This is a genomic window from Roseovarius sp. A-2, from assembly GCF_002072155.1.
In the GTDB taxonomy this organism is placed as follows: Bacteria; Pseudomonadota; Alphaproteobacteria; order Rhodobacterales; family Rhodobacteraceae; genus Roseovarius.
The window spans coordinates 57,263-112,975 of sequence record NZ_BDIY01000003.1; the positions used below are offsets into that span (position 1 = coordinate 57,263).

Genomic DNA, 55,713 nt, shown 5'->3' on the forward strand with positions numbered 1-55,713 from the left:
GGCCTTTGCCACCGGCAAGCGGATCGTCGAGATGGTGCTGGAGGATCTCAAGCCCTCCGATATCCTGACGCGCGCGGCCTTCGAGAACGCGATCAAGACCAACACCGCCATCGGCGGTTCGACCAACGCGCCGCCGCATCTGCAGGCCATCGCGCGTCATGCGGGCGTGGACCTGCATGTGCAGGACTGGCAGACCGTCGGCTTCGAAGAGCCGCTTCTGGTCAACATGCAGCCCGCCGGAGTCTATCTCGGCGAGAGTTTCCACCGCGCGGGCGGTGTGCCTGCGGTGATGGGCGAACTGCACAAGGCCGGTCGTTTGCATGGCGGGGTGATGACCGTCACGGGCAAGACAATGGCCGAAAACCTCGTGGGTTGCGACAGCGTAGATCATGACGTGATCCGCCCCTATGACCGCCCGCTGCGCGAGAATGCAGGGTTCATCGTGCTCTCGGGCAATCTGTTCGACTCCGCGCTGATGAAGACCTCCGTGATCTCGCCCGACTTCCGCAAGCGGTTTCTCTCCACCCCCGGTGAGGAGGGCATCTTTGAAGGGCGGGCCGTGGTGTTCGAGGGGCCCGAAGATTACCACGACCGGATCAATGACGAGAGCCTTGGAATTGATGAAGAAACCATCCTGTTCATCCGCAATGTCGGCTGTGTCGGCTACCCCGGCGCGGCCGAGGTGGTGAATATGCAGCCGCCCGATGCGGTGCTGCGTGCCGGTGTGCATCACCTGCCCACGGTCGGCGACGGGCGGCAATCGGGCACGTCGGAAAGCCCCTCGATCCTCAACGCCTCGCCCGAATCGGTGGTCGGCGGCGGCCTGGCCTATCTTCAGACCGGCGACCGGGTGCGGCTCGACCTCAACACCGCCTCGATGGAGGCGCTGGTGGAGCAGGAGGAATGGGACCGCCGCAAGGCTGACTGGACCCCGCCCGAAATCGAGAACCAGACACCGTGGCAGGAGATCTATCGCCGCCATGTCGGGCAACTGGCCGAGGGTGGTTGTCTTGAACTGGCGACGGCCTATCAACGTGTCGCCCGCAACCTGCCGCGCGACAATCACTGAGGGGGAGCCATGGCGCAGAACATTATCATCACCGGTGCGGGCAGTGGCGTGGGACGCGCCACCGCCCGGGTCTTTCTCGATGCGGGGTGGCAGGTCGGCCTTGTCGGACGCCGCGTCGAGGCGCTCGAAGAGACGGCGGCGGCCCACGGTGCGGCGCTTGTCCTGCCCTGCGACGTGACCGACGCCGATGCGACCGAGGCGATGGTGGCGCGTGCGGCCAGAGAATGGGGCCGTGTGGACGCGCTCTTCAATAATGCCGGTGTCGCGATGAAGGGCGCACCGATAGACGAGCTGGATATCGACGAGATCCGCACCCTGATCGACGTGAATGTCATGGGGGCGTTCATCGCCGCGCGCGCCGCCTTTGCGCAGATGCGGCGGCAGGATCCGCAGGGCGGACGGATCATCAACAATGGCTCGGTCTCGGCCCATGTGCCCCGCTGGGGCTCTGCCCCCTATACCGCCTCGAAACACGCGATCACCGGGCTGACACGCACGCTCTCGCTCGACGGGCGGGCGTTCGACATCGCCTGCGGTCAGATCGATATCGGCAACGCCCTGACCGAGATGGCGCAGGCCATGACCCAGGGCGTGCCGCAGGCGGACGGATCGCTGGCGGTGGAGCCGGTGATGGATGTGACCCATGTGGCGCAATCCGTGCTGCACATGGCCTCCTTGCCGCTTGAGGCCAATGTGCAATTCATGACCGTGATGGCCAGCGCCATGCCCTATATCGGGCGCGGCTGAACATTTTTCAGGGAGATCTACACATGACCGAAACCCTCGCAATCGGAACCTTCAGCGAGGTGGACGAGACCGCCCTTGAGGACGATCTCGGCGCCCGGATCGTGGACAGCCTAGACGTCGCCGCGGCGCTGAACGAAGAGACTCGCGGCGCGGTTCGCGCCATCGCCTTCAAGGGACATACGCGCTTTGACGGGGCGTTGATGGATCTCTTTCCGGCGCTTGGTCTGATCGCAAATTACGGCGTTGGCTATGACGCGATCAACGTGGCCGATGCGCAGGCCCGCGGCATCGCGGTGACCAACACGCCCGATGTGCTCAATGACGATGTCGCCGATCTCGCGGTCGGCATGATGATCGCGCAATGCCGCCGGATGGTGCAGGGCGATCATCATGCCCGCTCCGGGGCCTGGGCCAACGGGCAGGCATTTCCGCTCAATCGCAAGATGTCGGGCGGGCGCGTGGGCATTCTCGGGCTGGGACGGATCGGACGCGAGATCGCAGACCGTCTGGCCGCGTTCAAGATGGAGCTGCACTACTGGTCGCGCAGCGAAAAGGACACGCCGGGCTGGACCTATCACGACGATCCCGCGTCCCTCGCGCGGGCGGTGGATTTCCTGGTGGTGGCCCTAGTCGGTGGTCCGGAGACCGAGAGCATGGTGTCGGCCGAGGTGCTGGATGCGCTCGGGCAGGAGGGGGTGCTGGTAAACATCTCGCGCGGCTCGACGGTGGATGAGGGCGCGTTGCTCGACCGGCTGGAGGATGGCCGCCTGGCCGGTGCCGCGCTCGACGTGTTCTGCTCCGAGCCGGAGCTCGACCCGCGCTTTGCCGCACTCGACAACGTGGTCCTGCAACCGCATCAGGGCTCGGGCACGCATGTCACGCGCGCAGCCATGGGAAAATTGCAACGCGACAACATCGCGGCCTTTATGGCGGGCAAGCCGCTTTTGACGCAGGTCGCGTGAACCGGAACAAGGAGGACAGGAATGTGACGGGTCAACCAAAAATCGGCTTTGTCGGCGTGGGCTATATGGGCCATGGCATGGCCAAGAATATTCTCAAGGGCGGCTATGACCTGATGATCAAGGGCAACCGCAACCGCGCGCCCGTCGAAAGCCTGACGGCTATGGGCGCGCGGGAGGCCGCAAGCCTCTCGGAGATGGCGGCGGCCTGTGACATCGTGTTTCTGTGCCTGTCGAACTCGCCACAGGTGGAGGCGGTGGTCAGGGGCGAGGACGGGTTGATCGCCAATGGCAAGCCGGGACTAATCGTGGTCGATACCACCACCGCAAACCCGGTCTCGACAGAGGCGCTCGCCACCGAGTTGGAGGCACGCGACATGCATATGGTCGATGCCCCGCTCGGCCGCACACCCAAGGAGGCCGAGGCCGGCACGCTCGATGCCATGGTCGGGGCCGCGCCGGAGGTGTTTGAGAGCGTCAGGCCGGTGATCGACTGCTGGGCCGGATCGGTCACGCATCTCGGGCCGGTGGGCGCGGGGCACAAGATGAAACTGGTGATGAATTTCCTCGGCACCGGCTATGCCGCGCTCTATGCCGAGGCGTTCACCATGGGGGCCAAGGTCGGGCTCGCGCCACAGCTTGTTCGCGAGGTGATCGGTGGCAGCCGCATGGGCTGCGGCTTTTTCGAGACCTACACACAATGGGTCTGCGACCGAAACCGCGAGGCGCATGTCTTCAGCCTCGATAATGCCGCCAAGGATATCGGCTATGTCTGTCTGATGGCACAGGCGGCGGGCATGGCCAATCCCATGTCTGCCACGATCCGCAACGCCTTTGCCAGTGCCGTCGCACAGGGCAAGGGGGCCGATTACATGCCGATGCTGGCCGATCACGTGGCCGCGCTGAATGGCCTCGATCTGGGTGCGGAGGTCGAGAAGGGCCGTAGCTGACGCGAGGACACGGGCCCGACGATTCGTTGTCGCCAGGCCCGGTGCCTTAGTTGGCCGCGATCACCTCCTGGCGCTGATTGCCAAGGCCCTCAATGGTCAGCTCCATCACGTCGCCCGGCTTCAGAAAGCGTTGCGGCGACATGCCGAGGCCAACACCCGAGGGCGTTCCGGTGGCGATAATGTCCCCCGCGCGCAGTAGCATGAAGTGGCTGAGATAGGACACGATCTCGGCCACGCCGAAAATCATGTCCGAGGTGTTGGAGGATTGCACCGTCTCGCCGTTGAGCGCCAGCGACAGGTCGAGCGCCTGCGGGTCGGGCACCTCGTCGGCGGTGACCAGCCAGGGGCCGATTGGCCCGAAACCGGGGGCGGATTTGCCCTTGACCCATTGCCCGCCGCGTTCGATCTGGAAGGCGCGCTCGGAGACGTCGTTGATCACGCAATATCCCGCGACGTGATCGAGCGCATCCTCCTCTGGGACGTAGAGCGTGTCACGTCCGATGATGACCCCAAGCTCGACCTCCCAGTCGGCCTTGCTCGACCCGCGCGGCAGAGGCACCGGGTCGTTGGGACCGGACAGGCAGCTTGTGACCTTCGAAAAGACGACCGGCTCCTCTGGCGCCTTGGCCCCCGTCTCGGCGGCGTGTTGGGCGTAGTTCAGCCCGATGGCGATGAAATTCGGGACCCAACTCAGGCACGGGCCAATGCGACCCGGTTCCTCGATCACCGGAAGGCTCGCGGTATTGAGCGCCGCAATCCGCGCGAGCGCGTCCTGGGATACCGCGTCGCCGGCGAAATCGGGCACCTCGCCCGACAGGTCGCGCAGTTGTCCGTCGGCATCGAGAATGGCGGGCCGTTCCGCGCCATGCGGGCCAACTCTAAGAAGTTTCATGGGTCTCCTCTTCTCCGGGCTTTTCCGGTGTCTTAGGTTGATCCCGCATTTGCGAGATCATCAGGTTCTCGAGATCCGTGAGCAGGTTCCCGAGATGGGCGTCGAACGCAGAGCAAAGCGCGGCCTTGTCGCGCGCCAGGATCGCGTCGAGGATGCCGTCATGCTGGGTCAACACGCGCTCTCGGTTCTCGCGCATGCGCGAGGTCAGGTAACGGGCATGCCACAGCCGCGCGAGATAGGCCTTGTGCGTGCGCGCAAGCGCGGCGTTGCGCGAGGCTTCGGCGATGGTGGTGTGAAAGGCCATGTCCATTTCAAAAGAGTCGATCCGCTCGGCTGTGTAGAAGGTCTCTTCCATGAGGCGTGCCGCCTCGCGAATGTGGTCGAGATCGGCCTCGGTCGCGTGGTCGCAGGCCAGTTCGCCGGAGAGCTTTTCGAGCGCCACCAGCACGACCGCCTGATCGCACAGCTCTTTCGCCGTGGGTCGGCTCACGACCGGGCTGCGCGACGGGCTGAGCACGACCAGCCCCTCCTTGGCCAGAATGCGAATCGCTTCGCGCATCGGCGTGCGGCTGACGCCCATGGCCGCCGCGTGGTCGCGTTCTTTGATCGGCGCACCGGGCACAAGCTCGCCGCGCAGGATGCTGCGGCGCAACTCGTTGGCGATGCGGTTTGCGAGCGTTGGTCCTGACATCGCAAAGAAATTCCTCGACCTGTGCGTTCCCGGGCTCTGCTAACCCGTGCCGGGCAGCGCGTCCATAATTCTCGATTTGGTATACCAAAACAAGTTGATTGTGAAATTCACTTTGTTTACCGTCCATTCCGGAATGGTATACCATTTTGGTGCAGGGCGATCCTGCAACGGAGGAAGCGGCACAGAAGCCGTGACAGGGAGGAAAGACCAATGACCTTGAAGCCACTACTCACATCTACCGCTGCCGCCGCGCTACTGGCCACAGGTGCCCTCGGGCAGGAGGTGACCCTGCGGATGCAGACCCATTACGCCACGGAGCATCCCACCGGGCAGGCGCTCGCGCGCTTCATCGACGATGTCGAGACCATGTCCGACGGCGAAATCGCGATCGAGATGTTCTATTCCTCGGCCGTCGTCGCCACGACCGAAACCTTTGACGCGGCGATCAACGGTATTCTCGACTGCGACGCTACCGGCGGGGCCTATCAGACCGGCAAGAACCCGGCCTTCCAGTTCGTCGGTGACTTCATGGGCGGCTATGACACCGCCTGGCAGCAATATTCATGGCTCTATTACGGCGGCGGTTACGAGGCGGCGCAGAACCTCTATAACGAGCACAACATGCAGTTGGTCGGCTGGTCCATTTACGGTCAGGAATCGCTGTCGTCCTCCGAACCTATCGCTGGCCCAGAGGACCTCAAGGGCTGGAAGTTCCGTTCGCCCCCTGGCATGGAGACCGAGATTTTCGAGCAACTCGGGGCCTCGCCCATCGTGATGGATTTCACCGAGATTTTCACCGCGCTCGAGACCGGGATCATCGACGGGGCGGATGCCTCGGGGCTGGCCAACAATGTCGGGCTCGGGCTTTATGATATCGTCGATCACGCCACCTATCCCGGCTTTCACTCGATGCCTTCGGACCATTTGGCCTGCAACAAGGACGTCTGGGAGGGGCTGACGGAATCGCAGCGCCGGATCATCGAGACCGCCTGGCAGAAGATGGGCTTTCACATCGCCCTCACCAATGAGCGCGCCAATGCCGAGGCTGCCGCCAAGCTGGAGGAGCAGGGCGTAACCCTGCACACCTGGTCGAATGAAGACCGCAAGGTGTTCCGCGACGCGGCGCAAGTTTCTTGGGAACGCTGGGGCGACAAGAATGAACAGGCGCGCGCCATTCTCGAGAGCCACAAGGCCTATCTGCGGCAGCTTGGGCTTCTGAACTAACTCAACCCCATGCGCAAGGCGGGCTGCCTTGGCCCGCCTTTTCCAGTTTGCAAACGGACCGGTCCATGCGGCACGGGAGTGGGAGACCTAAAATAATGAGCAAGAGTGTCTGGCTTGGCCGCGCGCGCCGACCCGTGAAACTGTCAATGATCGGGTTTTGCGGTGTCGCGCTGCTCCTCTATGTCTGGCTCGTGGCGGCGCGGCTCACCGACCCGGACACGGCCATCGGCATGCATGAGATGATTCGCCCGGAGGGCCGCCCGATGGTCAAGCTGATGCTGGCCACGCTCGCGGGGGCGCTTTTCTTCACGTCGCTCTACCTGTCGGATTTCAAGGGCGATATCGAACCCGCGCGCAAGGGGTTTTTCGACATCGTCAGCCTTGTTCTGAGCCGCGCAGCAATGATCCTCGTGGCCCTGATCGTGCTGGTGATGTTTTACGAGGTGGTCTCGCGCTACGTCTTTTCGCAACCGACGCTCTGGGCCAATGAACTCTCGCTCTGGCTGGCCGCTTTCGTGTTTCTGCTGGCCGGGCAATACGCCATGCAGCAGCGCAGCCATATCCGCATCTACGTGATCTATGACCAGATGCCGCGCTGGATGCGCAAGGCGTCGGATACGCTGTCGGTGCTGCTCATCGTCGGATTTGCCTTTGCTCTGGTCTGGGGCGGCTTCAACGACGCCGAGACGCGGTTCCTGCGGATGGAGACCTTCGGCACTGCCTGGGATCCGCCCTTGCCGGGCACCGTCAAACCGTTTCTGCTCATCGCGATCATCCTGGTGGCGGTGCAGGCGGTTTCGAACCTGATCGCCGACTGGAACCGCGAGGCGGCCGATCTGCACGCCGACGAGATCGACGAGGTCGAGATCGAATCCATCCGTCGCACCCTGGAGGACCGGGCCTGATGATCGATATCGGTACGCTCAGCCTGATCCTGCTCTTCGGCATGTTCGCGCTCTTGGCCATCGGCATGCCGCTTGGCTTTGCATCGGCCTTTCTGGCGGTGGTGACGCTGGCGCTCAAATTCGACCTCGATCTGCTGTTCGGCACCTTCGGGCGTGGGCCGCTCTCGGTGCTGGCGCAGGCGGTCTACCGGCAGATGACCAACTATGTTCTGATCTCGGTGCCGCTCTTCATCTTCATGGCGGCCCTGCTGGAGCGATCCGGCATTGCGCGCGACATGTATTCCTCGCTCAACCTATGGCTCAGCCGGACACGCGGCGGGATCGCCATCGTCACCTCGATCATGGCGGTGATCATGGCGGCGATGTCGGGTATCATCGGCGGCGAGGTGGTTCTGCTTGGCTTGATCGCGTTGCCGCAGATGCTGCGGCTTGGTTATGACCGCAACCTTGCCGTGGGCACGATCTGTGCCTCGGGCAGCCTCGGCACGATGATCCCGCCGTCGATCGTGCTGATCTTCTACGGGCTGGTGACCGAGACCTCGATCAAGGCGCTGTTCACCGCGTCGTTCCTGCCGGGCTTCATGCTGGCCTCGTTCTTTCTGATCTACATCATCGTGCGCACCAACCTGAATCCCGCACTCGCCCCGCTGCCGCCCGACGACCCGGACGATCCGAAAGGCCGGGAAAAGGGGCTGATGTTCCTCGGGTTCCTCGCGCGGATGATGGCCTGGATCAGCGGGGTTCTCACACTGCGCGCCGTGTTCTTCACGCTGATCGGCGACAACGCCGTGCGCGAGGGCACCGATCCTATTCCGCTTGGCATGGTGTCGGATCTGCCCTGGCTGTTGGGGGCCTTCGCGATCTCGCTGGCGGTGGTCTTTCTCGTGGTCGGTCGTGCGCGCACGGCCAGGGGCTGGGAGATGGGCAAGGGTCTCGTCGCGCCAATCGTGGTGATCGGCGTCGTTCTTGGATCGATCTATGGCGGCATCACCGGCATCACCGAGGCGGCGGGCATGGGGGCCATCGCGGTTTTCGTGATCGGGTTACTGCGTCGCGAGATGACCTTTGCCATCGTCTGGGACAGCCTGATGCGTACGCTGAAATCCACCGGCACGATCATCTGGGTCACGATCGGGGCCGCCGCCCTTGCCGCCGCCTACACGCTGGTCGGCGGGCCGAGTTATGTGGCCAACATGATCATCGGGGCCGAATTGCCGACCATGGGGATCATCCTGGTGATGATGGCAATCTTTCTGGTGATGGGCATGTTCATGGACTGGATCGGTATCGTACTGCTGATCATGCCGGTGTTTCTGCCCATCGTCGTCAAGCTGCCGCCTGAGGAGATCGGCTGGCTCGGGTCGGTTGATCCGCGTTATGTGCCGATCTGGTTCGGTGTAGTCTTTACGATGAACATGCAAGTGAGCTTTCTGTCGCCGCCCTTCGGCCCGGCCGCGTTCTATCTCAAATCGGTTGCCCCGCCGGATATCTCGATCACGGATATTTTCCGCGGCTTTCTGCCGTTCATCGCGTTGCAATTGCTGGCGCTGTCGGTTCTGTTGGTCTGGCCGCCGATTGTCACGCTGTTTCTCTAACCCGAAATCGACCGGCGGACAGGATGCCACGCCGGTCCACGAAAGGAGGCTCGCATGAGCAAGCAAACCATCGGATTCATCGGCCTCGGCCTGATGGGCCGGGCCATGGTCGAATGCCTGCAAAAGGACGGTTATCCGGTCGTCGTGCTGGGCCATCGCGACCGCAGCGGCGTTGAGGCGGCGGTGTCACGTGGCGGGCAGGAGGCGCAATCGGCGCGCGATCTGGCGGAGCGGTCGGATATCGTCATGCTCTGCGTCGGCACATCGGATCAGGTGGAATCGCGCATCCTCGGCGCGGGTGGCGTGTTGGAGGGGACCGCCGCCGGGCAGGTGGTGATCGATTTCGGCACCTCGCTACCGGACTCGACCCTCAAGATCGGTGCCGCACTCGCCGAAAAAGGGGCGACATATCTCGACGCGCCGCTCGGTCGCACGCCATCCCATGCCAAGGAGGGAAAGCTCAACATCATGTGCGCGGGCGACAAGGCCGCCTATGACCGGGTCAAGCCGATCCTCGACACGCTTGGCGAGAATGTCTTTCACCTCGGCAAGCTGGGCAATGGGCACACCATCAAGCTGATCAACAATTTCTTTGCGATGACAACGGCCTGTGCCTTGTCCGAGGCCTTCGCCCTTGCCGATGCGGCAGGAATAGATCGCGACGCGCTGCATGGGGTGATGGCGGCCGGGCCGCTCCATTCAGGGATGATGGATTTCATCCGAAACTACGCGGTCGAGGGCAAGGTCGATCTGGCCTTCTCGGTGGCCAACGCCGCCAAGGATGTCGGGTATTACCGGCAGATGGCCGACGCGCTCGGCCTCGACAGCGCGATGTCGGGGGCGGCGGATGCCACCTTGCGGCGCGCGCGCGATGGCGGCGAGGGCGATCTGATGGTGCCCGAGATGGTCGATTGGATGACACGAAACCTGGAGAAGAAAACATGAGATTGCAGGGCAAACGCGCCTTTATCACCGCCGCCGGTCAGGGCATCGGCCGAGCAATTGCCGAGGCCTATATCCGCGAGGGGGCGCAGGTCACGGCGACCGACCTCAAGGCTGACCTGCTGAACGGGCTGGAGGCCGAGACTTTCGCGCTCGACGTGACCGACAAGGTGGCGCTGCAAGACGCGATCCGCACTGCGGCGCCCGATATCCTGGTGAATTGCGCGGGGTTCGTGCATGCCGGAACGCTGCTAGAGGCCAGCGATGACGAGTTCGATTTCGCCATGACCCTAAACGTGAAATCGCAGTTCCACGCCATGCAGGCCGCCGTGCCGGGCATGCTGGAGCGTGGCGGTGGTTCGATCGTCAACATCGCCTCGGTGGTCGCCTCGATCATCGGCGCGCCGGGGCGCTGCATCTACGGCACCTCGAAGGCGGCGATCATCGGGCTGACCAAATCGGTGGCGGTCGATTACGTGACCAAGGGCGTGCGGGTGAACTGCATCTGCCCGGGCACCGTCGAAAGCCCGAGCCTGCAGGACCGGCTGAGCGCCACCGGGGATTACGAGGCCGCGCGCGCCGCGTTTGTCGCACGTCAACCGATGGGCCGGATCGGACAGCCCGAGGAGATCGCGCATCTCGCGGTCTATCTGGGCTCGGACGACTCGAGCTTCACGACCGGGCAGGCGCATGTGATCGACGGTGGCTGGGCCGCCGCCTGATGCGTGTGGGCCAGCCGAACGACGCTGTTGCCCAACGCGAGAACCGCATGGGCCTGGGCGTGGCGATGATGGCGTTGGCCGTGCTGTTCTTCACCTGCATCGACACCTCGGCCAAGTGGCTGGTGACCGCCGGTCATGCCGCGATCCAGGTGGTGTTCGTGCGCTATGCGGTGCATTTCCTGCTGGCGCTTGCCCTGTTCCTGCCCCGCGAAGGCCGGTCCGCGCTGCGATCCAATGCGCCGGGGCGGCAATTGCTGCGCTCGTCCTGTCTGTTCGGCAGCACGATCTGCAATTTCACCTCTTTGCAATTCCTGCCGATCACGGTCACCACGACGATCATGTTCGCCGGTCCGATTGCAGTGACGGTCCTGGCGATACCGATTCTGGGGGAACGGGTCGGCTTGCACCGGTTCGCGGCAGTGTGTACCGGCTTCGTCGGCGTGCTGGTGGTGATGCAGCCCTGGGGGGCCGAGTTTCACCCGGCCATGCTGTTGAACCTTGCCGCGATGACCCTCGCGGCGCTCTATTTCATCATGACCCGCATGCTGGCCGGGACCGAGAGCAACGCTACCAGCCAGTTATGGGCCTCGGGGCTGGCGACGGTTTGTCTCGCGCCCTTCGCGGCGCGGGTCTGGCAATGGCCGCCGACGGCCATTGACTGGGCGCCGTTTCTCTTGATCGGCATATTCGGCGGGGTCGGTCATATTTCCGCCACCTACGCGCATCGCATGGCGGATGCCTCGATCCTGGCCCCGATTGTCTATATCCAGATCGTTCTCGCGGCGGTGGCAAGCATCGTCGTTTTCGAGGTCTATCCCACGGTCTGGACATTGGGAGGGGGGCTGATCATCGCCGGGGCCGGGCTCTATATCTGGTGGCGCGAGCGGCGTCGTTGACGGGTCATCCCGGGATACCAGCACACATCACGACAGGTTGGGCGCAAGGGGTATCATCGTGCCGGTCAGTAGCGCCACATGGGTTTCGCGGCCCTCGTCGAGCGCATGGACATCCGCCTGCACGATGACCAGCCGTCGACCCGCCTTGATCACCCGCCCGCGCGCGATCAGCCGTTCGCCCAGTGCCGGTGCCAGCAGGTTGATCTTCATTTCGGTGGTCAACACCTCGAACCCCTCCGGCATCACGCTGAGCCCTGCATAGCCCGCTGCGCTGTCACCAATGGCGAATGTCAGGCCTGCGTGGGCGTAGCCGTGCTGCTGGCGGCTGCCCGGCAGGATCGGCGCTTCGATGCGCGCATGCCCGGCCGAGAGGTCTTCCAGCGTCGCGCCGAGCGTTGCCATCATCGCCTGCGCATGAAAGCTCTGTCGGATTCGCGCCTCTATGTCGGGGGATAGCTTGGTTGAATTTCCCATTTTGCCCTCGCGCTGTTCATGTCACGGTAAAGTTCCCGGCATGTGACTTGCCACCTTGGATTAGATGTATCTCACTGATAAATGCACGTTTAACGATTAAGAGTAAGGGTTTTGGTTTGTATTGGTCTGAGTTTAGCCGACATATGGCAGAGACGCGGGACGGCCTGCTTTCTCCATTAACACTGTCTATTTGGGTTTCGGTTTGCGTGATCGCGGTGGTTGCAGGGCCTTTCGGCACCTATGACACGATGATGTGGCCTACGCGCCTCGCCTATTGGGGCCTTGTGGCGAGCATCGGTATTCTGATCGGCAGCGTTGCCCGGGCGATCAAGAAGACCGTCTGTGTCAGGCCGCACCCGGCGGTTTTCGATGCGGTTGTGAGCCTACTGACAAGCCTGTTTCTCGCCCCGGCGATCTGGCTCCTGCGGGGCACGCTCGATCCGCAAATCAGCCGTGTGGACCTGAGCCTGTTCAGTATCTCTCTCAACACCGTTATCGTTGTTGGCTCGGTTTTCGTCCTGCGCCGTCTGTTCGGGTTGGAACAGCCGGCCAGCTATGCTGTCTCCGCTCGCGTGTCCAAGGTGCCGCTGACCCGGTTGCATCGCCGTCTCTCGGACTGGCCCGATGCCGAAATTATGCGCCTGTCCGCCAATGATCATTTTGTCGAAGTGGCCACGTCGCACGGCACGGAGACGGTGCGGCTGCGACTGGGCGACGCGATCGACGAGATGGAGCCGGTCAAGGGCTTCTGCACGCATCGCTCGCACTGGGTGGCGCTTTGTGCGATTGAGCGTGTCGAACGAGACGGCGCGCGGCTATTTGTTTCGCTGCGCAATGGCGACCGGGTGCCCGTCAGCCGCAAGTATCGCCCCAGACTGGAACAGGCAGGCCTCATCGACAGGGCAGACGGGCAGGGCGGCTGACCCGGAGCGTTGGCTTCGGGGCAGTAGCCTGACGCGGGTTTAAGGCACTTGTTTCCGCTCACCCGCCCGTCTCTTGGTCTCAACTATTGGACATCGCCCGTGGGCCGGGGTGTCTGCTACGTCTCGGCGGGCAGCACCGGGTAGATCACTTTGGGCATCCTGCCGATGAGCGCCCCGAGAAGGGCGGCGATCTGATCGGTCTCCTGATCGTTGATCCTGGTGCCGAGCTGTGAGGTGCCCATGATCTGCACCGCGACCTTGAGATCCCGGACCTTGCCGGAGTGGAAACGGGGCGCAGTCTGGTCGATGTTGCGCAGCGGTGCGGCGCGGAACACGTAGGAATTATCCGCCGTCTCGGTCACTGTAACACGGCCCCGATCATCGGGCGGCAGCACATCGGCCCCTGGTTTCTTGATCAGGCCGATGGGATCGTAGTCATTGCCTCCGAGGTTGACGCTGTTGTGGCAAGCCGAACCGCCCTTGTCCATGAACAGTTCCAGCCCGACCGCCTGCTCGTCCGAGAGTGCGCCATCGTCACAGTTGAGCCATGCGGCGCAGGGGTTGTCAACGTAGCCTCGAGCGCCTTGGAGAGTTGCGAGGGCTTTTTTGCCGGGCATGGCCGATCGAGGTCTGCATGTTGTCGTCGCCATCGGTGGCGAGGTTGCGGCACGAGTTGCAGGAGAACACGCCCGAGGCCGACATCCACAGATCAAAGCACAGCGCCTTGCCGAGAATGAAGGTTTGGGGAAGTGTCACGGAGTTACTCTTAGACTCCGTGGGTTCGCGCGTTTGAAATCAGTCTAAACGATCTCAAGGGAGGCATGCCTGGTCTGGCTCAGTGCCCGCCTGCGAACGAGATCCATCGCCGACGATCTTGCGGTAACTGCGGCTGCCGTTCCAATCCGGCGGGTTCTCGCGTCATTTTTGTCTCATTTCTCGGAACAAACAGGTTATGCCTTGAAGTTTTTGCCTCAGCAGGTCTAAAGCGCCCCCAGACCCGTTGCTCCGCAACATCATTGAAATCCGCAAATTACCCGAGGCTCACGATGCAACTACCCAACCTTGCCCCTGTTCCCGAACTCTATGTCTCTTATGAGAGCGCGCAGAAACTCAAGGTCGAGGCTGCTGACCTGACCAGCTGGGATCTGAGCCTGCGGCAGATCTGCGATCTGGAACTGTTGATGAACGGCGGTTTCAACCCACTCAAAGGGTTCATGAGCGAAGCGAATTATGACAGCGTCGTTGAGAAAATGCGGCTCACGGATGGCACGCTCTGGCCGATGCCGATCACGTTGGACGTCAGCGAGTCATTTGCCGATAGCATCGAGATCGGGCAGGATATTGCGCTGCGCGATCAGGAGGGCGTGATCCTCGGAACGATGACAGTGACCGACCGCTGGACACCCGACAAGGCGCGTGAGGCGGCACATGTGTTCGGGGCCGATGACAGCGCGCATCCGGCGGTGAACTATCTGCATAACACGGCCGGCAAGGTCTATCTCGGCGGGCCGGTAACCGGTATCCAGCAGCCGGTGCATTACGATTTCCGCGGCCGTCGCGACACGCCTAACGAATTGCGCGCGCTCTTTCGCAAGCTGGGTTGGCGCCGTGTGGTGGCTTTTCAGACCCGCAACCCGCTGCACCGCGCGCATCAGGAACTGACCTTCCGCGCCGCCAAGGAGGCGCAGGCCAACCTGCTGATCCATCCCGTCGTCGGCATGACCAAACCGGGCGATGTCGATCACTTTACGCGCGTGCGCTGCTATGAGGCGGTACTCGACAAGTACCCGGCTTCGACCACGACGATGAGCCTGCTCAATCTGGCGATGCGCATGGCCGGCCCGCGCGAGGCCGTTTGGCATGGCCTGATCCGCAAGAACCACGGCTGTACCCATTTCATCGTTGGACGAGACCACGCGGGCCCCGGCAAGAACTCGGCCGGAGAGGATTTCTACGGGCCCTACGATGCGCAGGATCTCTTCCGTAAGCATCAGGAGGAAATCGGCATCGAGATGGTCGATTTCAAACACATGGTCTACGTGCAGGAGCGTGCCCAGTACGAGGCCATTGACGAGATTGAGGACAAGGATGACGTGACCATCCTCAACATCTCGGGCACCGAACTCCGCCGCCGCCTTCAGGAAGGGCTGGAAATCCCCGACTGGTTCTCCTTCCCCGAGGTGGTGACCGAGTTGCGCCGCACCCGTCCGCCGCGCAGCGAGCAGGGCTTTACCGTGTTCTTCACCGGCTTCTCGGGGTCGGGGAAGTCGACCATTGCCAACGCGCTCATGGTCAAATTGATGGAGATGGGCGGTCGTCCGGTGACGCTGCTCGACGGCGATATCGTGCGCAAGAACCTCAGCTCCGAGCTCGGCTTTTCCAAGGAGCACCGCGATCTCAACATCCGCCGCATTGGCTATGTGGCGAGCGAGATCACCAAGAATGGCGGCATCGCCATTTGCGCGCCGATCGCCCCCTACTCCACCACGCGCCGTGCCGTGCGCGAGGAGGTCGAGCAGTTCGGTGCCTTCATCGAGGTTCACGTGGCCACCACGCTCGAGGAATGTGAGCGCCGGGACCGCAAGGGGCTCTACAAACTGGCACGCGAAGGCAAGATCAAGGAATTCACCGGGATTTCCGACCCTTACGATGTGCCCGAAAACCCGGAACTGCGGGTCGAGACCGAGAATGTCGATGTCGACAACTGCGCGCATCAGGTCATTCTGAAGCTCGAGTCGATGGGCCTGATCGCGGGTTGACACCGCGCCGCTGTCCTGAGCGAAAGCAGGGCCGCCCTTGATGGGGCGGCCCTTTTCGGTTGAAACGCGACCATATACACGATTTTTCTTACCTTGATCCCGCCGCGTTACGCGCGCCTTGGTCCGGTGCTTGAAAACCTTCTGGCGCAGCGGCCCGCGCCGAACCGGGTGATCCTCTGTCTGTCCGAGCGAGCCGCGCTTCGGCCTGTGGCCATCGCTCGACAGCGGTCTCAGCGTGACGAGGGCTTCACCCGGTTCACATGGCCCATCTTGCGGCCCGGCTTGACCTCGGCCTTGCCATAGAGGTGGATCGCTGCACCGGCCTCTTGTCTGATCTGCGGCAGGCGGTCCATGTCACCGCCGATGAGGTTCTCCATCACCACATCGGCATAGCGCGATCCGTCTCCAAGCGGCCAGCCTGCCACCGCGCGGATATGCTGTTCGAACTGGTCGATGGCGCAGCCGGATTGCGTCCAGTGCCCCGAATTATGCACGCGCGGCGCGATCTCGTTGACCACCAGCCCCTTCGGCGTGACGAACAGCTCAACCCCCATGACGCCCACATATTTCAGCGCGTTGAGTATTTTCGCGGCCAGTAGCACCGCATCGGTGCGTTGCGCCGCGGTAAGACGCGCGGGCACCGTGGTGGTGCGCAGGATGCCGGCCTCGTGCACGTTCTCGCCGGGATCGTAACAGGCCACGTCACCGGTAGCGTTGCGCGCGGCGATGACCGAGACTTCGTGGCTGAAGTCGACAAACCCCTCGTAGATCGCCTCGGCTCCGTTCATCCCGGCCAGCGCCTGCGCGGCGTCCTCGCGGGTCATTATCCGCGCCTGCCCCTTGCCGTCATAGCCCAAACGGCGGGTCTTGAGGATGGCGGGCGTGCCGATCTCGGCCATGGCTTCGGCCAGATCTTCGGCATCATCGACAGCTGCAAAGGGCGCGGTTACCAGCCCCAACTCCGACAGGAACGCCTTTTCGGTGAGCCTGTCTTGGCTGGCCTTGAGGGCGCGGCGACCAGGGTGGACGGGTTTGATCCGCTCGAGCACATTAAGGGCTGATGCGGGGATGTTTTCGAATTCGTAGGTGATGACATCGACGCTCTCGGCAAAGCGGCGCAGCGCGTCTTCGTCGGTATACTCGGCCTTGAAATGAAAGTTCGACACATGGCTCGCCGGACAGTCGCCGCCCGGCTCGAAGATGCAGGTCTTGAACCCAAGACGTGCTGCGGCGACCGACAGCATGCGGCCCAACTGGCCGCCGCCCAGAATACCTATGGTCGCACCGGGAGAGAGGGGGTCAGTCATCGCTAGGCTCTTCTGGAATGGAGGCTGAAAGCGCGGCGCGCCAATCATCAAGGCGCTGCGCGAGGGCGGCATCGGAATTGGCAAGGATCGCCGCGGCCATCAGCCCGGCATTGGCGGCCCCCGCCGCGCCGATCGCCATGGTCGCCACTGGAAAGCCCTTTGGCATCTGCACGATGGAATAAAGGCTATCGACGCCTGCGAGCGCGCGGGTCTGCACCGGCACTCCGATCACCGGCACGCGGGTCTTGGACGCCATCATACCAGGCAGATGCGCCGCCCCGCCCGCACCCGCGATGATCACCTGCAAGCCGCGCTCAACGGCGGTTTTTCCGTAGTTCCACAGCCGGTCCGGCGTGCGATGCGCCGAGACGATGCGTGTCTCATAGCTCACGCCCAATTCATCTAGGATAGCTGCGGCCTCGCGCATGGTTGGCCAGTCGGATTGACTGCCCATGATGATGCCGATTTTCACGCCTGTCATGTCACGCCTCACGTTTTGAAGCGCGCACTATACCCATCAAGGGGGGTTACGCAATGATGTCGGGATAGAGCCGGTCCTCGATCCGGGCGATCATGTCGCGCAGCCAGAGTTTTTTCTTCTTGAGCCGTTGCAGGGTCAGTTGATCGGCAGTGCCTTTCTCCTGGAGCGCGCGAATGGCTGCGTCGAGATCGCCATGCTCGCGGCGGAACTCTTCCAGTTCCACGCGCAGCACATCCTCTGATTTCATCGAAAGGTCGCTATAGGCGTTCATGGCAAGCGATTCCTCCAAGGGGACCCTGAAATTACACGATAGTCAATCCGCACCCGTTCGCAAAGCCCTTGCGCGCATCGGGAGCAATGCCCATATTTCGGACGCAGGTTGCCGCAACGGGGCCTGCATAATGGACGGTCGCTTAAGCTCAAGGACGTGTCGATGACAAAGCTCACTCTGGGGTCGCACCCCTACATGCTGGGGTTCGAGCAACTCGAACGGATGCTGGAACGCAGCGCCAAATCCGGCAACGAAGGTTATCCGCCCTTCAACATCGAACAGACTTCGCAGAATTCCTATCGCATCACGCTAGCGGTTGCCGGCTTTGCCGAGGATGATCTGGCGATCACCGTTGAGGACCGGCAACTGGTCATCCGAGGACGTCAAGGGGATGACGCCGAAGGCCGTATCTACCTGCATCGCGGCATCGCTGCGCGTCAGTTCCAGCGCTCGTTCGTGCTGGCCGATGGTGTCGAGGTGGGCGAGGCGATCATGGGAAACGGGCTTTTGCACGTGGACCTCACCCGTGCACAGCCCGAGCCGGTCGTGCAGAAAATCAGGATCAACAAGGGGTAAGCCATCATGGATACGAAGTATGATTTCGGAGATATCGAAGAGCGGGCCATCGTTTATGTGCGGCCCGTCAATGTCGAGGATTTGCCCGAAGACATGCGTGAGCAGGTCGGCGATCTGACGACGCTCTATGCCGTACACAGCACCGAGGGCGAGCGCCTGGCGCTGGTCCGCGACCGCAAGCTGGCCTTTCTTCTGGCGCGCCAGAACAACATGGAGCCGGTCACCGTCCACTGATCGAAAGGGCCCCTTGGGGCGGTGACCTCCAGCGTGCGGGGGTCACCGCACGATGTCCTCCTCATGCACGAACATGTTTGCCCAGGCCCGATCCAAGAGATCCGGTGTCATCTGGTAGGGAATGCCCTCGAATTCGCAAATCGCAATCATCTGGTCAATCAGAAAGACCGGCTGATAGTTTGCATATACGTTGTCGATGGTGGGATACTTTTCCTTGATCAGGTGGATCAGTGCGCCCTCGTCCAGTGGCACGCCCTTCTTTCGGGCGACCATGGCAAATATTTTCAGGAAATCCGCCTGGCACGGTCCGTCGATCTTGATTTTGTAGAAAATCCGGCGCAGCGCCGCTTTGTCGAAGATCTTGTTGGGGTGGAAGTTGGTCGAGAAGATCACCAGCGTGTCGAACGGGACCTCGAATTTTTCACCCGATTGCAGGGCGAGAATGTCCTTAGATTCCTCCAGCGGCACGATCCAGCGGTTGACCAGCGATTGTGGCGGCTCGGCTTGACGGCCAAGGTCGTCGACGATGAAGATGCCCCCCGTCGACTTGAGCTGAAGCGGTGCCTGATAGGTGCGTGCGGTCGGGTTGTAGACCAGATCGAGCATTGACAGGGTTAGCTCGCCACCGGTGATCACCGTGGGCCGCTCGCAGCGCACATAACGCGTGTCAAAGGTGCGTTTTCGGCGGAGCGAGTTGGGATCGTCCACCTCGACCTCGGCCTTGGAATGCACGATCGGGTCGTAGACGGTGATGACCTGCCCGGCATACTCGATGGCCCGGGGAACATAGATCCTATCACCCATCGCGTCGCGAATACCGTTGGAAATCGAGGATTTTCCGTTGCCGGGCGGGCCGTACATTAGCACCGAACGCCCGGCGCTCACCGCCGGTCCGAGATGATCGAGCAGGTTGTCGGGCAGGATCAGGTGCCCCATGGCATTGGTTAGCTGTTCGCGGGTGATCTGGATATTGCGGATCGACTGCCGCGCGACCTGTTCACGGTATACGGCAAGCGGCACCGGCATTGCGCCGAAATATTCCGACTGACTGAGCGCATCCAGCGAGCGCGCCTTGCCCGCATCGGTCAGTTGATAGCCCATCTCGCCGCCGGAGGTCGCGTTGAGCGTGCCGGTCGCCTCGACCAGTCGCTGCGTGCGGGCGATGTCGATCAGTTCCTGCGTGACGGCGCGTGGCAGGCAGATCGTCTCTGCCAGATCGCTGACCATGTCGAGATTTTTGCGAAACATCGTCTTCAAGAGGATGTCGCGCATCATCACGACGGGAAGTTGCATATCTTCGATACGGGCCGGTGGCGGCGGAGGTTGCACACCTGTAGTGACTTGCATGTTCATGGTATCTGCCTGTCCTGCGTGGTCATGGACTCTTTCGGACCATGACCGGAAATCGTGCAGAAATTAAGGTCAGCATCGGGCAGATCGGGGGCGCGTTCAGCTACCGTGGATCGCCCCAAGCCCGAGATAGAGCGCGAGTGTCGGCCCAAGCGCAAGTCCCATCGGGAACTTCTTGGTCATCTGCCAGCTTGTCCAGTCCGGTGCCAGCCGCCGCAGCGGGCTGTGCATGGCGATCCGGTGGCTGGCGAATGCGGCGATCAGAACCGATGCGAACAGCAGGCAGACCGTCGCCGCGTCGCCAAGGGCGACGAACGGCGCGGCAACCGCGATGAACTTGGCATCGCCTGCACCCATCAGCCCGATCGCATTGGCCAGGATGCCCAGAACGAGAAAGATCGCGAGATGCGCAAAACGCCACGCATAGTCCCCGAAGGGCAGCACCAGAACGCCGACTACCACGAACACCGCCAAAAGCGCCATTACCGCCATGTTGGGGATTTTCATGCGCCGCAGGTCGCTCAGCGCGACCCATGCGCAGATCGGCACCGCGAAGGGCAGAAACCAAAGCGCGGCACGGGCGGTGATATCGAGCGTCATTGACCCTAGCCGGAATTGGTTTCAAGCGCCCGCAGGCTGCGGGTGGCATCTTCGAAATGTTGCGGATGCGTCTCTACCGCGTCGCGCATCAACCCTTTTGCGATCGCGGTATCGCCCTGTTTTACGGCCGACAAGCCAAGCGTATAGAGCAATTGCGCGCGCTCGACCTGTGTCACCGGCAGCACCGGCAGGGCGTAATTGCGTTGCGCCCCGCGTGCCAGAACGAGGTTGTTCTTGGCCGTGAATAGCGATGGGTCCTGTCGCACGGCCTCTGAAAAGAGCCGCTCTGCGCCTTCGAAATCGCCACGCGTGAGCTTGGAATATCCCCAGTTGTTCATCACGTTTGCGGGTTGTGTCGTCAAGCCGACGGCGGTCTCGTAGAAACTGTCCGACTTGCTCCAGTCTTCCTCGCTGTCGGCGATCATCGCTTCGAGCCTGTAGCGTTTGAAGGTCTCATGCGTGGGCGGGACACTGTCGAGAACGGCTGCAGCGCGTTTCCACTCGTTGTTGCGGATCTGCGCATCGGCAAGGTTGACCCGGTCTTCGTCGGTGGCGTCCTCGTGTTCCGTGATCTTGCTCCATGCCGCGACCGCCTCGGTGTTGCGCTTTGCACGCACGAGTGAGACCGCAAGACCGCGCATAAGGTCGATGCGCTCGGGCTGCTGGCTTGCGGCGCGCTGGAAGTAGGATACCGCCTCATCGGGATCCGCGGCACTGAGCATCACGTCGTTGAGATTGGTCTCGTCCACGACATTGATGTCCCGCAGGGCGCGATCGACATCATCGCCGGAAGATTGCCCGCATGCAGACAGCGTGACCACACCTGTCACGCACAGGGTCATAAGGAGGGGGTGGCGCATGTTTGCGTCCTTTTACTGCCTCGGCCTCATCATGGTATCTTGCGGACCAGGTATTCGCTGCTACCCCGCCGTACCACTTTATAATCTTGCTCTGTCGAGCCATCATACGATGGATTTCCGAATTTTGCGAGGGCCAAACGCAAATTGTCGCGGATCGCGTCGCTTTCACCACTATCGAGCGCATAGGCGCGGCGCAGAACCTGTTCTGCCTCGGCATAAGCGCCTTTCTCGACCAGAACGACGCCGAGATTGTTCCAGATCTCCGGCGTGGCGTCGTCGCTCTCGATTGCGCGCCGCAACAGGCGCTCCGCGGTGCCGAGCCGCCCGAGGGCCAGGTTGGCGCTGCCAAGACCGGCGAGCACGTCGGTCGTCATGCCATCAACCAATGCCGCCCGGCCATAGGCTTTTTGCGCGAGTTCGTATTCCCCAGCATCCATAAGCCGGTGCCCCACGAGCAACCCGTCAACCGGTTCGGCACCCGGCACGGGGCCGGGGGCATATGGCCCGTTGGCCGGCGGGGCGGCGAGACATCCCGCCAAAGCAAGCATCATCGTAACTAAAAGCGCCCCGCGTATGACCATTTCACCCCGTTATCAGCCAGCGGACATCGAGAGGAGTTTCATGATCCCAAGAACCGACGGTCCGACAAGAATAATCAGCAATGGCGGCACCGTAAGCATCATCGTGGCCAATGTCATCTTGGTCGGCAGTTTGTTGGCCTTTTCCTCGGCACGCATGACACGTTTGTCACGCATCTCGGCGGCATAGACACGCAACGCTTCACCGACCGAGGTGCCAAAGGTCTGCGATTGCACCAGAACGGTGACGAAACTGGAAATATCCTGCACGCCACAGCGCTCGCCCATCTCGTTGAGAACCGAGGGCTTGTCGCGACCGGCCTTGATCTGAAGGGCCACGATTTCAAACTCATCAGCCAGTGCAGGATAGGAGGCGCGCATTTCCTTCGAGACGCGGATGATCGCCTGATCGAGCGACTGCCCCGCCTCGATGCAGACCAGCATCATGTCGAGGCTGTCGGGAAACCCGTCCTGGATTTCTTCCTGCCGCTGCTGCTGGCGTTTCGTGACCCAGTATTTCGGAAGCATGTAGCCCACGCCACCGGGGCCAAGCACATAGAGTACCATTTCACTCGGGGCGGTTGTGTCGCTTGACACGAAGAGCAGGAAATAGATCAACCCCACCACCAGCAGACCAATCCCGAGCGCAAATTGCGCGAAGTGGAAGTATCGCACCGCGTCGCGATGCCGATATCCCGCCTGCATCAGGGTCAGGCGAATGGCGCTCAGTTGCTTGGCGTCCTGCGGTTCAAGGAAACTAGCGTATTTATCGAGTTTCTTGTTCTTCGTACCGGTCCGGAGGTTGGTCTTTGTCTCGCTGCCCGCGCTCCTGCTGAAATTCTCTTTCTTCAGCTTCTCGAGCGGATCCTGCCGCTCGTTGATCAACATGGGGATCATCAGGAGCATGAGAATGAGCCCGAGCCCTCCAACCGCGATCATCGGGCCGAATGGTCCGAGCGAGTCGGTGAGCAAGGCGTTGACTGTGGTGAGCATGTTCATTGGAGCCCCTCAGACCTTGATGTTCACGAGTGCGCGCATGACGATCAGGTTGAGCACCAGAAAGACGCCCACGACCAGCACGGCGGGGATGAAGAACGGGTGTTCCATCGCCTCGTCGTAGTAATTCGGTTTGATCAACTGAATGCCGATCAGCGCGAGGATGGGAAAGCCCGACAGGAACTTGCCCGACCATTTCGCCTCGGCGGTGATGGCCTTGACCCTGCGGAACAGGCGAAAACGGGCGCGGATCACCTTGGCGAGACCGGCGAGGATCTCGGCAAGGTTGCCGCCCGATTGCTGCTGGATCGTGACCGCCACGGCGAGAAAGCGCAAATCCTGCATGTCGAGCCGCTCGGCCATGTCCTTGAGCGCCTCGCCCATGTCACGGCCATAGGTTGCCTCGTCCGCGATGATGCCGAACTCGGTCGCGAGGGGGTCGGAGACCTCGGTGGCGACGATACCGATGGCGGAGGAGAACGGATGCCCGACGCGCAGGCTGCGCACCATCAGTTCGATGGCATCGGGCAATTGCTCTTCCAGCATGGACATGCGCTTGTTTGCCTTCATGCTGATCCAGGTGAAGATCCCGCCCACACCCATGCCGATGGAGGCCAGGATTCGCACCGGCAGGGCGGTTGCAGTGGCTACCGTCAGGCCGAGAAAGGCCAGCACGCTGAGCGCGACCATCAGCAGGATCAGTTGCTTGGGTGTGAAGGCGATGGCGGCCTTCTGCGCCTTGTCGGACAGGATCGAGTATAGCGGCACCTTGCGCGCCTCGAGATGTTGCTGCATTTCCTTGCGCAGCTTCTCCATGACCTCTTCGCGATTGCCCGACTTGTCGAGCATTTCGAGGCGCCGGTTGACCCGGTTGTTCAGGCTGATGGAACGGCCGAAGACCGTCAGGTAGATGCCTTCGACCAGCACGAGTACGCCGACGAAGATGAGGCCGTAAATGATGGGTTCTGCACTGAGTGTCATCTGCCTTACTCCGCTGCAATGGGTTCGTAGATCGCGGCGGGCAGATCATACCCCCACAGGCGGAACCGCTCGGTGTAGTTGGAGCGCACGCCGGTGCCGGTGAAATGGCCGATGATCTTGTTGTCGGGGGTCAGGCCCACGCGCTGAAAGCGGAAGATTTCCTGCATCGAGATAACGTCGCCCTCCATCCCCGTGATTTCAGTGATCGAGGTCATCCGGCGAGAGCCGTCCTGCAGGCGGCTGGCCTGCACGATCAGATTGACCGCGCTCGCGATCTGGCTGCGTACGGCCTTGAGCGGCATTTCGATACCGGCCATCGCGACCATGTTTTCCATTCGGCTGATGCCGTCACGCGGATTATTTGCGTGGATCGTCGTCATCGAGCCGTCATGGCCGGTGTTCATGGCCTGCAACATGTCGATCACCTCCTCGCCACGCGTCTCGCCGACGATGATGCGATCAGGGCGCATCCGGAGCGCGTTCTTGAGGCAGTCGCGCGGGCTTACCTCGCCCTTGCCCTCGACGTTTGGCGGGCGGCTTTCCATCCGGCCGACATGGATCTGTTGAAGCTGCAATTCGGCGGTGTCCTCAATCGTCAGGATACGTTCGGAATTGTCGATGAATGACGACAGCGCGTTGAGTGTCGTCGTCTTGCCCGAGCCTGTCCCCCCCGAGACGATGATGTTGAGCCTCGTGGCGACGGCGGCCTGAAGATAGGCCGCCATTTCCTCGGAGAAGGCCCCGAATCGCACGAGGTCGTCGATCCCGAGCTTGTCTTTCTTGAATTTCCGGATTGAGACCAGGCTGCCATCGACCGCGACCGGCGGCACCATGGCGTTGAAACGCGATCCATCTGCGAGGCGCGCATCGACATATGGGTTCGATTCGTCGACGCGACGGCCCACGGCGCTCACGATCTTGTCGATGATGCGCAGAAGGTGGCGTTCGTCCTTGAACGTCACGTCGCTGAGTTCGAGCTTGCCTGCGCGTTCGACGAAGATCTGTTGCGGCCCGTTGACCAGGATATCATTGACCGTGTCATCCTTGAGCAGGGTTTCCAACGGCCCCAGACCCTTGACCTCATCATAGAGTTCCTGGGTAAGGATGCCGCGATCCTCGCGATTCAGCACGATCCCCTTTTCTTCGAGAATCTCTCCGGCGATCGAACTGATTTCGGCCCGCAGATCCGTCTCGGTCGCGGTGTCAAGCGCGGCGAGGTTCAGGTGATCAAGCAGCGCGCGATGCAACTCGATCTTGATTTCCCCCATACGCTCCTTTCGCTTGCGGTCCTTGTCCACCGATTCCGGAATGGCAGCGGCCTTGGGCGCGGGTTTGCGATAGGATTGCGTAGCCGCGACCTCGAGCGGCGCTGTCTTCGGGGTGTTGTTGATGGTCGGCTTGACCCGGGTGTTGGCCGACTGGGTTTTTTTGTAGCGCGAAAACATTCGGTGTCCTTTCCTACGCCGCCTCGGCGTCATCCTTGCCCAGGGCATGGAGCGATTGGGCCAGTTTCGCAATTTCGCGGCGCAGCGGGTTCTTGGCTGCGCTCGAGGCAAGCGGCAAGCCATGGTCGCAACTTTGCGAAACGGCACGTCCGCCATCCGGCAATTGCAGCTCTATTCCGATTTCAAGGCTTTCAGCCATTCGCTTGACCCGGCTCTTGCCATTGATATCGGTGAACTTCGGAGCTCGGTTCAGGCAATAGCGCAGCTTTTCGACAGGCAGACCTTCGGATTGCAACGCGCGTTTCACGCGCAGTGCGTTCTGCGCCGAGCGCATGTCGAGTTCGAGCGTCGTGAAATAGATCTGACACATGCTCAGGACCGCCTCGGTCCATTGTACAAGCGTGGTCGGCATGTCTACGATCACGTAGTCGAAATGCGAGCGCGCCAGTTCAAGAACACGCGTTACGTCTTCCGAATTAATCATGTCGAGAGGCGGAATATCAGTCGGAGCGGTAAGGACGCGCATCTTGTCCTCGAAAGTCACCAGCGCTTGTCGGAAAACGTCCTCATCCAGAATATCGGTGTCCGACCACATCTCGAAAACCACGTCACGACGCGGTAAATCCAGAAAGGTCGATACCGACCCGAACTGCAGGCTGAAATCCAGCAGACAGACCTGGGGCGGCTTGGCCTTTTCGACATTCGCCAGCTCCCAGGCCAGGTTGACCGCCAGTGTCGTGGCACCGGTGCCCCCGGCCAGCCCCTGAACGGCGAGGATCACACCGTCACCGTCGGTGGTTTGCGCCAGCGGTGCCGAGGTCGCCGGCGCGGTAATCGTGGCCGCGGGCCGCTTGAGTCGATCGATCGCCGCCTGCAGCTCGCCTTCCGGTAGCGGGTAAGGCACGAATTCATCAGCCCCTTTGCGCAGAAGCTGATGCAGTGCGGCGGGGCTGACATCCTCTGCGATCAGTATGCTCTTGATATCGGCCTGCTGTGCAAGAGCGATGATCTCGCCCAGCAGGGCGAGATCGGCCTCGTCGCTCTCGTCAATCGCAATGGCGACGAACTCCAGCGACGCGGCTTCGGGCTGGCCGATGAAGGCCAAAGCTTCGCTGAATCCCAGATCTCCCCAGGCCTCGCCGAGAGCGGCCTCCATATCCTCGATCAGAAGGTCGAAATTCTGTACATCCCTGCTGATGGTGCAGGCGGTTATCGGAGCTGGATCAGTCTGCTTCATCATGCTCGTGGTTACTCGCTTTATCCTGTATTATCCTTCCGAGCGCGCAAGTTTCTTATTTAGGATAGGCCATTCACATGGATCCTATCCTCGGTTTCTGCGGGTCGGAGATCACTCGATACAAGCAGACCATGGCCGGAAATATTGGCGACATTTGGGCTAAAAAATCGTAATTGTGCGATGAAATGGGTGCAAAAAGCCCGCCCGGAGGGGGCGGGCCATATTCGAATCAAGATGCGTTCCTTTGGGCCGCGCGATCTCGTTAGTCGCTAGTGACTTCGCCTGTTTCCGTGACTTCAGTCTCGGGCACCGCACTTGCAACATATTCGCGGTAGACCACTTGGGCGTATTTGCCATCCATGACATGGGGATGCGAGCTGACAAAGCCCGTGACCTCGGTGACCGTACGCCGATTGCGGCGCTCGCGGCCCTGGGTGACGACAAGCGGTTGTGTCTCGCCAAACGAGGCGACGGCCTCGAGCCGTGACCGGCTGATTCCCTGGCTCACGAGGTAGCCGACGACCGCTTCGGCCCGACGCTGGCCGAGCGATTTGTTGTAGGCATCCGGCCCGACGGCGTCGGTATGGCCGTAGACGCGAAAGCGCACTTCGGGAAACTGACGAATCCAGCGCGCCTGTTCGCGCAACGTCTCTCTCGCGCTGGCGTCAAGTGCTGTGGAGTCGAAGGCGAAATTCACCATGCTGGGAACTTCCTGTGAGAACCTGTTCGACAAATCAAGGACATAGCCGCGTTCGCCGGTCATGACGAGATGGTTGTTCATCACCGATTCGCCAAAGCTGCCATTATCGACGAGTGATCCTGCCTCGCTGAAATAGGACTGGACGATTTCGCCATCCGGTGGCGTGCAGGCGGCCATCACGACCAAGCCGCTTATCGCAAGATACTGTTTCATCGCCCCAGCCCCTCTCTCAATCCATCACATAGCCGTAAGAGCCGGTGAAGTCCTGCTTGGCAACCTCACCCACGGCACCGCCGCGCTCGACCCCTCTTGCGACCCGACCGTTCAGGAAGAGGTCGCCATCGGTGGGTAGTCGGACCCGATCTGTCGGCAGGGCCAGCGCCTCGCCGCGCGTGGGTGACACGAGATGCGCCGATATGATGATGACCAGTTCGGTTTGTGAGCGCTCGTAATCGGCACTGCGGAACAGGGCCCCCAGGACCGGGACATCACCCAGCCATGGTACCTGAGCGTTGTTGTCGCGAAAATCGTCCTGCAAGAGCCCGGCGATGGCAAAGCTTTCGCCGTCGCGCATCGACACCGTTGTGGAGGTGTCGCGCCGACGAAAGGCCGGCACGTTGATCCCACCTGCCGAAACGGCAACCGAAGTGTCGACAGAAGAAACTGCGGCGTCGATTTCGAGATTGATGATCCCCTCATCCACGACCCGTGGGATGAAATTCAGCTCGACGCCGAAGGGTTTGAACTCGATGGTGGTGGTGTCGTTGTCTTGCGCCACCGGGATCGGGAATTCGCCGCCGGCCAGAAAGGTCGCTTCCTGCCCCGACAGGGCGGTCAGGTTCGGTTCCGCCAGTGTGCGGACAACGCCCTTGGTTTCCAACGCCTCGAGCAGGATGCCAACTTCGACCGAGCCGATGTCGAACCCGAAAAACGCGGTGCCTTGAGCGGTGTTGCCGCCTAGGTTCCCAGGCACGATCACATCACCTGCTCCGCCGCCGATCTGTCCGGTGCTCAGGTTGCTGCCAACAAAGCCGCCCCCTGTGCCGCTGGTAGCACCAATGCCGTCAACCGCAAGCGAGGTGGACAGCGCCTTGGAGACACTGCGCTGCATCTCGGCAAAGCGCACCTTGAGCATGACTTGCTGCTTGCCGGAGACCGACATCAGGTTCGACACACGTTCTGGCGCATAGCGCTCGGCAAGATCGAGCGCGCGTTGCAATCGTGCAGAGCTCGAAACGGTGCCCGACAGAACGATGCCGTCATTCGCTGTGCGCACTTCGATGGGCTCACCGGGCAGAATCTGGCGCAGCCGTTCCTTGAACTCCGAAATGTCGGTGTTGACGTGCACGTCGAGATTGGTGATCAGCTGCCCGGTGCCGTCGAACAGGCTGAGCGTGGTGCGTCCTGGTGTCTTGCCCAGGACATAAATCGTCCGGTCCGACAGGGTGGAGAAGTCGGCGATTGCGGGATTCGCGATGCTGAGTTCTGCGAACGGCACCTCGCTTTCGACGACGATCGCGCGGTTCATCGACACGCTGAGATTGCCCGACGCGCCTTCGCGCAGGACGCGGACCGTTTCTGCCTGCGCCGCGGGGGGCGCAACCGGTATCGCTGCGATGGCGAGCCCCGTGAGGGCCGCCGAGACGATGCTCTTGATTTTCATGTGACCTGCCTTTCCGATCACGCCTCATTTATCCGGGTCTTTTCGCCCGTAATTGACGGCACTCTGGGGCAGTTTTGATTATTTTGCAAGAATCAATGCAATTTCGCGTTTTTTTAGACAGAATGTGATGCTGTTGCCTCGATACGGATAGGGGGCGGCCAATTGGGCCGCCCCCTGATTTTGGCAACTTGCTTGCTATCAGTTCGTGCAGGGGATGGGGGTCACCACCACCTCCGAGCCGCGCCGGGTACGGATGACGCATTCTTCTTTGGTCGGCTCCGGGGCCTCGACGGCCGCTTCCTCAAGCCCGAGTAGTCGGCGCTGATCGACCTCGATGACCTGCGACAGCGTCTCATCGAGCGCGCCGACCAACGATAGCGTGAGCCGCCCCGAGGCCTGGGCCTGCGCCAGACCCGCGACCTGTTGCGGCGTGGCCGCGACTGTGACGGTGCGCGCGACCCGGGCCTCGAAACGGTCTTCATCGGCGCTCTGGTCAACGGCGATGAGTTTCAGGCGACTCTCGATCATCTTGGTGAATTCTCCGGTCGAATCGCCTTCTGTGCGCAGGTTGCCCCGCCCGGTGGACCCGGTCCAGTAGACATCGACCAGATCGCCGGGGCGCAGAAAACCCGAGACGCCGCTTGTGGCGTCCACCTTGATGGCAAAGGCGCGCATGCCCGCATCAAGCCGCGAGGTGATGCCCGCATCCTCGCCGGGGCGGGTGACCTTGTTGGCCAGAACCACCTCGTTCTTGCTCATGCTGCGCAGGACCTCGCGCTTGATCGTGGGGCCGTCGGGAAACAGCGCCTCGACCGTGGCAAACACGCCTTCGGGCAGGGATTGCTTGGGGAAGGGGGTCAGGCGCACGGTGTCCTCTCCCAGCGTCTCGCCGTATTTCAGGTCGCGCGTTGCGACATAGACATCGACGGTCTCGATCTTCGGCGCGGTCTGCTGCCGGGCATGCGCCAACTGGCGCTGATAGCCGTCGATATAGTTCTTCGCCATGTAGGCGGCGAACCCGGCCAGGCCGATGCCGAGAATTAGAACCAGTCCGAATACAAAACGCATGGTTTCACCTTTCGTTACGAGAAAGTGGTCGCGGTGGCGACTTTCACTTCCAAGCGATTAACTGGCTATTGTGGCGAAAAGAGGGACTTGCTTTGGTGTTGTCGTGCAAGAACCCACAAGCAGGAACGATGATGACCGCAGAGCCGAGCGGCGTCTGCGGTCATCAATCACTCATGAAAACATCACTGTCCGGTGATTGCCGTTCGGTACAACGATGAACCTCCGGACAAGGGGATGATAACTTATTCTTCCGTCGGCACTTGGCTGAGTTCGCCGGTTGCAGCCACTGTGCCACTGGTCAAGCTGGTTCCGATGTCAGTCGCAAGGTCATCGATGCCGTTGCTGACGGCGGTCACGCCGGCAATGCCCAGGCCCACAACGGCTGCGGTCAGCACGACCCAGTCAACCGTGACAGCGCCGTCTTCGTCGTTCAGGAAGTTCTTGATAAAGGTGTTCATGTTGGTCTCTCCAAAGGATAAGTTGCTCAGTTGTCACATCCACCCCGGTTTTGGACCCGTCGAGTTTTAATGGCCCGCTGCCGTCGTGGTGTGAGAACATATAGCCAAGAGAATCGGGCGGGATTTTGGCGGCATTAAAGCCTTTTTCGTGAAGATTAAGTTTTTAGAAAGAAATTTCATAACACTATGATTTGAAACGATTAAAAAAGCCAAATTTGTACTTTATACACCTCCACATTGTACAATGTGGCGTCATTTCGCCATATCAATCATGCTGAAAACCGACAATACTGGCCGTGTGCGGGGATTATTGCGATACCCGCGCCAATCCATCAGAGGCGGAGCAGCCCGAAATGAAACGCCCGAGCCACATGGCGCTTGTGATCTGCCTGATCGGCGCGGTTGCGCAGGCAGAGGGCGCACCGCCCTTTCCGGAATTCACCTTCAAGCACGAGAAGGCCCCGAAGCCCGGCGAGCGGCGCAAACCGCTCGTGCAGATCACGCCCGAGGAGGATACCGCCGCCCGCCCCGCCCCGCATCACCCTGTCGCCCCGCAAGACTCGCGGCACGGCTGGTTCTGGGAGCGGGTGCCGTGGGAGATCGACATTGATGCGGCAACACGCCTCGCCGCTGCCACGCAAAATCTCGCGCGCGCGCCTGAGGGACACGGAATTGTCGCCCCGCGTCTTGATGCCATCCAGCGGCTGGCCCGCGACAACGGTGTGCATATCCTGCGTGCGACCATCGGCACCCGGGTCTCGCCCGCCCTGGTGCTTGCGGTAATCGCGGTCGAGTCTTCGGGCACACCCGACGCCGTGAGCAGCGCGGGCGCGCAGGGCCTCATGCAGCTCATGCCCGACACCGCAGCACGGTTCGGCGTGGCGGATGCGTTCGAGGCCGGAGACAACATCAGGGGCGGTGTCGCCTATCTCGATTGGCTGATCGGGGAATTCGGGGGCGATGTGCTGCTGGCGCTTGCGGGCTACAATGCGGGTGAGAACGCGGTGAAATCCCATGCGGGCGTGCCGCCCTTTGCCGAGACGCGTGATTACATCCCCAAGGTGCTTGCGGCGTACGAGGTGGCGCGTGGGTTGTGCAAGACGCGGCCGGATCTGATCACCGATGCCTGCGCCCTGACCCTCGCGTCGAATTAGACGGCCCGGCCTTTGAGGGCCGGGCCAGCCCGTCAGTTGACGATGGTCGCCTCGGTGGCGGCGCGAATGTCGTCCTCGCTCACGCCCTCGGCGGTCTCGACGATCCTGAGCCCGCCCTCGACCACATCCAGCACGCCCAGATTGGTGATGATCCGGTTGACCACCCCGGTGCCGGTCAGCGGCAGGGTGCAGGCCTTGAGCAGCTTGCTGTCGCCATGCTTGTTGGTGTGGTCCATCACCACCACCACGCGGCGCACGCCCGCGACCAGATCCATCGCGCCGCCCATGCCCTTGACCAGCTTGCCGGGGATCATCCAGTTCGCCAGATCGCCATTCTCGGCCACTTCCATCGCGCCGAGGATCGCCATCGCGATCTTGCCGCCACGGATCATGCCAAAGGACATGGCGCTGTCGAAATAGCTGGTATGGGGCAGTTCGGTGATGGTCTGCTTGCCCGCGTTGATCAGGTCCGGGTCCTCTGTGCCAGAGACCGGAAACGGCCCCATGCCCAGCATCCCGTTTTCAGATTGCAGCGTGACGTGCACGCCCTCGGGGATGTAATTGGGCACCAGCGTCGGGATACCGATCCCGAGGTTCACATAGGTGCCGTCTTCCAGTTCCTGCGCCGCACGCGCGGCCATCTGATTGCGATCCCAGGGCATGATCAGGCCTCCCTCACAGTGCGTTGTTCGATGCGCTTCTCGTGTTCGCCCTGAATCAGGCGGTGCACGTAGATGCCGGGCAGGTGGATGTTGTCGGGGTCGAGCGCGCCGGGCTCGACGATCTCCTCGACCTCCATGATGCAGGTCTTGCCGCACATAGCGGCGGGCGGGTTGAAGTTGCGCGCGGTCTTGCGAAAGATGCAGTTGCCGGTGGTGTCGGCCTTCCACGCCTTGACGATCGAGAGGTCGGCGAAGATGCCGCGCTCCAGAATATAGGTCTCGCCGTCGAACTCCTTGTGTTCCTTGCCCTCGGCAATCTGCGTGCCGACCCCGGTCTTGGTGTAAAACCCCGGAATACCGCACCCACCGGCGCGCATGCGCTCGGCCAGCGTGCCTTGGGGGTTAAATTCCAACTCAAGTTCGCCACTCAGATATTGCCGCATGAACTCTGCGTTCTCGCCGACATAGGACGATATCATCTTCTTGACTTGCTTGGTCTGCAAAAGGATGCCGATGCCGAAATCGTCAACGCCCGCATTGTTGGAGGCGAATGTCAGGTCCTTGTTGCCTGCCTCCTTGATCGCCTGCAACAGCAATTCGGGAATGCCGCAGAGGCCAAAGCCCCCCGCCGCAATTGTCATCCCGTCGAATAGCAGCCCGTCCAACGCCTCGGCGGCCGAGCCATAGACCTTTTTCATCGCGAAACTCCTCCTGAAGTTTATCCGCTCCCGGTATCGGGCGGATCAATGGGTGGAGTCAACGCGGGGACGCGGTCAAATGTCAGGAAATAGGGATTACTACGTAGACGTTGGAAGGAGCCGCGTTCTTGCAAAGAACGCGGACAGAAATCTTTTCAAGATTTCGGGCTCGCCCTGTGTCAGCCGGTCTTCTTGCGCGCGGCAGGCTTCTTGGCGGCAGGCTTCTTGGTGGCAGGCTTTTTCGCCGTCTTGCGGGGCTTGCCTTTTTTCGCCGATTTCTCGGCGATGAGTTCAACGGCCATGTCCGGCGTCACATCGGCTGGTTGCACGTCCTTGGGCAAGGTCGCATTGACCTTGCCCCATTTGACATAGGGGCCAAAGCGCCCGTCCATGATATGGATCGGGCCACCCTCGCCGGGATGCTCGCCGAGATCGCGCAGCGGCTTGGCCGCCGCTCGCCCGCGCCCGCCGGGATTGGCGCGCTTTTCGGCCAAGAGCTCAACCGCGCGGTTCATGCCGATCTCGAACACATCCGCCGGATCCCTGAGATTGGCATAGACGGGTTTGGCGTCCTCGGGGCCCTGATGCATTATATAGGGGCCGAACCGCCCGAAATTCGATTTGATCGTGCCGCCCTCGGGGTGCTCGCCCACCTCGCGCGGCAGGCTCAGCAGGGTCAGCGCCTTTTCCAGCGTCATTTCCTCGGCCTTCCAGCCCTTGGGCAGGCTGGCACGGTCGGGCTTCTTGTTCTCCTCAGACGCCTCGCCGCGCTGCACATACGGGCCGAAGCGGCCCGAGCGCAGGGAGATCTCGTTGCCGTCCTCATCCTCCCCCAGTATGCGGTCGCCGTTTTCCGCCGCGTCCCCGCCGATGGGACGGGTATAGCGGCATTCGGGGTAGTTGCCGCAGCCCACGAATCCGCCCGAGCGCGAGGTCTTGAGGTGTAGCTGCCCGGTGCCACAGAGCGGGCATTGGCGCGGATCGCTGCCATCTTCACGGGGTGGATAAAGTGTCGGTGCGAGCGCCTCGTCGAGCACGTCGAGCACTTCGGCAATCCTCAGTTCCGATGTCTCTGCGATGGCCGCCGAGAAATCACGCCAGAAGCGTGAGAGGATGTCCTTGTAATCCGCCTCGCCCGCACTCACCCGGTCAAGGTCTTCCTCTAGATTCGCGGTGAATTCATAGCCCACATATTTCCGGAAGAAGTTGATCAGAAAGATCGTGACGATTCGCCCCTTGTCCTCGGGATAGAGGCGGTTCTGCTCCTTGCGGACATATTCGCGGTCCTGGATCGTGCCCAACACGCTGGCATAGGTCGAGGGACGGCCGATGCCCAGTTCTTCCATTTTCTTGACCAGCGTGGCCTCGGTATAGCGCGGCGGGGGCTGGGTGAAATGTTGCAGGCTGAGGACAGATTCGGCCTCTGACATAACAGCGGCGGTCGTCTCGGTCCCGTCCTGCGCCTTGGCGAATTCAGCGCGTAGCGAGGACTTGGCGAAGGCCGCCTTGTCGCCCTGCATGATTTGCGGCAGGCGGCGGTCGTCATCGTCGCTCACGACATCGTCGCGGCCCTCTTCATAGACCTTGAGGAAGCCGTCGAAGAGCATCACCTGCCCGGTGGCGCGCAAGCCCACCTGACCATCGTCGCTGCCGATATCGACCGTCGTGCGCTCCAGCCGGGCGGCGGCCATCTGGCAGGCGAGGGTGCGCTTCCAGATCAAGTCATAGAGCTTGCGCTGATCGGCGTCGGTGGTCTTGATCTTGCCCGCGTCGCGCGTCATCTCGGTGGGGCGGATGCATTCATGTGCTTCCTGCGCGTTTTTGGCCTTGTTCTTGTACATACGCGGGCTCTTGGGCAGGTAGTCTTCGCCGTAGCGGTCCTTGATCGCATCGCGCGCGGCCATCACCGCCTCGGGGGCCATGTCGATGCCGTCGGTCCGCATGTAGGTGATGTATCCGGCTTCATAGAGACGCTGTGCCGCACTCATGCATTGCTTGGCGCCCATGCCAAACTTGCGGCTGGCCTCCTGTTGCAGGGTCGATGTCATGAACGGGGCCGAGGGGTTGCGGGTGCCGGGCTTGGCTTCGACCGAGGTGACTGTCAGGGCGCGTGAGGCCACGGCCTGCACGGCCATTTCGGCCTGCGTCGCGTTTTCGAGATCAAATTTGTCGAGCTTCTTGCCCGCAAGGGTCACGAGGCGCGCCTCGAATTCCTGATCGCGCGGGGTGGCAAGCAGGGCCTTGACCGACCAGTATTCGCGCGCGTTGAAGGCCTCGATCTCCATCTCGCGCTCGACGATGAGACGCAGGCAGACCGATTGCACGCGCCCTGCCGAACGCGCCCCGGGCAGCTTGCGCCAGAGCACTGGCGAAAGGTTGAAGCCGACCAGATAGTCAAGCGCGCGGCGTGCCAGATAGGCCTCGACCAGCGGCGCATCGACCTGGCGGGGGTTTTGCATCGCCTCGGTGACGGCGGTCTTGGTGATCGCGTTGAACACCACGCGGCTGACCGGCGTGTCCTTCTTGATCGCCTTGCGCTTGCGCAGGGTTTCCTCGAGATGCCAGCTGATTGCCTCGCCCTCGCGGTCGGGGTCGGTGGCGAGTATCAGGACGTTGTCGTCCTTGAGCGCGTCGGCGATGGCCTTGACGTGCTTACGGCTGTCAGTGCCTACCTCCCATGTCATGTCGAAGCCGTTTTCGGGATCGACCGAGCCATCCTTGGGCGGCAGGTCGCGGACATGGCCATAGCTTGCCAAAACCGTATAGCCGTCGCCCAGATACTTGTTGATCGTCTTGGCTTTGGCGGGCGATTCGACAACGACAACGGGCATGGGCACTCCTTCCGACTCAGGTCGAGGCTTATGGCGGCGCAACATGTGGGCTGGCAAGGGGAATTGTCAATGTGGCCCTTGTGACCTGCCGACGCGGGGTCAGCGAGCGAGGGAGAGTAAGCCTCCGGGCTGGCGGGTGATCCGGCCATCGAGTTCGAGATCGACCAGCACCGGGGCGATGGTGCGCGCTGGTGCGCCGAGGTCGCGGATCAGTTGATCCTCGGCCAGTGGCGAGGGGCCAAGGCGTTGCAGGATCTGCCGGTGCAGCGCGGCGGTGTCGCGCAGGCTGCGGGCGGGGGGCTCCGGCGTGGTTTCCAAAGGCATTTCCGCCTGTGTTTCCTGGGGCTTGGGCGTCGGCAATGCCTCGATCACATCGGTGGCGTTGCGCACCAGTGTGGCCCCGTCGCGGATGAGCATGTTGCAGCCCGAGGCGCGGGCGTCGATCGGGTGGCCGGGTACGGCGAGCACCTCGCGGCCCTGATCGAGGGCGGTGCGCGCGGTGATCAGGGATCCGGATTTAGCGGCGGCCTCGACCACGACCACAGCATGTGCCAGGCCGCTGATCAGGCGGTTGCGACTGGGGAAGTGGCGGGCCTGCGGGATGAGGCCGATGGGTTGTTCCGAGAGGCGCAGGCCGGTCCTGAGGATGTCGCCTGCGAGGGCGGTGTTTTCGGCGGGATAGATCACGTCGACGCCGCCGGCCATGACCGCCACTGTGCCACCCTTGAGGCTGGCCAGATGGGCGGCGGTATCGACGCCGCGGGCGAGGCCGGAGACGATGGTGTAGCCTTGTTCCGACAGGTCAGCGGCGAGCGAGCGGGCCATGCGTGTGCCGAGTGACGAGGCGTTGCGCGCGCCCACGAGCGCGATGACGGGGCGGTCGAGAACCGTAAGGTCGCCCATCGCCCACAGGATGGGCGGCGCGTCGGAGATGTCGCGTAAGGCCTTGGGATAGTTGGTATCCGCGCAGGTCAGCATGGTCGCGCCGACCGTTTTTCCGGCGCGCAGTTCAGCCTCGGCCACGCCCGCAGGGCAGGGGGTGTAATCGGTGACACCGGCGGCGCGGGCGACCTGGGGTAGGGCGTTGAGCGCTGCCTGTGCTGTGCCGTGTTCGGAGATCAGCCGGTGAAAGGTTGCCGGGCCGACTCGGCGCGAGCGCAAGAGGCGAAGCCATGACACCCGATCATCTTCCGTGGTGGGTGGGAGTGGGGGGTGAGTGGAAGGATGTGTATCCTCGGGCATCCGTGACCTCGCCTGCTTGCAGGATCATGGATAGCGCGGGCAAGGTTAATGCCCGGTAAACCGAAATCGGCTGAGTCGCGGATTTTTCGGGTTTTTCGTCTAAGCTTTTGAGATGCGGGGTTAATTATTTTTGTGGTTGGGAGGTGGTTGGTGTCTGTACCGCGACGGTGGCGGATGCGGACGGGGGCCGGGCGTGACCGGGGCGCGCGGTGCTGGCGCGGGATGGCAAGGGGTGTGTCGGGCGGCCCCGGGCGGGATTTGGATATTTTTGGCAAGATGAAGGCGGGCAGGGTGGCCCGGCTTGGGTGGGGGGATGTGAGTATTTTGGGAAAGGTGAAAGGGGGGCTGCGTGGTGGGTGGGCTTGAACTGGAGTTTGTTCGGTTGGGATCGTCGGTAATCGTAGCTGAGCCAGTATTGTGCAGTATGCACATGGCTCACTGATTGTTTAGCAACTTCTTAAATGCTATCTCAGCTTCCTTTCCCACCATGACATTTGCTAGCAACCAACCTACCTTCCCCTGCATGTCGTGAGTAACTGCTTTTCCATTTAGGTCCTGCCAAAGAAGATAAAGATATGAATTCCTAAAGCCCGGAAAGGCCGGAGCCACATTTGGAGGGGCTGGTTTCTCAATGTCACCTTCAGTTCTGGGAAATGCAAAATTCCACGCGTAGTACATATCTTCCAAGTCGGTACCAACCGTTGCGAGAGTACCTGTTGGAATACGCTCCTTGCGTATCTGGTGGTTTGGAAGCTGCTCGATCACGTTTCGATAAGGCTGCCCATAAAATGGTCTCAAAAGATCATCTTCCCAGCCCTTTCCAACAATCCAGTCCAGACCAATGGTTCGGCGGCGTAGCTCAAAAAACAGTTTGTCCAGCTTAAAGAGATCGCCCGCATGATTGGTATATGAAACAAGGCCATATCTCGAGTCAGGATGCCCCATTCGGTTTAATCTAGATATGAAGTGGCTGAGAGGCCTGTTGTGCCAATGCTGATCGCCCAAAGCTTTCGGTTTCGGTAGGCTTCTGACAGAAAGGTCGCCGAAGGTTTGCAAATGCTTATCCCACAACCTCTCCAAATCGTGGGAGTACCCTCGCTTTACGGAAACGCCGTTCAGGATCAGTCCTGCCTTCAGGACTTTCTCGACGGCCTGAAGCGATTGCCACCAGAATTCCGCATGCAGTCCGTAAGTTTTTGTAAAACGGGCAAGGAAGTAATTTTGGTCTGCTGGTACGACAAAAAACTTGTCCGCGAACACTGATTGGAAATGCGTTAGGCTTGCATCGAGCATCGGGGAACCTCGTGTTCCAGAATCTAATTCAAACGCTTGGCTAAATTCACAATCGGCCCTGCCTCAAGTCATGCCGCCCCCCTACGCCGCCGATCCCCCCACCGTCAGACCGCCGATTAGCACCGTGGGTTGACCCACGCCGACGGGCACCCATTGACCGGCCTTGCCGCAATTGCCCATGCCGGGGTCGAGGGCCATGTCGTTGCCGAGGCCCCGGATCTGTTGCAGGGCGGTGGCGCCGTCGCCGATGAGGGTGGCGCCCTTGACCGGCGCGCCGATCTGGCCGTTTTTGACGCGGTAGGCCTCGGTGCAGGAAAAGACGAACTTGCCGTTGGTGATGTCGACCTGCCCGCCGCCGAAGCCGACGGCATAGATGCCGTCCTTCATTTCCGACAGCAGATCGCCCGGTGTGGCGTCGCCGCCCAGCATGTAGGTGTTGGTCATGCGCGGCATGGGGGCGTGGGCGTAGCTTTCGCGGCGGCCGTTGCCGGTGGCCTCTACCCCCATCAGGCGGGCGTTCTGGCGGTCCTGCATGTAGCCCACAAGGATGCCGTCCTCGATCAAAACATTGCGGGCCGAGGGGGTGCCCTCATCGTCGATGGTGAGCGAGCCGCGCCGGTCGGGGATTGTGCCGTCATCAAGGACCGTGACGCCGGGGGCGGCGATGCGTTGGCCCATGAGACCGGCGAAGGCGGAGGAGCCCTTGCGGTTGAAATCGCCCTCGAGCCCGTGACCGATCGCCTCGTGCAGCAGGATGCCGGGCCAGCCGGGGCCGAGGACCACGTCCATCACGCCTGCGGGGGCGGCTTCGGCGGAAAGGTTGACGAGGGCGATGCGCAGCGCCTCGCGGGTCTTGGCCTGCCAGTCGGCGGGCATCAGCAGACCGTCGAGGCCGATGCGCCCGCCGCCCCCCGCGCTGCCGTTCTCTCGGCGACCGTCCTGTTCGACGATCACCGAGACGTTGACACGGGTCATCGGGCGGATGTCGCCCACCTCTGTGCCGTCGGGGCGCAGGATCACCACCTCTTGCAATGAGGCGGCGATGGAGGCGGTGACCTGCACCACGCGGGGGTCGAGATCGCGGGCGAAGGCGTCAATCTCGCGCAGGGTGTCGAGCTTGACCGGGAAGGACGCCCCGGCAATCGGGTCGTCATCGGTATAGAGGTGGCGGTTTGTGCGGGCAGGCCCGGCGGCGAGGGTGCCGCCGCCGTCGCCCACGGCGAGGCGGGCGGTCTCGACCGCGCGCTTGAGGGCGGCGTCGTTCACTTCGGAGGAATGGGCGTAGCCCGTCACCTCGCCGCGCACGGCGCGCAGGCCGAAGCCTTCGGAGGCGTCATAGGAGGCGGTCTTGACCCGGCCATCGTCGAAGGTCAACGCCTCAGCGCGGCGGCGTTCAAGGAACAACTCGCCGTCATCGGCACCGCGCGTGGCCTCTTGCAGATGCGAGAGTGCGGCATCCCGGTCAAGCAGGCTGTCGAAGGGGCGAAAGGCGGTGTCAGTCATGGAGAAGTGTCCTATATGATGGCGGGAGACGGGGGCTGTGCCAAATTGATCCAGATCAAAAAAGCGTCCGTTTGCCGCAATGCTCTTTCTTGTCGTTTGCGGCAGAATATGGTTTTAGACAGCACCAAGACAACGGGATTCCGCCGCATCGGCGCAAGACCTGCCACAAAGACATGAACCGCTTCAACCGATCAGGGTGTAATATGCGACTAACTTCCAGCCTTCTGGCCGTTCTGGCCGCCCTTTCCGCCCTTCCTGCCGCAGCGCAGGACGGTCTTGAGATTGTCGGCAAGCCCGAGCTGGGCAAGACGGGCTTTCAGCCCGCCGCAACCGAGCTGGCGCGCGATCTGCAATGGCTGGACGGGATGATCAACGTGATCATCATCTCCATCGTGTTGTTAGTGACGGCGCTTTTGGCCGTCGTGGCGGTGCGGTATAACCGTCGCGTCAATGCGACCCCGGCGAAGTTTACCCACAATTCACCGGTAGAGATTGCGTGGACGATCATCCCGATTGTCATCCTCGTATTCATCGGGGCGTTCTCGCTGCCGATCCTGTTCAAGCAGCAGGAAATCCCCGAGGGGGATATCAACATCAAGGTGACCGGCTATCAGTGGTACTGGGGCTATGAGTATACCGATCACGAGTTCGCCTTTGACAGCTACATGATCGGGTCCCCGGCCACGGGGGGCGACAATCGCCTGACGCCCGAGGTCGAGGAGCAACTGGTCGAGGGGGGCTATAGCAAGGACGAGTTCCTGCTGGCGACCGATACCGCCGTTGTCGTGCCGGTGGGCAAGACCGTGGTGATGACCGTGACCGGGGCCGACGTGATCCACTCCTGGACGATCCCCGCGTTCGGCGTGAAGCAGGATGCGGTGCCGGGGCGTCTGGCGCAGCTGTGGTTCGAGGCCGAGAAGGAAGGTGTCTATTTCGGCCAGTGTTCGGAGCTTTGCGGGCAGGCGCATGCCTATATGCCGATCACCGTCAAGGTGGTGAGCGAAGAGGCCTATCAGGAATGGCTCGACGGGGCGATCGAGGAATATGCCGGCACGCCGCGTGCCGTGCAGGTAGCCGCTGCCGAATGACGTGAGCCGGGCGCGGCCCTTGGGGCGCGCCCGAATTGACCCCGCCGGGTGGGCGCGCCGATGCGCCGCCTGACAGGAGAGACCGATGAGCGATGCCAGTGTGAACACAGCCAGCCAAGCCCCCGCCGCGCAGACCGGCGATGCGGGCTTTCGCGATTTCTTCGCGCTCCTTAAGCCGCGGGTGATGACGCTGGTGGTGTTCACCGCGCTGGTCGGGTTGTTGGCCGCCCCCGTGGCAGTGCATCCGGTGGTGGGGCTGGCTGCGATCCTTTTCGTCGCCGTCGGCGGCGGTGCCGCTGGCGCGCTCAACATGTGGTGGGAGTCGGATATCGACGCGGTGATGAGGCGCACTGCGAAACGCCCCATTCCGGCGGGCAAGGTGAGCCGCGATGAGGCGTTCGCCTTTGGCATCACGCTGGCGGTCTTTTCGGTCGTCATGCTGTGGCTGGCCACGAATGCCCTGGCCGCTACGATCCTCGCCTTCACCATCTTTTTCTACGTGGTGATCTACACCATCGGCCTCAAACGCTGGACGCCGCAGAATATCGTGATCGGGGGCGCTGCGGGTGCCTTTCCGCCGATGATCGGCTGGGCCGCCGCGACCGGCACGGTGAGCATCGAGTCGGTCCTGATGTTCGCGCTCATTTTCATGTGGACGCCGCCGCATTTCTGGGCGCTCGCGCTGTTCATGCGGGGCGACTACGACACGGCGGGCGTGCCGATGCTGACGGTCACGCATGGCCGCAAATCGACCCGGCAGCATATCCTCGCCTACACGGTGTTGCTGGCGATTCTGGCGATCGGGGCCGCGTTCACCGGCATCGGCGGGCCGGTTTATCTGGCCGTGGCACTGGTCTTTAACGCGCTCTTCCTGCGCGATGCGGTGGCGATCTGGCGGCGCGACGAGGATCAGGCCGAGGCCGATAATTACCGCGTCGAGAAGCGCGCGTTCCGGCTGTCGCTGTGGTATCTCTTTGCGCATTTCACCGCCATTCTGGCGGAGGCGGCGCTGGCGGGCCTTGGCATGGCGGGCTGGGCATGAGCTTTCGCGAGGAACATGAGCTGCACAAGCGTCGCTTTGGCCGCAATCTGGGGTTGGGGTTGGTGCTGGCGGGGTTCGTCGCGCTGGTCTTTGGCCTGACCGTGGCCAAGGTGACCGATGACGATTTCATGGTGCCGACTGAGCAGCAGCAGGAGGGGAACTGATGGCGCTTGATCCGAAGATCAAGACATTGACCCAGACCGTGGGTGTGGTGGTGTTGATGGGCGGTCTCGCCTGGGCGTCGGTGCCGTTTTATGACTGGTTCTGCCGTGTCACCGGCTTTGGCGGGGTGACCGGCGTGTCGGATGTCGCGAGCGATGATATCCTGGATCAGACGATCAAGGTCCGGTTCGATGCCAGCCGCGAGCGCGGCATGCCGTGGGAGTTCAAGCCGGTCGAGCGCGAGATGGAACTGCGCATCGGCGAGACCGGGCTGGCGTTCTATGAGGCCTATAACCCGACCGACCGCGTTGTCGCCGGATCGGCGAGCTACAATGTCGCGCCTTACGATGCGGGCAGCTTTTTCACCAAGATCGACTGTTTCTGCTTTGAAGAGCAGGTGTTGCAGCCCGGCGAGCGGGCGCAGATGCCGGTGACCTTCTATGTGGACCCGGCGATTGTCGATGATCGCGAAGGGCAGTATATCCACACCATCACGCTGGGCTATACGTTCCACGAGATTGACCTGTCCGAGACAGACCAGCAGGCGGCGCTTGAGCCTGCCAAGAAAACCGATAAAACCCTGAACTGAGCCTTCGACGAGGGATAAACCAAGATGGCACACGCGAAAAACCACGATTACCACATTCTGCCCCCCTCCATCTGGCCGCTTCTGGGCGCGCTGGCGGGGTTTGTCATGCTCTTCGGGGCGGTTCTGTTTTTCCACGATCACGGGCCCTGGATGCTTCTGGCCGGGGTCGTGGGCGTGCTCTACGTGATGTTTGGCTGGTGGGCCGATGTCGTCCACGAGGGTGAGACCGGCGATCACACCCCGGTGGTGCGGATCGGCCTGCGCTATGGCTTCATCATGTTCATCATGTCCGAGGTGATGTTCTTTGCGGCGTGGTTCTGGAGCTTTTTCAAGCATGCGATGTACCCGATGGGGCCCGAGAGCCCGATGGTCGATGCGATCTGGCCGCCGGCGGGGATCGAGACCTTTGACCCCTGGCACCTGCCACTGATCAACACGCTGATCCTGCTGTGCTCAGGATGCGCCGCGACCTGGGCGCACCATGCGCTGGTGCATGAGGACAACCGCAACGACATCAAGTGGGGTCTGATCCTCGCGATTGCGCTGGGTGCGATATTTACCGTGTTTCAAGCCTATGAATACAGCCACGCGGCGTTCGGTTTCTCGGGCAATATCTACGGGGCCAACTTCTTCATGGCGACCGGCTTTCACGGTGCGCATGTGTTGATCGGCACGATCTTTCTGTTCGTCTGCCTGATCCGCGTGCTCAAGGGCCATTTCACGCCCGAGCAGCATGTCGGTTTTGAGGCGGCGGCGTGGTACTGGCACTTCGTCGACGTGGTCTGGCTGTTCCTGTTCGCTGCCGTCTACGTTTGGGGCGGGTGACGATTTTTCGGCGAAAAATCGTGCCCGGCAGCAGGCGCGGATATTTTCGGCAAGATGAAGGTGCGGGGGGATTTGACCCTCCCGCATTTTCCTTTTGAGAGGGACCCATGCGAAAGAGTGTTCTGGTGCCGCTGATCTTTGGCATTGCCGGTGTGGCGGTGCTGGTGTCGCTGGGCAAGTGGCAGGTCGAGCGGCTGGCCTGGAAAGAGGCGGTGCTGGCCAGGATCGAGGGCCGGATTTCCGCCGATCCGGTGCCGCTGCCCGAGGTGGCGGGCGCGCAGGCCGACCGCTATCTGCCGGTTCAGGCGGCGGGCGAGATCGGCGCGCGGGCGCTGCGGGTCTTGGTCAGTCAGAAGCAGGCCGGCGCGGGTTACCGGGTGATTTCCGCCTTCGAGACCGAGGGGCGGCGGGTGCTGCTGGATCGCGGATTCATCAAGGTGGCGGAGGAGATTCCGGTGACCGGGGGCGTGGTGCGGGTTGTCGGCAATCTGCACTGGCCCGATGATCGGCTGAGTTCCACGCCCGAGAACGATGTGTCGGGCAACATGTGGTTCGCCCGCGATATCGCGCAGATGGCTGAGGTGCTGGGGACCGAGCCGTTGATGATCATCGCGCGCGAGGTGTCGCCGCCGGAACAGGGCGTGACGCCGCTGCCGGTAGACACAGTGCACATTCCGAACGATCACTTGAGTTACGCGATCACGTGGTTTTCGCTGGCCGCCATATGGGCCGCGATGACCGGGGTTTTCATCTGGCGGATGCGCCAGCCAAGGAAAGGGCAGCAACGGTGAACTACATCTCGACAAGGGGCCGCGCGCCCAGCTTGAGCTTTGAAGAGGCGATGCTGACCGGGCTGGCGCGTGATGGCGGGCTCTATCTGCCGGAGAGCATTCCGGTGATGGAGGCGGATGATATCCGCGCGCTGGAGGGGGTGAGCTATGAGGAGGCGGCGTTCCGGGTAATGCGGCCGTTCATCGGGGACGCCTTTACCGACGAGGAGTTTCGCGGGATCATCGCGCGGGCCTACGAGGGCTTCGGCCACGCCGCGCGGGCGCCGTTGAAGCAGCTGGATAGCGGGCATTTCCTGCTGGAGCTGTTCCACGGTCCGACGCTGGCGTTCAAGGATTTCGCCATGCAGCTGATCGGGCAGATGTTCGAATTCTCGCTGAAGCGGTCGGGGGATCGGGTGAGCATCGTCGGCGCGACCTCCGGCGATACCGGGTCGGCGGCGATCGAGGCGTTTCGGGGTCTGGATGCGGTGGATGTGTTCATCCTCTATCCGCATGGGCGTGTGTCCGAGGTGCAGCGGCGTCAGATGACGACGCCGACTGAGAGTAATGTGCATGCGCTCGCCATCGACGGGCATTTCGACGATGCGCAGGCGCGGGTGAAGGACATGTTCAACCACTTCGAGTTTCGCGACGGGGTGCGGCTGGCCGGGGTGAACAGCATCAACTGGGCGCGGGTGCTGGCGCAGGTGGTGTATTATTTCACCTCTGCGGTGAGCCTTGGCGCGCCGGATCGCAAGGTGTCGTTCACCGTACCCACGGGGAATTTCGGGGATATCTTTGCGGGCTATATCGCGCGGCGCATGGGGTTGCCCATCGTGCGGCTGGTGGTGGCGACCAATCAAAACGATATTCTGCACCGCTGTCTGAGCACGGGAGAATACCGCCCTGATGGGGTCGTCCCGTCGATCAGCCCCTCGATGGATATTCAGGTGAGTTCCAACTTCGAGCGCGCGCTTTATTATGCTTACGGTCAGGATGGCGGGGCCGTGGCGCAGGTGATGGACGAGTTGAAGGCCGGGGGATTTGCCGTCAGTCAGGGCGCGTTGCAGGCACTGCGTGAGGCGTTTGAAAGCGGGCGCTGCGACGAGGATGCTACGCGCGCCACGATCCGGGACACGTGGGAGCGCAGCGGCGAGTTGCTGTGTCCGCATAGCGCCGTGGGCGTGCATGTGGCCGAGGCGCATCGCAGCCCCGGCGTGCCGATGATCACGCTGGCCACCGCGCATCCGGCCAAGTTTCCCGCCGCTGTCGAAGAGGCGAGCGGGCTTCACCCCCCCTTGCCCGAGCGCATGGCGGACCTGTATGAGCGGGAGGAGCGCGTGACGCGCATTGCCAATGATCTTGGCTCTATCGAAACATTGATCAAGGAACGGATCACGCATTGAGTGTAGAACTGACCACGCTGCCGAACGGATTTCGCATCGCGAGCGAGTATATGCCCGGACTGGAATCAGCGGCCATCGGGGTTTGGGTCATGGCGGGCGCACGCCATGAGCGGGCCGAGCAGAATGGCATCGCACATTTTCTGGAGCACATGGCCTTCAAGGGCACCAAGCGGCGCAGCGCCTTGCAGATCGCCGAGGCGATCGAGGATGTGGGTGGCTATATCAACGCCTATACCAGCCGCGAGGTGACCGCCTATTACGCCCGCGTCTTGAAGGATGATGTGCCGCTGGCGATGGATGTGATCGCCGACATCCTGCGCAATCCGGTGTTTGATCCGCGCGAGATCGAGATCGAGCGGGGCGTGATCCTGCAGGAGATCGGGCAGGCGGCGGACACGCCCGACGACATCATCTTCGACTGGTTGCAGGAGCAGGCCTATCCTGATCATCCACTGGGGCGCACCATTTTGGGGGCCGAGGCGCGGGTGCGCGGCTTTGGCCGCACCGAATTGGAGGGGTTCGTAGATCAGTATTACCGCCCCGGGCAGATGGTGCTGGCGGCTGCGGGCGCGGTTGATCACGAGGCGCTGGTGAAGATGGCCGAAGAGACCTATGGCGACATGATCCCGAGCGACACGATAGAGCCGCCCAAGGCGCGGTTCGCGGGCGGTGAAACGCGGCATGTCAAGGATCTGGAGCAGGCGCATTTCGCGCTGGCATTCGAGAGCCCCGAATACGGGCATCCCGATATCTATACCGCGCAAATTTATGCCTCGGCCTTGGGCGGGTCGATGTCGTCGCGGCTGTTTCAGGAGATCCGCGAGCGGCGGGGCCTGTGCTACACGATCTTCGCGCAGGCCGGGGCCTATGCCGATACCGGCATGCTGACGATCTATGCGGGCACCTCCGAGGATCAGATGGGCGATCTGGCCGGCATCACCGTGGACGAGATGAAGCGCGCCGCCGAGGATATGTCCGACGCGGAGGTCGAGCGCGCGCGAGCGCAGATGAAGGCGGGGCTGTTGATGGGGCTGGAAAGCCCGTCGAACCGCGCCGAACGGCTGGCGCGGATGTTGCAAATCTGGGGCCGGGTGCCCGATCTGCCGGAAGTGGTGGAGCGGATCGACGCGGTGACGCTGGCCGATGTGCGGCGGCTGGCCGAGCAGACGGTCACGCGCGCGCCCTCGGCGCTGGCGCTCTATGGTCCGGTGTCGAAATCGCCGACGCTGGACAGCCTCAACGCGCGGCGCGCGGCCTGATGTTGCTCTTGCCACGCCGGAAGCTGAGGATCGAGACCGAGCGTCTGACCCTGCGGCAACCGGCGATGAGTGATTTCAGACAATGGAGCGCTCTGCGCGCGCAGAGCGCCGATTTCCTGATGCCGTGGGAGCCTGCATGGGCCGCCGATCATTTGGCGCGCAAGGGGTTTTCCAACCGGGTGTTCTGGGCGCAGCGCTCGATCGCCAGCGGCGCGGCCCTGCCGCTGTTCCTGATCCGGCGTGAGGATCAGACCCTTCTGGGGGCGATCACGTTGGATCATATCCGGCGTGGCCCGGCGCAGGTGGGAACGCTGGGCTATTGGATCGGGCAGCCGCATGCGCGGCAGGGTTACATGGGCGAGGCGATTGCGGCGGTGGTGCATTACGCCTTTGACCGGCTGGATCTGAGCCGGATCGAGGCGGCGTGCCTGCCGGAGAACCACGCCTCGCGCGGGCTCTTGGAGAAATGCGGCTTCAAGTATGAGGGGGTCGCGCAAAGCTATCTGCAGATCAACGGGCGCTGGCGGACGCATGTGCTTTATGCCGCGCTGCGCCCGGACCGGCGCGGGCGGACGGATGTGGGCTGAGGCGCGGGCGCGTGACGTGTCAGGCGTTCGCGGGTTACAAGACTGACAATCCCGTGATCCTCCGGCGCTGGCCCTTTCAACTCGGGGCGGACTTGGGCATGCAGGGGCCAAATCCCGGTATCGGGCTGGAGACTGGAGGTGCGCGATGGAAAGCATTTACTACGTTCTGAACTGGGCCTGTCACCGCCGCTGCAAGCATTGCTACGAGGGGCGGTTTCGCCCCTATGTGCGCGATGCCCTGCGCGAGGTGGTGGAGGAATCGAAAGCCACCTTTCCCAAGGTTCTGGACAGCCTGCCCGACGAGTTGAGCTATCTCGACCTGAACGCGCCTTCGGAGACGGCCCCCGGCGGCTATGAGCGGCGTGCCAGCCGGATCATTCTGGCGGGCGGCGAAGTGCTGGTCGATCCGGTGCGCGAGGAGGTTCTGTACCCTGCGATGGAGGCGATTCAGCGCAAATACGGGCCGCAGGGCGTGCGGGTGATCGTGCAGACGACGGGAGATCTGGTGACGCCGCAGATCATTGATGATCTGCTGACGCGCGGGGTCTGGATGATTTCCTGCGCCGGGATGGACGATTTCCATGTCGGCCACGAGGGCGACAAGCGGATGCCGCTGATCGACCGGCTGCGCGAGATGTTTCAATCGGCGGGGATGCGTGACAGCGCGCTGGCCTCGACCACCCGCAACTGGGCCGATCAGACGGAGGATCAGCCGGTCTATTCGATGTTCGGCGCCACGGAAGACGCCTGGATCGGCAAGATCTGGCCGCGCGGGCGGGCGTGGGAGAACTCGCTTTCCAAGGCCGGGATCACCGACAATTTCTGCAATGTGTGGTCGGGGGGCATGGGCTTTCTCAATCGTGGTTATTCGGGGTCGGAGGTGTCGATCGACCCCAATGGCGATGTGTTTCCCTGCTGTCTCAAGACCGCAGCACCGCTGGGCAATCTCTGCGAGGAGCGGCTGGAGGATATCCTCGACAGCCTCGTGGGGCATCCCGCCTTCGAGGCGATTTCCATGGGGCACCCCGAGCGGATGGGGATGGCGCATGGTTGGGATCTGTCGCGGTTTTTCGAGGAATCGCGCACCAAGCGGCCCGATGGCGCGCCCTATCGCAACCTCTGCATCGGCTGTGACCGGTTCTTTGAAAAGGTGCTGGGGCCGGAACTGGCGCGGCTGCGTGAGGAGCGCATCGCGGCGAGACGGGCGGCGGAATGACGGTCAGGGCCGGGGATCGGCGCGGCGCGCTGCTGCCGGCGCTGTCTCAGGCGCTGGAGGCTGCGGGGATCGCGCGCGGTGTGCCGGAACTGATGGCCGATACCGGGCTGGCACATGATCATGTGCGGCTGGGTGGCACCGGCTGGATCGCGCGGTTGCCGAAGCAGAGCCAGATGCAGCTCGCGCCTGCCGAAAACCTCGCCTATCAGGCGGCGTGTTTCGAACGCGCGAGCGCGTCGGGTCATGCGCCGCGCCTCTCGGCTGTGCTGCCGCCCTCGGATGCGCTGCCGCGCGGCGGGCTGGTGGTGGAGGAGATCGAAGGGCGGGTTGCGCGGCTGCCCGAAGACCTGCCTGCGATCATGGCGGCGGTGGCCGCGATCCATGCCTTGCCGGTGCCGGAGGCGCGTGCGCCGCTGCTCGACCCCGCCGATCCGCTGGTCGGGCTGCTGGAGGAGATCGACGCGCAGGCGGCGTATCTGCATGCGGCTGAGCCTACGACGCGGGGCATCGTCGAAACCCATATCGCCGCGTTGCGCGATCTGGCCAATGAGGCGCCGCGCCCGCCCAAGCGGCTGATTTCCTTTGACGCGCATCCCGGCAATTTCATCGTCACGCAAGCGGGCCTCGCCGTTCTGGTCGATCTGGAAAAGGCGCGTTACAGCGCGCCGCCGCTCGATCTGGCGCATGCCACGCTCTACACCTCAACCACTTGGGATATTGCCACCCACGCGGTGCTGACGCCCGAGCAGGTGGCCGATGCCTGTCGCCATTGGCTGGAGTGCCTGCCCGTGGCCGAACGCGCCGCCCTCGCGCCGTGGATATTGCCGATGCGGCGGGCGATGTGGCTGTGGTCGATGACATGGTGCGCGAAATGGCGTGTCCTGTCGGGGGCCGAGGCCAAGGCGACGCAGGATGGCGAGGACTGGGCGGCGGGCAAGAGCGAGGCGGCGCTGATTGCCCATGTGAAGGGCCGCGTCGATCACTATCTTGATCCCGAGACGGCGGCGCGGATGGATCAAGACTTCGCGCGGCTGGCGGATTTGCTATAACAAGACAACCCGACAAGGAGACCCCGAGATGATCCGACAGATTATGACCTCGCTGGCCGCCCTCGCGCTGGCCGCACCGCTGGCCGCGCAGGAGGTGGTGCCCGACCCCACCGATTGGGAAGGGGTCACCGGCGCGGCGGAGGGACAGACCGTCTATTGGCACGCCTGGGGCGGTTCGAATGCCACAAATGATTATATTGCCTGGGCGGGCGATCAGGTCGAGGCGCGCTATGGCGTGACCGTCGAGCATGTGAAGCTCAAGGACACCTCGGATGCCGTGAGCCGGGTCATCGCCGAGAAATCGGCGGGCAAGGATGCGGGCGGCGCGGTCGATCTCATCTGGATCAACGGCGAGAACTTTGCGGCGATGAAGGAGCAGGGGCTGCTGTTCGGTCCCTGGGCCGAGGACCTGCCCAACTGGCAATTCGTCGATGTCGAGGGCAAGCCCGCCGTCACGTCGGATTTCACCGTGCCGACCGAGGGGCTGGAGGCACCGTGGGGCATGGCGCAGATCATCTTTTACCATGATACCGCGCGGTTAGCGGAACCGCCGCGGTCGATCCCCGCGCTGCTTGACTGGGCGCGGGACAATCCGGGCCGCTTTGCCTATCCGCAGCCGCCCGATTTCGTGGGCAGCACCTTTCTCAAGCAGGCGGTGATGGAGTTGACGCCTGATCCGTCGGTGCTGACCGAGCCGGTGAGCGAGGCGAGCTATGAGGCCGCCACCGCGCCGCTCTGGGCGTATCTGGATGCGCTGACGCCGCACCTGTGGCGCAGTGGCGCGGCCTATCCGCAATCCGGGCCGCGGCTTATTCAGTTGATGAATGATGGCGAGATCGACCTCGCGCTCAGCTTCAACCCGAACGAGCCGTCGAACGCCATCGCCAATTTCGAACTGCCCGAGACGGTGCGCAGCTATGTGCTGGACGGCGGCACCATCGGCAATGCGAGCTTTGTCGCCATTCCGTATAATGCCAATGCGAAAGAGGGCGCGCTGGTGCTGGCCAATTTCCTGATGTCGCCCGAGGCGCAGGCGCATAAATCCGACCCGGCGGTCTGGGGCAATGGCACGGTGCTGGCGCTGGACCAGCTTTCGGAGGAGGACCGCGCGACGTTTGAGGCGATTGAGCTGGGCGTCGCCACGCTTGCTCCCGATGAGCTGGGCGATGCGCTGCCCGAGCCGCACCCGTCGTGGATGGTTCGGCTGGAGCAGGACTGGACCGCGCGCTACGGCGTCGGTCAGTAAAGACCCGTGCGCGCCGCTGCCAGCACCATCGCCCCGGCACGGCGGGCGCGGCGGGCGCGGTTCCTGCCCTGGGCCCCGCTGCTGACGCTGGGCGTGATGCTGGGGCCGGTGCTGGCGGGGCTTCTGGGTACGCTGGCCCCGGCGCTGGGCTACATGCCCGCGCTGGGCGGCATCGGGGTCAGCGTTGCGCCATTCGAGCAGCTTTTCGCCTGGCCGGGCCTGCCCCGCGCGGTGGCACTGAGCCTTGGGGTGGGTCTGGCTGCAACGGCGGTCTCGCTGGTGATTGTGGTGCTGATCTGCGCGGGCTGGGCGGGGACGCGCACCTTTGGCATGATCGAGCGGCTGCTGTCGCCGCTTTTGTCGGTGCCGCATGCGGCGGCGGCGTTTGGGCTGGCGTTCCTGATCGCGCCGTCAGGTTGGATCGTGCGGGGGCTGTCGCCCTGGGGCACGGGCTGGGAGCAGCCGCCCGATCTGTTGATTTTACAGGATCCGGCGGGGCTGAGCCTGATCTTTGGCCTGGTCACCAAGGAGGTGCCGTTCCTGTTGCTTATGACGCTTGCCGCGCTGTCGCAGGCACGCCCCGCCCAAAGCCTGCGGATGGCGCAGGCGCTGGGCTATGCGCGGGTGACCGGCTGGCTCAAGACGGTGTTTCCGCTGGTTTACCGGCAGATCCGGCTGCCGGTCTATGCGGTGCTGGCGTTTTCCATGTCGGTGGTGGATGTGGCGATCATCCTCGGACCGAACACGCCGCCGACGCTGGCGGTGCAGGTGGTGCGCTGGATGAACGACCCCGACCTTGCGCTGCGCTTTCAGGCGGCGGCGGGGGCGGTGCTGCAACTGGGGCTGGTGGTTGCCGGGCTGGGCCTGTGGCGGCTGATGGAGATGACGGTCGCGGGTCTGGGGCGGCGCTGGATTGCTTCGGGCGCGCGCGGGCATCGCGACGTCGATCAGGGCATCCGCCGTCTTGCGCTGGCGCTTGGGGCGACGGCGGCGGTGGCGGTGATCGCCGGGCTGGCGGGTCAGGTGGTCTGGTCCTTTGCCGGGATGTGGCAGTTTCCCGACCTGCTGCCCGACGGATTTACCCTGCGAAACTGGGCGCGTCACGGGCCGCGCCTGGCCGGGCCGATGGCCGAGACGCTGATCATCGCCGCCACGGCCACCGGCCTCGCGCTTTTGCTGACGCTGGCCTGTCTGGAGGCCGAGCATCGCTACGGGCTGCGCCCCGCCACGCGGGCGCTGTGGCTGCTTTACCTGCCGCTGATCGTGCCACAGGTGGCGTTTCTTGCGGGGTTCCAGACGCTGTCGATCAGCGCCGGGGTGGCTGGCGGGCGGTTGGCGGTGACGCTGGCGCATCTGGTCTTCGTGCTTCCTTACGTTTTTCTGGCGCTGGCCGATCCCTGGCGGGCCTGGGACCGGCGGCAGGATATCATCGCCCGCGCGCTTGGGGCGGGCCCGGACCGGGTGCTCTGGGCGGTGCGGTTGCCGATGCTGCTCAGGCCGGTGTTGACGGCGGCGGCGGTGGGGTTTGCCGTGTCGGTGGGGCAATACTTGCCAACCCTGCTGGTCGGCGCGGGCCGGGTGCCGACGCTGACGACCGAGGCGGTGGCGCTGGCCTCGGGTGGCGACCGGCGGGTGATCGGGGTCTATGCGCTGGCGCAGATGGCGGCGGCGTTTGCCCCCTTCGCGCTGGCGGTGCTGCTGCCGCGCCTGATGTGGCGCAACCGGAAAGGATTGCTGAATGGCTGACGGGGCTGCGCAGATGACCGGCCTGCGGTTCGAGCAGGTGGTGCTTTCATTGGGCGAGGTGCGGCTGATGGCGCTTGACTGCACCATCGGGCCGGGCGAGGTGCTGACCGTGATGGGGCCGTCGGGCTCGGGCAAGTCGACGCTGCTGGCGGCGATCACCGGCACGCTGGAGCCGGCCTTTGCGATGACCGGGCGCATCCGGCTGGACGGGCGTGACCTGGCGGGACTGCCCACGGAGGCGCGCCAGATCGGTCTCCTCTTTCAGGACGAGTATCTTTTCCCGCATCTGTCGGTCGCGGCCAATCTCGCCTTTGGCCTGAAGCCGGGGCTCAAGGGGCGTGCCGCGCGGCGTGCGCGGATCGAGGCGGCGCTGGCGGAAGTGGGGCTTGCGGGCTTTGCCGATCGTGACCCGGCCACGCTCTCGGGCGGGCAGCGGGCGCGGGTAGCGCTGCAACGGATGCTCTTGTCGGAGCCGCGCGCGCTGCTGCTGGACGAGGCGTTTTCCAAGCTCGATACCGGGCTGCGCGCACAGGTCCGCGAGCTGGTCTTCGAGACCGCCCGCCACCGCGCGTTGCCGGTCCTGCAGGTGACGCATGATCATTCCGACGCCGAGGCGGCGGGGGGCGAGACCGTCTGTCTGTAATTTGACCACAGGCGCGGGATTTTCCCGATGCCTTCGCCGATCAGTGTGCTATTTCAACGGTATGGATATCGTTCTCATCCTCAGCATCATCGCCACGCTGTTTCTGGTGATCGGCGTGGCCGAGCCGTTAGCGGCGCGGTTGCGTGTACCCTACAGCGTGATTCTCGCGATCATCGGCATCCTGATCGGCGGGGGGGCGCTATTTTTCCTGCGAACCGAGCTGACCGATGCGCTCAACCCGATGGCCGAGGCTATTCTCGCGCTGCCGATCCGGTCGAACGTGTTTCTCTACGTGTTCCTGCCGACGCTGCTGTTTCAGGTCACGCTTGGCATGAACCTGCGGCGGATGATCGACGACTGGGTGCCGATCCTGATGCTGGCGGTGGTGGCGGTCGTGGTGGCGACGCTGGCGGTGGGCTATGCGCTTTTCTGGGCGAGTACCCTGCCGTTGGCCGCCTGCCTGCTGATCGGGGCGATTGTGTCGACCACGGACCCGTCGGCGGTGGTGTCGATCTTTCGCTCGATCTCGGCGCCGCGTCGGCTAGCGCGGATCATCGAGGGCGAGAGCCTGCTGAACGACGCCGCCGCCATTGCGCTTTTCGGCCTGTTCATGGGCTTCGTGATGCTGGGCACGCCGGACCCGGCGCTGAGCGATGCGGTGATGCGGTTTCCGAAGCTGATCGCGGGCGGCGCGGTGATCGGATGGCTTGCCGCGCAGGTCGCAATCCTGCTTATGACCCGCGCCGCCCGCTACGAGCTGGCGCAATTGTCGATCTCGGTGGCGCTGCCCTATCTGGCCTATATCGGGGCCGAGCAACTGGTCGGCGCGTCGGGGGTGATCGCGGTCGTGGTGGCGGGGATCACGCTGAACCTCGCCGGGCCGGGGCGGCTGACGCCGCAAAGCTGGGCCAATCTGCGTGAACTATGGGACGTGCTGGCGCATTGGGCCGGGGCGCTGATCTTTATCCTCGCGGCGTTGCTCATCCCGCGTCTGCTCGAAGAGGTGCAGGTCGGGGATTTCGTGCTGGTTGGCGTGGTGATCATGGCGGCGCTCGCGGCGCGGGTGGTGGTGCTCTACGGGCTCCTGCCGCTCCTGACCGCGCTGCGCCTGTCGCCCGCCGTGGAGCGACCCTACCGGGTCGCTATCCTCTGGGGGGGCTTGCGCGGGGCGGTCACGCTGGCGCTGGCGCTGGCGGTGACCGAGAGCTTTCGCGTGCCGGACGGCATTCAGCGGGTGGCGGGCATCCTCGCCACCGGCTTTACCCTGTTCACGCTGCTCGTGCAGGGCACGACGCTGCGCTGGATTATCCGGCGGCTCGGACTAGACCGGCTGTCGGCGCTCGATGAGGCGCTGTCGCGACAGGTGGTGGCCGTGGCCTTGCAGACTGTGCGCGAGGATGTGGCCCGCACCAACGAGAATTACGAGCTGACCCATGACATCGTGCGCTCGGAGGCCAAGCGGTTCGGTGAGCGGCTGGAGACGGAGGTGAAAACCGCCGAGGACCGGGCCGATATCCTGGAGCGCGACCGCATTACGCTGGGACTGATCGCGCTGGCCGGGCACGAGCGCGGTACGATCCTGGCGCGGATGCACGAGCGCACGATCTCGGCGCGGATGGCCGACACCGTGTTGTCGGATGCCGACCGGCTGATCGAGGGCGCGCGCTCGGCCGGGCGCAACGGATACCGGCTCGCGGCGCGGCGCAGCATCGCCTATGGCTGGGCGTTTCGCGCGTCGGTGGTGTTGCACAACCGGCTGGGCCTGTCGCGGCCGCTGGCGCGACTGACGGCGGACCGGTTCGAGCGGCTGTTGTCGCAGCGTCTCATTCTGCGCGATCTCGGCACCTTCATCGACGGGCGCATCCGCCGCATTCACGGGCGGCGCGTGGCCGAACTGCTGCATGAATTGCTGGCGCGGCGGGTCGAGACGGTGGAGACCGCGCTTGAGGGGTTGCGCCTGCAATATCCCGGCTATGCCGAGGAGCTGGAACGACGGTTCATCCGTCGCACCGCACTGCGACTGGAAGAGCGCGAATATGCCACGATGCGCGAAGACGGGCTGATCGGGGCCGAGGTTCATGCCAAGCTGATGGAGAAAATCACACAGCGTCGCGCCGCCTCGGAGGATCGTCCGCCGCTTGATATCGCG

Annotated in this window: 54 protein-coding genes and 1 pseudogene (2 of these 55 only partly in view); 30 read left to right on the plus strand and 25 right to left on the minus strand. The window is 63.0% G+C overall.

Annotation, left to right across the window (positions count from 1 at the left end; all coding sequences use genetic code 11):
- The 4 genes in view from BHD06_RS05605 to BHD06_RS05620 are tightly spaced (at most 23 nt apart) and all read left to right on the plus strand, a layout consistent with a single transcriptional unit that may run on beyond the window.
- On the plus strand, nt 1–1,069 hold the 3' portion of the coding sequence (locus tag BHD06_RS05605) for an IlvD/Edd family dehydratase (RefSeq protein ID WP_080456017.1). It extends 713 nt beyond the left edge of the window; only the last 1,069 of its 1,782 coding nucleotides appear in the window; its start codon lies off the left edge, out of view; its stop codon occupies nt 1,067–1,069.
- A 9-nt stretch (nt 1,070–1,078) separates the two neighbouring features.
- On the plus strand, nt 1,079–1,816 hold the full coding sequence (locus tag BHD06_RS05610; RefSeq protein WP_080456018.1) for an SDR family oxidoreductase: 738 nt from the start codon (nt 1,079–1,081) through the stop codon (nt 1,814–1,816).
- 23 nt (nt 1,817–1,839) lie between these two features.
- Entirely contained in the window at nt 1,840–2,778 is a 939-nt protein-coding gene (locus BHD06_RS05615) for a 2-hydroxyacid dehydrogenase (RefSeq protein ID WP_080456019.1), read from the plus strand.
- The gene (locus BHD06_RS05620; protein ID WP_254892324.1) at nt 2,775–3,725 is read left to right on the plus strand and encodes an NAD(P)-dependent oxidoreductase; all 951 of its coding nucleotides are present in this window, start codon (nt 2,775–2,777) and stop codon (nt 3,723–3,725) included. The genes BHD06_RS05615 and BHD06_RS05620 overlap by 4 nt, the downstream gene beginning before the upstream one ends.
- A 46-nt stretch (nt 3,726–3,771) precedes the next feature.
- On the opposite strand, the gene BHD06_RS05625 is transcribed toward BHD06_RS05620, so the two are convergent.
- Nucleotides 3,772–4,617, minus strand: coding sequence for a fumarylacetoacetate hydrolase family protein (locus BHD06_RS05625; RefSeq protein WP_080456020.1), 846 nt, complete (start codon nt 4,615–4,617; stop codon nt 3,772–3,774).
- Entirely contained in the window at nt 4,604–5,308 is a 705-nt protein-coding gene (locus BHD06_RS05630) for a GntR family transcriptional regulator (protein ID WP_080456021.1), read from the minus strand. The genes BHD06_RS05625 and BHD06_RS05630 overlap by 14 nt, the downstream gene beginning before the upstream one ends.
- A 210-nt stretch (nt 5,309–5,518) precedes the next feature.
- On the opposite strand from BHD06_RS05630, the gene BHD06_RS05635 reads away from it, so the two are divergent.
- The 6 genes from BHD06_RS05635 to BHD06_RS05660 all read left to right on the plus strand — a co-directional run bounded on the left by BHD06_RS05635 (nt 5,519) and on the right by BHD06_RS05660 (nt 11,592).
- Nucleotides 5,519–6,532, plus strand: a complete 1,014-nt coding sequence (locus BHD06_RS05635) for a TRAP transporter substrate-binding protein (RefSeq protein ID WP_080456022.1) — start codon at nt 5,519–5,521, stop codon at nt 6,530–6,532.
- Between the two features lie 95 nt (nt 6,533–6,627).
- Nucleotides 6,628–7,437, plus strand: coding sequence for a TRAP transporter small permease subunit (locus BHD06_RS05640; protein WP_080456023.1), 810 nt, complete (start codon nt 6,628–6,630; stop codon nt 7,435–7,437).
- The gene (locus BHD06_RS05645; RefSeq protein ID WP_176214287.1) at nt 7,437–9,032 is read left to right on the plus strand and encodes a TRAP transporter large permease subunit; all 1,596 of its coding nucleotides are present in this window, start codon (nt 7,437–7,439) and stop codon (nt 9,030–9,032) included. Before BHD06_RS05640 ends, BHD06_RS05645 begins: the two co-directional genes overlap by 1 nt.
- A 54-nt stretch (nt 9,033–9,086) precedes the next feature.
- On the plus strand, nt 9,087–9,977 hold the full coding sequence (locus BHD06_RS05650; RefSeq protein WP_080456024.1) for an NAD(P)-dependent oxidoreductase: 891 nt from the start codon (nt 9,087–9,089) through the stop codon (nt 9,975–9,977).
- Nucleotides 9,974–10,696 (plus strand): SDR family oxidoreductase, encoded by a 723-nt coding sequence (locus BHD06_RS05655; protein ID WP_080456025.1) that lies wholly within the window; start codon nt 9,974–9,976, stop codon nt 10,694–10,696. Before BHD06_RS05650 ends, BHD06_RS05655 begins: the two co-directional genes overlap by 4 nt.
- Nucleotides 10,696–11,592, plus strand: a complete 897-nt coding sequence (locus BHD06_RS05660; protein ID WP_080456026.1) for a DMT family transporter — start codon at nt 10,696–10,698, stop codon at nt 11,590–11,592. Before BHD06_RS05655 ends, BHD06_RS05660 begins: the two co-directional genes overlap by 1 nt.
- Nucleotides 11,593–11,619: 27 nt before the next feature.
- Here the strand turns inward: BHD06_RS05660 and BHD06_RS05665 are convergent, their stop codons facing one another.
- On the minus strand, nt 11,620–12,066 hold the full coding sequence (locus BHD06_RS05665) for a PaaI family thioesterase (protein ID WP_080456027.1): 447 nt from the start codon (nt 12,064–12,066) through the stop codon (nt 11,620–11,622).
- A gap of 206 nt (nt 12,067–12,272) precedes the next feature.
- Between BHD06_RS05665 and BHD06_RS05670 the strand changes: the two genes are divergently transcribed.
- Entirely contained in the window at nt 12,273–12,989 is a 717-nt protein-coding gene (locus BHD06_RS05670) for a LytTR family DNA-binding domain-containing protein (protein WP_176214288.1), read from the plus strand.
- Between the two features lie 116 nt (nt 12,990–13,105).
- On the opposite strand, the pseudogene BHD06_RS05675 reads toward BHD06_RS05670, so the two are convergent.
- Nucleotides 13,106–13,757, minus strand: a pseudogene (locus BHD06_RS05675) (cytochrome-c peroxidase); the annotation flags it as partial.
- A 278-nt stretch (nt 13,758–14,035) separates the two neighbouring features.
- Between BHD06_RS05675 and BHD06_RS05680 the strand changes: the two are divergent.
- Nucleotides 14,036–15,748 carry a bifunctional sulfate adenylyltransferase/adenylylsulfate kinase gene (locus BHD06_RS05680; protein WP_080456029.1) on the plus strand — a complete coding sequence of 571 codons (1,713 nt, stop codon included), beginning with the start codon at nt 14,036–14,038 and terminating at the stop codon, nt 15,746–15,748.
- Between the two features lie 230 nt (nt 15,749–15,978).
- Here BHD06_RS05680 and BHD06_RS05685 read toward each other — a convergent pair whose 3' ends face one another.
- Genes BHD06_RS05685 through BHD06_RS05695 form a run of 3 tightly spaced genes read right to left on the minus strand, consistent with a single transcriptional unit; the run spans nt 15,979 to nt 17,807 of the window.
- Entirely contained in the window at nt 15,979–17,055 is a 1,077-nt protein-coding gene (locus BHD06_RS05685) for a 5-(carboxyamino)imidazole ribonucleotide synthase (RefSeq protein WP_080456030.1), read from the minus strand.
- Entirely contained in the window at nt 17,048–17,536 is a 489-nt protein-coding gene (purE, locus tag BHD06_RS05690; protein WP_080456031.1) for a 5-(carboxyamino)imidazole ribonucleotide mutase, read from the minus strand. Before purE ends, BHD06_RS05685 begins: the two co-directional genes overlap by 8 nt.
- A gap of 46 nt (nt 17,537–17,582) precedes the next feature.
- Nucleotides 17,583–17,807, minus strand: coding sequence for a YdcH family protein (locus BHD06_RS05695; RefSeq protein ID WP_080456032.1), 225 nt, complete (start codon nt 17,805–17,807; stop codon nt 17,583–17,585).
- Between the two features lie 162 nt (nt 17,808–17,969).
- Here BHD06_RS05695 and BHD06_RS05700 point away from each other — a divergent pair, with 162 nt between their 5' ends.
- Together BHD06_RS05700 and BHD06_RS05705 are read left to right on the plus strand one after the other, a co-directional pair.
- Nucleotides 17,970–18,383: an Hsp20 family protein gene (locus BHD06_RS05700; RefSeq protein WP_080456033.1), complete on the plus strand. Its 414-nt coding sequence runs from the start codon at nt 17,970–17,972 to the stop codon at nt 18,381–18,383.
- A gap of 6 nt (nt 18,384–18,389) precedes the next feature.
- Nucleotides 18,390–18,617 carry a DUF1150 family protein gene (locus tag BHD06_RS05705; protein ID WP_080456034.1) on the plus strand — a complete coding sequence of 76 codons (228 nt, stop codon included), beginning with the start codon at nt 18,390–18,392 and terminating at the stop codon, nt 18,615–18,617.
- Between the two features lie 42 nt (nt 18,618–18,659).
- On the opposite strand, the gene BHD06_RS05710 is transcribed toward BHD06_RS05705, so the two are convergent.
- From BHD06_RS05710 to BHD06_RS05765, 12 genes are all read right to left on the minus strand, one after another.
- Nucleotides 18,660–19,970, minus strand: coding sequence for an ATPase (locus tag BHD06_RS05710; RefSeq protein ID WP_080456035.1), 1,311 nt, complete (start codon nt 19,968–19,970; stop codon nt 18,660–18,662).
- Between the two features lie 96 nt (nt 19,971–20,066).
- Nucleotides 20,067–20,567 carry a prepilin peptidase gene (locus BHD06_RS05715; protein WP_080456036.1) on the minus strand — a complete coding sequence of 167 codons (501 nt, stop codon included), beginning with the start codon at nt 20,565–20,567 and terminating at the stop codon, nt 20,067–20,069.
- Between the two features lie 5 nt (nt 20,568–20,572).
- Nucleotides 20,573–21,427 carry a lipopolysaccharide assembly protein LapB gene (locus BHD06_RS05720; protein WP_080456037.1) on the minus strand — a complete coding sequence of 285 codons (855 nt, stop codon included), beginning with the start codon at nt 21,425–21,427 and terminating at the stop codon, nt 20,573–20,575.
- A gap of 29 nt (nt 21,428–21,456) precedes the next feature.
- Nucleotides 21,457–21,978 (minus strand): tetratricopeptide repeat protein, encoded by a 522-nt coding sequence (locus BHD06_RS05725; RefSeq protein ID WP_376764843.1) that lies wholly within the window; start codon nt 21,976–21,978, stop codon nt 21,457–21,459.
- A 42-nt stretch (nt 21,979–22,020) separates the two neighbouring features.
- Nucleotides 22,021–23,004 (minus strand): type II secretion system F family protein, encoded by a 984-nt coding sequence (locus tag BHD06_RS05730; protein WP_080456039.1) that lies wholly within the window; start codon nt 23,002–23,004, stop codon nt 22,021–22,023.
- A 9-nt stretch (nt 23,005–23,013) separates the two neighbouring features.
- Nucleotides 23,014–23,982, minus strand: a complete 969-nt coding sequence (locus tag BHD06_RS05735; protein WP_080456040.1) for a type II secretion system F family protein — start codon at nt 23,980–23,982, stop codon at nt 23,014–23,016.
- Between the two features lie 5 nt (nt 23,983–23,987).
- Nucleotides 23,988–25,427, minus strand: a complete 1,440-nt coding sequence (locus BHD06_RS05740; protein WP_080456041.1) for a CpaF family protein — start codon at nt 25,425–25,427, stop codon at nt 23,988–23,990.
- Nucleotides 25,428–25,440: 13 nt separating this feature from the next.
- Complete coding sequence (locus BHD06_RS05745; protein ID WP_080456042.1) at nt 25,441–26,667, minus strand: AAA family ATPase; 1,227 nt, start codon at nt 26,665–26,667, stop codon at nt 25,441–25,443.
- 259 nt (nt 26,668–26,926) lie between these two features.
- The gene (locus BHD06_RS05750; protein ID WP_080456043.1) at nt 26,927–27,577 is read right to left on the minus strand and encodes an OmpA family protein; all 651 of its coding nucleotides are present in this window, start codon (nt 27,575–27,577) and stop codon (nt 26,927–26,929) included.
- A gap of 16 nt (nt 27,578–27,593) precedes the next feature.
- Nucleotides 27,594–29,027, minus strand: coding sequence for a type II and III secretion system protein family protein (locus tag BHD06_RS05755; RefSeq protein WP_080456044.1), 1,434 nt, complete (start codon nt 29,025–29,027; stop codon nt 27,594–27,596).
- Nucleotides 29,028–29,225: 198 nt separating this feature from the next.
- Nucleotides 29,226–30,095 carry a Flp pilus assembly protein CpaB gene (gene cpaB, locus BHD06_RS05760; protein WP_080456045.1) on the minus strand — a complete coding sequence of 290 codons (870 nt, stop codon included), beginning with the start codon at nt 30,093–30,095 and terminating at the stop codon, nt 29,226–29,228.
- Nucleotides 30,096–30,337: 242 nt separating this feature from the next.
- Nucleotides 30,338–30,553: a Flp family type IVb pilin gene (locus tag BHD06_RS05765; protein WP_080456046.1), complete on the minus strand. Its 216-nt coding sequence runs from the start codon at nt 30,551–30,553 to the stop codon at nt 30,338–30,340.
- Between the two features lie 353 nt (nt 30,554–30,906).
- On the opposite strand from BHD06_RS05765, the gene BHD06_RS05770 reads away from it, so the two are divergent.
- Nucleotides 30,907–31,707, plus strand: coding sequence for a lytic transglycosylase domain-containing protein (locus BHD06_RS05770; RefSeq protein ID WP_080456047.1), 801 nt, complete (start codon nt 30,907–30,909; stop codon nt 31,705–31,707).
- A gap of 32 nt (nt 31,708–31,739) precedes the next feature.
- On the opposite strand, the gene BHD06_RS05775 is transcribed toward BHD06_RS05770, so the two are convergent.
- From BHD06_RS05775 to tldD, 6 genes are all read right to left on the minus strand, one after another.
- Nucleotides 31,740–32,369: a 3-oxoacid CoA-transferase subunit B gene (locus BHD06_RS05775; RefSeq protein ID WP_080456048.1), complete on the minus strand. Its 630-nt coding sequence runs from the start codon at nt 32,367–32,369 to the stop codon at nt 31,740–31,742.
- A 2-nt stretch (nt 32,370–32,371) separates the two neighbouring features.
- Complete coding sequence (locus BHD06_RS05780; protein WP_080456049.1) at nt 32,372–33,067, minus strand: CoA transferase subunit A; 696 nt, start codon at nt 33,065–33,067, stop codon at nt 32,372–32,374.
- Between the two features lie 179 nt (nt 33,068–33,246).
- Nucleotides 33,247–35,898, minus strand: coding sequence for a type I DNA topoisomerase (gene topA, locus BHD06_RS05785; RefSeq protein ID WP_080456050.1), 2,652 nt, complete (start codon nt 35,896–35,898; stop codon nt 33,247–33,249).
- Between the two features lie 99 nt (nt 35,899–35,997).
- Nucleotides 35,998–37,140 carry a DNA-processing protein DprA gene (dprA, locus tag BHD06_RS05790; protein ID WP_080456051.1) on the minus strand — a complete coding sequence of 381 codons (1,143 nt, stop codon included), beginning with the start codon at nt 37,138–37,140 and terminating at the stop codon, nt 35,998–36,000.
- Between the two features lie 435 nt (nt 37,141–37,575).
- Entirely contained in the window at nt 37,576–38,433 is an 858-nt protein-coding gene (locus BHD06_RS05795) for a hypothetical protein (RefSeq protein ID WP_080456052.1), read from the minus strand.
- A gap of 81 nt (nt 38,434–38,514) precedes the next feature.
- Nucleotides 38,515–39,936: a metalloprotease TldD gene (tldD, locus tag BHD06_RS05800; protein WP_080456053.1), complete on the minus strand. Its 1,422-nt coding sequence runs from the start codon at nt 39,934–39,936 to the stop codon at nt 38,515–38,517.
- Between the two features lie 203 nt (nt 39,937–40,139).
- On the opposite strand from tldD, the gene coxB reads away from it, so the two are divergent.
- From coxB to BHD06_RS05870, 15 genes are all read left to right on the plus strand, one after another.
- Complete coding sequence (gene coxB, locus BHD06_RS05805) at nt 40,140–41,024, plus strand: cytochrome c oxidase subunit II (RefSeq protein WP_080456054.1); 885 nt, start codon at nt 40,140–40,142, stop codon at nt 41,022–41,024.
- An 85-nt stretch (nt 41,025–41,109) separates the two neighbouring features.
- Nucleotides 41,110–42,066 (plus strand): heme o synthase, encoded by a 957-nt coding sequence (gene cyoE, locus BHD06_RS05810; protein ID WP_080456055.1) that lies wholly within the window; start codon nt 41,110–41,112, stop codon nt 42,064–42,066.
- Nucleotides 42,063–42,230, plus strand: coding sequence for a hypothetical protein (locus tag BHD06_RS23635; RefSeq protein ID WP_176214289.1), 168 nt, complete (start codon nt 42,063–42,065; stop codon nt 42,228–42,230). Before cyoE ends, BHD06_RS23635 begins: the two co-directional genes overlap by 4 nt.
- Nucleotides 42,230–42,817, plus strand: a complete 588-nt coding sequence (locus tag BHD06_RS05815; protein ID WP_080456056.1) for a cytochrome c oxidase assembly protein — start codon at nt 42,230–42,232, stop codon at nt 42,815–42,817. The genes BHD06_RS23635 and BHD06_RS05815 overlap by 1 nt, the downstream gene beginning before the upstream one ends.
- 24 nt (nt 42,818–42,841) lie before the next feature.
- A complete protein-coding gene (locus tag BHD06_RS05820; protein ID WP_080456057.1) occupies nt 42,842–43,642 on the plus strand; it encodes a cytochrome c oxidase subunit 3 in 801 nt (266 codons plus the stop codon).
- Nucleotides 43,643–43,749: 107 nt separating this feature from the next.
- The gene (locus tag BHD06_RS05825) at nt 43,750–44,433 is read left to right on the plus strand and encodes an SURF1 family protein (protein ID WP_080456058.1); all 684 of its coding nucleotides are present in this window, start codon (nt 43,750–43,752) and stop codon (nt 44,431–44,433) included.
- Nucleotides 44,430–45,818, plus strand: a complete 1,389-nt coding sequence (gene thrC, locus BHD06_RS05830; protein WP_080456059.1) for a threonine synthase — start codon at nt 44,430–44,432, stop codon at nt 45,816–45,818. The genes BHD06_RS05825 and thrC overlap by 4 nt, the downstream gene beginning before the upstream one ends.
- Nucleotides 45,815–47,077, plus strand: a complete 1,263-nt coding sequence (locus tag BHD06_RS05835) for a pitrilysin family protein (protein WP_080456060.1) — start codon at nt 45,815–45,817, stop codon at nt 47,075–47,077. Before thrC ends, BHD06_RS05835 begins: the two co-directional genes overlap by 4 nt.
- Nucleotides 47,077–47,664 (plus strand): GNAT family N-acetyltransferase, encoded by a 588-nt coding sequence (locus BHD06_RS05840; protein WP_080456061.1) that lies wholly within the window; start codon nt 47,077–47,079, stop codon nt 47,662–47,664. Before BHD06_RS05835 ends, BHD06_RS05840 begins: the two co-directional genes overlap by 1 nt.
- A 145-nt stretch (nt 47,665–47,809) precedes the next feature.
- Nucleotides 47,810–48,880: an SPASM domain-containing protein gene (locus tag BHD06_RS05845; RefSeq protein WP_080456062.1), complete on the plus strand. Its 1,071-nt coding sequence runs from the start codon at nt 47,810–47,812 to the stop codon at nt 48,878–48,880.
- Complete coding sequence (locus BHD06_RS05850) at nt 48,877–49,929, plus strand: hypothetical protein (RefSeq protein WP_080456063.1); 1,053 nt, start codon at nt 48,877–48,879, stop codon at nt 49,927–49,929. Before BHD06_RS05845 ends, BHD06_RS05850 begins: the two co-directional genes overlap by 4 nt.
- Nucleotides 49,930–49,957: 28 nt before the next feature.
- Entirely contained in the window at nt 49,958–51,175 is a 1,218-nt protein-coding gene (locus tag BHD06_RS05855) for an ABC transporter substrate-binding protein (RefSeq protein WP_376764842.1), read from the plus strand.
- Between the two features lie 96 nt (nt 51,176–51,271).
- Entirely contained in the window at nt 51,272–52,921 is a 1,650-nt protein-coding gene (locus BHD06_RS05860) for an ABC transporter permease (RefSeq protein WP_080456310.1), read from the plus strand.
- A gap of 13 nt (nt 52,922–52,934) precedes the next feature.
- A complete protein-coding gene (locus BHD06_RS05865; RefSeq protein WP_080456311.1) occupies nt 52,935–53,564 on the plus strand; it encodes an ATP-binding cassette domain-containing protein in 630 nt (209 codons plus the stop codon).
- 61 nt (nt 53,565–53,625) lie between these two features.
- Nucleotides 53,626–55,713: the 5' portion of a cation:proton antiporter gene (locus BHD06_RS05870; RefSeq protein WP_080456064.1), read on the plus strand. Its footprint extends 429 nt past the window's final position; 2,088 of the gene's 2,517 nt are visible here — the first part of the coding sequence; its start codon is at nt 53,626–53,628; its stop codon lies off the right edge, out of view.

Excerpts from the sequence above, each read along its gene's own strand:
- BHD06_RS05610 (WP_080456018.1), top strand. The coding sequence starts at position 1,079 with ATGGCGCAGAACATTATCATCACCGGTGCGGGCAGTGGCGTGGGACGC.
- BHD06_RS05615 (WP_080456019.1), top strand. The coding sequence starts at position 1,840 with ATGACCGAAACCCTCGCAATCGGAACCTTCAGCGAGGTGGACGAGACC.
- BHD06_RS05625 (WP_080456020.1), bottom strand. The coding sequence starts at position 4,617 with ATGAAACTTCTTAGAGTTGGCCCGCATGGCGCGGAACGGCCCGCCATT.
- BHD06_RS05630 (WP_080456021.1), bottom strand. The coding sequence starts at position 5,308 with ATGTCAGGACCAACGCTCGCAAACCGCATCGCCAACGAGTTGCGCCGC.
- BHD06_RS05635 (WP_080456022.1), top strand. The coding sequence starts at position 5,519 with ATGACCTTGAAGCCACTACTCACATCTACCGCTGCCGCCGCGCTACTG.
- BHD06_RS05640 (WP_080456023.1), top strand. The coding sequence starts at position 6,628 with ATGAGCAAGAGTGTCTGGCTTGGCCGCGCGCGCCGACCCGTGAAACTG.
- BHD06_RS05645 (WP_176214287.1), top strand. The coding sequence starts at position 7,437 with ATGATCGATATCGGTACGCTCAGCCTGATCCTGCTCTTCGGCATGTTC.
- BHD06_RS05650 (WP_080456024.1), top strand. The coding sequence starts at position 9,087 with ATGAGCAAGCAAACCATCGGATTCATCGGCCTCGGCCTGATGGGCCGG.
- BHD06_RS05655 (WP_080456025.1), top strand. The coding sequence starts at position 9,974 with ATGAGATTGCAGGGCAAACGCGCCTTTATCACCGCCGCCGGTCAGGGC.
- BHD06_RS05660 (WP_080456026.1), top strand. The coding sequence starts at position 10,696 with ATGCGTGTGGGCCAGCCGAACGACGCTGTTGCCCAACGCGAGAACCGC.
- BHD06_RS05665 (WP_080456027.1), bottom strand. The coding sequence starts at position 12,066 with ATGGGAAATTCAACCAAGCTATCCCCCGACATAGAGGCGCGAATCCGA.
- BHD06_RS05680 (WP_080456029.1), top strand. The coding sequence starts at position 14,036 with ATGCAACTACCCAACCTTGCCCCTGTTCCCGAACTCTATGTCTCTTAT.
- BHD06_RS05685 (WP_080456030.1), bottom strand. The coding sequence starts at position 17,055 with ATGACTGACCCCCTCTCTCCCGGTGCGACCATAGGTATTCTGGGCGGC.
- purE (WP_080456031.1), bottom strand. The coding sequence starts at position 17,536 with ATGACAGGCGTGAAAATCGGCATCATCATGGGCAGTCAATCCGACTGG.
- BHD06_RS05695 (WP_080456032.1), bottom strand. The coding sequence starts at position 17,807 with ATGAACGCCTATAGCGACCTTTCGATGAAATCAGAGGATGTGCTGCGC.
- BHD06_RS05700 (WP_080456033.1), top strand. The coding sequence starts at position 17,970 with ATGACAAAGCTCACTCTGGGGTCGCACCCCTACATGCTGGGGTTCGAG.
- BHD06_RS05705 (WP_080456034.1), top strand. The coding sequence starts at position 18,390 with ATGGATACGAAGTATGATTTCGGAGATATCGAAGAGCGGGCCATCGTT.
- BHD06_RS05710 (WP_080456035.1), bottom strand. The coding sequence starts at position 19,970 with ATGAACATGCAAGTCACTACAGGTGTGCAACCTCCGCCGCCACCGGCC.
- BHD06_RS05715 (WP_080456036.1), bottom strand. The coding sequence starts at position 20,567 with ATGACGCTCGATATCACCGCCCGTGCCGCGCTTTGGTTTCTGCCCTTC.
- BHD06_RS05720 (WP_080456037.1), bottom strand. The coding sequence starts at position 21,427 with ATGCGCCACCCCCTCCTTATGACCCTGTGCGTGACAGGTGTGGTCACG.
- BHD06_RS05725 (WP_376764843.1), bottom strand. The coding sequence starts at position 21,978 with ATGATGCTTGCTTTGGCGGGATGTCTCGCCGCCCCGCCGGCCAACGGG.
- BHD06_RS05730 (WP_080456039.1), bottom strand. The coding sequence starts at position 23,004 with ATGAACATGCTCACCACAGTCAACGCCTTGCTCACCGACTCGCTCGGA.
- BHD06_RS05735 (WP_080456040.1), bottom strand. The coding sequence starts at position 23,982 with ATGACACTCAGTGCAGAACCCATCATTTACGGCCTCATCTTCGTCGGC.
- BHD06_RS05740 (WP_080456041.1), bottom strand. The coding sequence starts at position 25,427 with ATGTTTTCGCGCTACAAAAAAACCCAGTCGGCCAACACCCGGGTCAAG.
- BHD06_RS05745 (WP_080456042.1), bottom strand. The coding sequence starts at position 26,667 with ATGATGAAGCAGACTGATCCAGCTCCGATAACCGCCTGCACCATCAGC.
- BHD06_RS05750 (WP_080456043.1), bottom strand. The coding sequence starts at position 27,577 with ATGAAACAGTATCTTGCGATAAGCGGCTTGGTCGTGATGGCCGCCTGC.
- BHD06_RS05755 (WP_080456044.1), bottom strand. The coding sequence starts at position 29,027 with ATGAAAATCAAGAGCATCGTCTCGGCGGCCCTCACGGGGCTCGCCATC.
- cpaB (WP_080456045.1), bottom strand. The coding sequence starts at position 30,095 with ATGCGTTTTGTATTCGGACTGGTTCTAATTCTCGGCATCGGCCTGGCC.
- BHD06_RS05765 (WP_080456046.1), bottom strand. The coding sequence starts at position 30,553 with ATGAACACCTTTATCAAGAACTTCCTGAACGACGAAGACGGCGCTGTC.
- BHD06_RS05770 (WP_080456047.1), top strand. The coding sequence starts at position 30,907 with ATGAAACGCCCGAGCCACATGGCGCTTGTGATCTGCCTGATCGGCGCG.
- BHD06_RS05775 (WP_080456048.1), bottom strand. The coding sequence starts at position 32,369 with ATGCCCTGGGATCGCAATCAGATGGCCGCGCGTGCGGCGCAGGAACTG.
- BHD06_RS05780 (WP_080456049.1), bottom strand. The coding sequence starts at position 33,067 with ATGAAAAAGGTCTATGGCTCGGCCGCCGAGGCGTTGGACGGGCTGCTA.
- topA (WP_080456050.1), bottom strand. The coding sequence starts at position 35,898 with ATGCCCGTTGTCGTTGTCGAATCGCCCGCCAAAGCCAAGACGATCAAC.
- dprA (WP_080456051.1), bottom strand. The coding sequence starts at position 37,140 with ATGCCCGAGGATACACATCCTTCCACTCACCCCCCACTCCCACCCACC.
- BHD06_RS05795 (WP_080456052.1), bottom strand. The coding sequence starts at position 38,433 with ATGCTCGATGCAAGCCTAACGCATTTCCAATCAGTGTTCGCGGACAAG.
- tldD (WP_080456053.1), bottom strand. The coding sequence starts at position 39,936 with ATGACTGACACCGCCTTTCGCCCCTTCGACAGCCTGCTTGACCGGGAT.
- coxB (WP_080456054.1), top strand. The coding sequence starts at position 40,140 with ATGCGACTAACTTCCAGCCTTCTGGCCGTTCTGGCCGCCCTTTCCGCC.
- cyoE (WP_080456055.1), top strand. The coding sequence starts at position 41,110 with ATGAGCGATGCCAGTGTGAACACAGCCAGCCAAGCCCCCGCCGCGCAG.
- BHD06_RS23635 (WP_176214289.1), top strand. The coding sequence starts at position 42,063 with ATGAGCTTTCGCGAGGAACATGAGCTGCACAAGCGTCGCTTTGGCCGC.
- BHD06_RS05815 (WP_080456056.1), top strand. The coding sequence starts at position 42,230 with ATGGCGCTTGATCCGAAGATCAAGACATTGACCCAGACCGTGGGTGTG.
- BHD06_RS05820 (WP_080456057.1), top strand. The coding sequence starts at position 42,842 with ATGGCACACGCGAAAAACCACGATTACCACATTCTGCCCCCCTCCATC.
- BHD06_RS05825 (WP_080456058.1), top strand. The coding sequence starts at position 43,750 with ATGCGAAAGAGTGTTCTGGTGCCGCTGATCTTTGGCATTGCCGGTGTG.
- BHD06_RS05840 (WP_080456061.1), top strand. The coding sequence starts at position 47,077 with ATGTTGCTCTTGCCACGCCGGAAGCTGAGGATCGAGACCGAGCGTCTG.
- BHD06_RS05845 (WP_080456062.1), top strand. The coding sequence starts at position 47,810 with ATGGAAAGCATTTACTACGTTCTGAACTGGGCCTGTCACCGCCGCTGC.
- BHD06_RS05850 (WP_080456063.1), top strand. The coding sequence starts at position 48,877 with ATGACGGTCAGGGCCGGGGATCGGCGCGGCGCGCTGCTGCCGGCGCTG.
- BHD06_RS05855 (WP_376764842.1), top strand. The coding sequence starts at position 49,958 with ATGATCCGACAGATTATGACCTCGCTGGCCGCCCTCGCGCTGGCCGCA.
- BHD06_RS05860 (WP_080456310.1), top strand. The coding sequence starts at position 51,272 with ATGCTGGGGCCGGTGCTGGCGGGGCTTCTGGGTACGCTGGCCCCGGCG.
- BHD06_RS05865 (WP_080456311.1), top strand. The coding sequence starts at position 52,935 with ATGACCGGCCTGCGGTTCGAGCAGGTGGTGCTTTCATTGGGCGAGGTG.